The sequence below is a fragment of the Nocardia bhagyanarayanae genome (assembly GCF_006716565.1).
GTDB classification, from domain to species: domain Bacteria; phylum Actinomycetota; class Actinomycetes; order Mycobacteriales; family Mycobacteriaceae; genus Nocardia; species Nocardia bhagyanarayanae.
In genome coordinates this window covers 4,019,638-4,077,308 of record NZ_VFPG01000001.1, presented here as the reverse complement: position 1 = coordinate 4,077,308, position 57,671 = coordinate 4,019,638, and the positions used below count along the sequence as shown (strand labels likewise).

47 protein-coding genes and 1 pseudogene (2 of these 48 only partly in view) are annotated in these 57,671 nt (G+C 69.5%); 21 read left to right on the top strand and 27 right to left on the bottom strand.

Going from position 1 to position 57,671, the window contains the following annotated elements; all coding sequences use genetic code 11:
- Both FB390_RS17415 and FB390_RS17410 read left to right on the top strand, forming a co-directional pair.
- Positions 1-712, top strand: partial view of a quinone oxidoreductase family protein gene (locus tag FB390_RS17415; protein WP_246124071.1) — the 3' portion only. The gene continues 263 nt to the left of window position 1, outside the view; only the last 712 of its 975 coding nucleotides appear in the window; the start codon falls outside the window, past its left edge; it ends in the stop codon at positions 710-712.
- 30 nt (positions 713-742) lie between these two features.
- Positions 743-2,065 carry a serpin family protein gene (locus FB390_RS17410; protein WP_141809875.1) on the top strand — a complete coding sequence of 441 codons (1,323 nt, stop codon included), beginning with the start codon at positions 743-745 and terminating at the stop codon, positions 2,063-2,065.
- 14 nt (positions 2,066-2,079) lie between these two features.
- Here the strand turns inward: FB390_RS17410 and FB390_RS17405 are convergent, their stop codons facing one another.
- Complete coding sequence (locus FB390_RS17405) at positions 2,080-3,312, bottom strand: FAD-dependent oxidoreductase (protein ID WP_141809874.1); 1,233 nt, start codon at positions 3,310-3,312, stop codon at positions 2,080-2,082.
- A gap of 66 nt (positions 3,313-3,378) precedes the next feature.
- Positions 3,379-3,933 carry a DUF4334 domain-containing protein gene (locus FB390_RS17400; RefSeq protein ID WP_141809873.1) on the bottom strand — a complete coding sequence of 185 codons (555 nt, stop codon included), beginning with the start codon at positions 3,931-3,933 and terminating at the stop codon, positions 3,379-3,381.
- Positions 3,934-4,246: 313 nt separating this feature from the next.
- Between FB390_RS17400 and FB390_RS17395 the strand changes: the two genes are divergently transcribed.
- A complete protein-coding gene (locus tag FB390_RS17395) occupies positions 4,247-4,804 on the top strand; it encodes a hypothetical protein (protein ID WP_141809872.1) in 558 nt (185 codons plus the stop codon).
- Between the two features lie 284 nt (positions 4,805-5,088).
- On the opposite strand, the gene FB390_RS17390 is transcribed toward FB390_RS17395, so the two are convergent.
- The 4 genes from FB390_RS17390 to FB390_RS17375 form a co-directional block, all read right to left on the bottom strand.
- A complete protein-coding gene (locus FB390_RS17390; protein WP_141809871.1) occupies positions 5,089-5,352 on the bottom strand; it encodes a YciI family protein in 264 nt (87 codons plus the stop codon).
- Positions 5,349-5,858: a transcription antitermination factor NusB gene (nusB, locus tag FB390_RS17385; protein ID WP_067780255.1), complete on the bottom strand. Its 510-nt coding sequence runs from the start codon at positions 5,856-5,858 to the stop codon at positions 5,349-5,351. Before nusB ends, FB390_RS17390 begins: the two co-directional genes overlap by 4 nt.
- A 99-nt stretch (positions 5,859-5,957) precedes the next feature.
- Entirely contained in the window at positions 5,958-6,521 is a 564-nt protein-coding gene (gene efp, locus FB390_RS17380) for an elongation factor P (RefSeq protein ID WP_141809870.1), read from the bottom strand.
- A 34-nt stretch (positions 6,522-6,555) separates the two neighbouring features.
- A complete protein-coding gene (locus tag FB390_RS17375) occupies positions 6,556-7,683 on the bottom strand; it encodes a M24 family metallopeptidase (RefSeq protein WP_141809869.1) in 1,128 nt (375 codons plus the stop codon).
- A gap of 289 nt (positions 7,684-7,972) precedes the next feature.
- On the opposite strand from FB390_RS17375, the gene FB390_RS17370 reads away from it, so the two are divergent.
- The 4 genes and pseudogenes from FB390_RS17370 (at position 7,973) to aroB (ending at position 12,922) form a co-directional block, all read left to right on the top strand.
- On the top strand, positions 7,973-8,425 hold the full coding sequence (locus FB390_RS17370; protein WP_141809868.1) for a prepilin peptidase: 453 nt from the start codon (positions 7,973-7,975) through the stop codon (positions 8,423-8,425).
- A gap of 497 nt (positions 8,426-8,922) precedes the next feature.
- Complete coding sequence (aroC, locus tag FB390_RS17365) at positions 8,923-10,140, top strand: chorismate synthase (protein ID WP_185757067.1); 1,218 nt, start codon at positions 8,923-8,925, stop codon at positions 10,138-10,140.
- Positions 10,137-10,655: pseudogene (locus FB390_RS17360) on the top strand (shikimate kinase); the annotation flags it as partial. The gene aroC and the pseudogene FB390_RS17360, both read left to right, overlap by 4 nt.
- Before the next feature lie 1,145 nt (positions 10,656-11,800).
- The gene (gene aroB, locus FB390_RS17350; protein ID WP_141809866.1) at positions 11,801-12,922 is read left to right on the top strand and encodes a 3-dehydroquinate synthase; all 1,122 of its coding nucleotides are present in this window, start codon (positions 11,801-11,803) and stop codon (positions 12,920-12,922) included.
- 129 nt (positions 12,923-13,051) lie between these two features.
- Here aroB and FB390_RS17345 read toward each other — a convergent pair whose 3' ends face one another.
- The 6 genes from FB390_RS17345 to FB390_RS17320 all read right to left on the bottom strand — a co-directional run bounded on the left by FB390_RS17345 (position 13,052) and on the right by FB390_RS17320 (position 20,651).
- On the bottom strand, positions 13,052-13,522 hold the full coding sequence (locus tag FB390_RS17345; protein ID WP_185757066.1) for a B-4DMT family transporter: 471 nt from the start codon (positions 13,520-13,522) through the stop codon (positions 13,052-13,054).
- Positions 13,523-13,588: 66 nt separating this feature from the next.
- Positions 13,589-14,404, bottom strand: coding sequence for a shikimate dehydrogenase (locus FB390_RS17340; protein ID WP_141809864.1), 816 nt, complete (start codon positions 14,402-14,404; stop codon positions 13,589-13,591).
- Positions 14,394-15,932, bottom strand: a complete 1,539-nt coding sequence (gene mltG, locus FB390_RS17335; RefSeq protein WP_141809863.1) for an endolytic transglycosylase MltG — start codon at positions 15,930-15,932, stop codon at positions 14,394-14,396. Before mltG ends, FB390_RS17340 begins: the two co-directional genes overlap by 11 nt.
- Positions 15,929-16,468, bottom strand: a complete 540-nt coding sequence (gene ruvX / locus FB390_RS17330) for a Holliday junction resolvase RuvX (RefSeq protein ID WP_425465910.1) — start codon at positions 16,466-16,468, stop codon at positions 15,929-15,931. Before ruvX ends, mltG begins: the two co-directional genes overlap by 4 nt.
- 32 nt (positions 16,469-16,500) lie before the next feature.
- Positions 16,501-19,167, bottom strand: a complete 2,667-nt coding sequence (alaS, locus tag FB390_RS17325; protein ID WP_141809861.1) for an alanine--tRNA ligase — start codon at positions 19,165-19,167, stop codon at positions 16,501-16,503.
- A gap of 125 nt (positions 19,168-19,292) precedes the next feature.
- Complete coding sequence (locus FB390_RS17320) at positions 19,293-20,651, bottom strand: replication-associated recombination protein A (RefSeq protein WP_141809860.1); 1,359 nt, start codon at positions 20,649-20,651, stop codon at positions 19,293-19,295.
- Between the two features lie 189 nt (positions 20,652-20,840).
- Between FB390_RS17320 and FB390_RS17315 the strand changes: the two genes are divergently transcribed.
- Positions 20,841-22,499 carry an alkaline phosphatase D family protein gene (locus FB390_RS17315; protein ID WP_141809859.1) on the top strand — a complete coding sequence of 553 codons (1,659 nt, stop codon included), beginning with the start codon at positions 20,841-20,843 and terminating at the stop codon, positions 22,497-22,499.
- Positions 22,500-22,503: 4 nt separating this feature from the next.
- Here the strand turns inward: FB390_RS17315 and FB390_RS17310 are convergent, their stop codons facing one another.
- Positions 22,504-23,673, bottom strand: coding sequence for a phosphotransferase family protein (locus tag FB390_RS17310; protein WP_141809858.1), 1,170 nt, complete (start codon positions 23,671-23,673; stop codon positions 22,504-22,506).
- A gap of 347 nt (positions 23,674-24,020) precedes the next feature.
- Here FB390_RS17310 and FB390_RS17305 point away from each other — a divergent pair, with 347 nt between their 5' ends.
- Complete coding sequence (locus FB390_RS17305) at positions 24,021-24,941, top strand: hypothetical protein (RefSeq protein WP_246124070.1); 921 nt, start codon at positions 24,021-24,023, stop codon at positions 24,939-24,941.
- A 193-nt stretch (positions 24,942-25,134) separates the two neighbouring features.
- On the opposite strand, the gene aspS is transcribed toward FB390_RS17305, so the two are convergent.
- Entirely contained in the window at positions 25,135-26,934 is a 1,800-nt protein-coding gene (gene aspS / locus FB390_RS17300) for an aspartate--tRNA ligase (RefSeq protein WP_141811847.1), read from the bottom strand.
- A gap of 162 nt (positions 26,935-27,096) precedes the next feature.
- Between aspS and ypfJ the strand changes: the two genes are divergently transcribed.
- From ypfJ to FB390_RS17285, 3 genes are all read left to right on the top strand, one after another.
- Positions 27,097-28,020 (top strand): KPN_02809 family neutral zinc metallopeptidase, encoded by a 924-nt coding sequence (gene ypfJ, locus FB390_RS17295; protein WP_141809856.1) that lies wholly within the window; start codon positions 27,097-27,099, stop codon positions 28,018-28,020.
- A 513-nt stretch (positions 28,021-28,533) separates the two neighbouring features.
- Entirely contained in the window at positions 28,534-29,298 is a 765-nt protein-coding gene (mddA, locus tag FB390_RS17290; protein WP_185757253.1) for a methanethiol S-methyltransferase, read from the top strand.
- Between the two features lie 170 nt (positions 29,299-29,468).
- Positions 29,469-30,068, top strand: coding sequence for a hypothetical protein (locus FB390_RS17285; protein ID WP_141809854.1), 600 nt, complete (start codon positions 29,469-29,471; stop codon positions 30,066-30,068).
- Between the two features lie 66 nt (positions 30,069-30,134).
- Here FB390_RS17285 and FB390_RS17280 read toward each other — a convergent pair whose 3' ends face one another.
- Genes FB390_RS17280 through FB390_RS17255 form a run of 6 tightly spaced genes read right to left on the bottom strand, consistent with a single transcriptional unit; the run spans position 30,135 to position 37,759 of the window.
- Positions 30,135-31,625, bottom strand: coding sequence for a flavin-containing monooxygenase (locus tag FB390_RS17280; RefSeq protein ID WP_141809853.1), 1,491 nt, complete (start codon positions 31,623-31,625; stop codon positions 30,135-30,137).
- A 25-nt stretch (positions 31,626-31,650) separates the two neighbouring features.
- On the bottom strand, positions 31,651-33,045 hold the full coding sequence (locus FB390_RS17275) for a cytochrome P450 (protein WP_141809852.1): 1,395 nt from the start codon (positions 33,043-33,045) through the stop codon (positions 31,651-31,653).
- 24 nt (positions 33,046-33,069) lie between these two features.
- Positions 33,070-34,098: an NAD-dependent epimerase/dehydratase family protein gene (locus FB390_RS17270; RefSeq protein ID WP_141809851.1), complete on the bottom strand. Its 1,029-nt coding sequence runs from the start codon at positions 34,096-34,098 to the stop codon at positions 33,070-33,072.
- Entirely contained in the window at positions 34,095-35,810 is a 1,716-nt protein-coding gene (locus FB390_RS17265) for a fatty acid CoA ligase family protein (RefSeq protein ID WP_185757065.1), read from the bottom strand. Before FB390_RS17265 ends, FB390_RS17270 begins: the two co-directional genes overlap by 4 nt.
- The gene (locus FB390_RS17260) at positions 35,807-36,715 is read right to left on the bottom strand and encodes a beta-ketoacyl-[acyl-carrier-protein] synthase family protein (RefSeq protein ID WP_141809849.1); all 909 of its coding nucleotides are present in this window, start codon (positions 36,713-36,715) and stop codon (positions 35,807-35,809) included. The genes FB390_RS17265 and FB390_RS17260 overlap by 4 nt, the downstream gene beginning before the upstream one ends.
- Before the next feature lie 6 nt (positions 36,716-36,721).
- Complete coding sequence (locus tag FB390_RS17255; protein ID WP_221639286.1) at positions 36,722-37,759, bottom strand: 3-oxoacyl-ACP synthase III family protein; 1,038 nt, start codon at positions 37,757-37,759, stop codon at positions 36,722-36,724.
- A 281-nt stretch (positions 37,760-38,040) separates the two neighbouring features.
- Between FB390_RS17255 and FB390_RS17250 the strand changes: the two genes are divergently transcribed.
- The 4 genes from FB390_RS17250 to FB390_RS17235 are packed head-to-tail and all read left to right on the top strand — an operon-like array spanning position 38,041 to position 43,918.
- Entirely contained in the window at positions 38,041-39,417 is a 1,377-nt protein-coding gene (locus FB390_RS17250; protein ID WP_185757064.1) for a cytochrome P450, read from the top strand.
- A 4-nt stretch (positions 39,418-39,421) separates the two neighbouring features.
- Positions 39,422-40,807: a wax ester/triacylglycerol synthase family O-acyltransferase gene (locus tag FB390_RS17245; RefSeq protein WP_141809847.1), complete on the top strand. Its 1,386-nt coding sequence runs from the start codon at positions 39,422-39,424 to the stop codon at positions 40,805-40,807.
- Position 40,808: 1 nt separating this feature from the next.
- The gene (asnB, locus tag FB390_RS17240) at positions 40,809-42,734 is read left to right on the top strand and encodes an asparagine synthase (glutamine-hydrolyzing) (RefSeq protein WP_141809846.1); all 1,926 of its coding nucleotides are present in this window, start codon (positions 40,809-40,811) and stop codon (positions 42,732-42,734) included.
- Positions 42,731-43,918 (top strand): cytochrome P450, encoded by a 1,188-nt coding sequence (locus tag FB390_RS17235; protein WP_185757063.1) that lies wholly within the window; start codon positions 42,731-42,733, stop codon positions 43,916-43,918. The genes asnB and FB390_RS17235 overlap by 4 nt, the downstream gene beginning before the upstream one ends.
- Here FB390_RS17235 and FB390_RS17230 read toward each other — a convergent pair.
- Positions 43,888-46,149, bottom strand: a complete 2,262-nt coding sequence (locus FB390_RS17230) for an MMPL family transporter (RefSeq protein ID WP_141809844.1) — start codon at positions 46,147-46,149, stop codon at positions 43,888-43,890. The two genes, FB390_RS17235 and FB390_RS17230, sit on opposite strands and share 31 nt — an antisense overlap.
- Before the next feature lie 303 nt (positions 46,150-46,452).
- Between FB390_RS17230 and FB390_RS17225 the strand changes: the two genes are divergently transcribed.
- Both FB390_RS17225 and FB390_RS17220 read left to right on the top strand, forming a co-directional pair.
- The gene (locus tag FB390_RS17225) at positions 46,453-48,492 is read left to right on the top strand and encodes a CocE/NonD family hydrolase (protein WP_141809843.1); all 2,040 of its coding nucleotides are present in this window, start codon (positions 46,453-46,455) and stop codon (positions 48,490-48,492) included.
- A gap of 68 nt (positions 48,493-48,560) precedes the next feature.
- Positions 48,561-49,205 carry a TetR/AcrR family transcriptional regulator gene (locus FB390_RS17220; protein ID WP_141809842.1) on the top strand — a complete coding sequence of 215 codons (645 nt, stop codon included), beginning with the start codon at positions 48,561-48,563 and terminating at the stop codon, positions 49,203-49,205.
- A 97-nt stretch (positions 49,206-49,302) separates the two neighbouring features.
- Here the strand turns inward: FB390_RS17220 and FB390_RS17215 are convergent, their stop codons facing one another.
- The 6 genes from FB390_RS17215 to FB390_RS17190 form a co-directional block, all read right to left on the bottom strand.
- Positions 49,303-50,070 (bottom strand): ESX secretion-associated protein EspG, encoded by a 768-nt coding sequence (locus tag FB390_RS17215; RefSeq protein WP_141809841.1) that lies wholly within the window; start codon positions 50,068-50,070, stop codon positions 49,303-49,305.
- Between the two features lie 259 nt (positions 50,071-50,329).
- Positions 50,330-51,484 (bottom strand): hypothetical protein, encoded by a 1,155-nt coding sequence (locus FB390_RS17210; RefSeq protein WP_141809840.1) that lies wholly within the window; start codon positions 51,482-51,484, stop codon positions 50,330-50,332.
- Positions 51,481-51,954, bottom strand: a complete 474-nt coding sequence (locus FB390_RS17205) for a hypothetical protein (protein ID WP_246124069.1) — start codon at positions 51,952-51,954, stop codon at positions 51,481-51,483. The genes FB390_RS17210 and FB390_RS17205 overlap by 4 nt, the downstream gene beginning before the upstream one ends.
- A 39-nt stretch (positions 51,955-51,993) precedes the next feature.
- The gene (locus FB390_RS17200) at positions 51,994-52,584 is read right to left on the bottom strand and encodes a DUF3558 domain-containing protein (protein WP_246124068.1); all 591 of its coding nucleotides are present in this window, start codon (positions 52,582-52,584) and stop codon (positions 51,994-51,996) included.
- A gap of 191 nt (positions 52,585-52,775) precedes the next feature.
- Positions 52,776-54,422 carry a hypothetical protein gene (locus tag FB390_RS17195; protein WP_141809839.1) on the bottom strand — a complete coding sequence of 549 codons (1,647 nt, stop codon included), beginning with the start codon at positions 54,420-54,422 and terminating at the stop codon, positions 52,776-52,778.
- Positions 54,419-54,745 (bottom strand): type VII secretion target, encoded by a 327-nt coding sequence (locus tag FB390_RS17190; protein WP_141809838.1) that lies wholly within the window; start codon positions 54,743-54,745, stop codon positions 54,419-54,421. Before FB390_RS17190 ends, FB390_RS17195 begins: the two co-directional genes overlap by 4 nt.
- A gap of 254 nt (positions 54,746-54,999) precedes the next feature.
- On the opposite strand from FB390_RS17190, the gene FB390_RS17185 reads away from it, so the two are divergent.
- From FB390_RS17185 to FB390_RS17175, 3 genes are all read left to right on the top strand, one after another.
- Positions 55,000-56,004 (top strand): NAD-dependent epimerase/dehydratase family protein, encoded by a 1,005-nt coding sequence (locus FB390_RS17185; protein WP_141809837.1) that lies wholly within the window; start codon positions 55,000-55,002, stop codon positions 56,002-56,004.
- Positions 56,005-56,035: 31 nt separating this feature from the next.
- A complete protein-coding gene (locus FB390_RS17180; protein WP_141809836.1) occupies positions 56,036-57,058 on the top strand; it encodes an Rv2578c family radical SAM protein in 1,023 nt (340 codons plus the stop codon).
- Positions 57,059-57,183: 125 nt separating this feature from the next.
- Positions 57,184-57,671 carry the 5' portion of a 2-oxoacid:acceptor oxidoreductase subunit alpha gene (locus FB390_RS17175; RefSeq protein WP_141809835.1) on the top strand. The gene runs 1,474 nt beyond the window's last position, so the window shows 488 of its 1,962 coding nt (coding positions 1-488); it begins with the start codon at positions 57,184-57,186; the stop codon falls past the right edge of the window.

Sequence of the window (57,671 nt, the reverse complement as noted above, 5' to 3'; positions counted from 1 at the left end):
CACCAATGGTTCCGGCGCCTATGCCGAATACGTCGTCGCGCCCGCCGCGCCCGCGACGCCCATTCCCGACGGCGTGGACACCGCCATCGCCGCAGCGGTCCTGATGAGCGGTTCCGTCGCGACAGCCCTGTTCGACACGGCCGCGCCCACCGGGGACGAGACCGTGCTGGTCGAGGCGGCCGCGACCGGTGTCGGCGCATATCTCACCCAATACGCGGCCCGCCGGGGTGCGCGCGTCATCGCCACGGCGGGTGGCCCGGCCAAAGCCGCGCAGGCGCGCAAGCTGGGCGCCGCCGAGGTGATCGACCACAACGACCCGGCGTGGACGGACCGCCTCCGCGACGTGCTCGGTGCGGTGACGCTGGATGTCGTCTTCGACTCGATCGGCGGGCCCGCGACACCGGCGCTGCTCGACCTCATGACGCCGGTGCGCGGCCGCATGCTGGCCTACGGATTCCTCTCCGGCGGTCCCGCGCCGATCACCGCGACCGACCTGATCAACCGCGGGCTGACATTGATCGGCTGCGCCGGCCCCGCCTGGCTCGGCAAAGTGGCGAGTCATCGCGCGCAGGTCCTCTACGAGGTCGCGGCCGGAACGCTCGAGCCACTGCTCGACACGACGATGCCCCTCGATCAGGCCGCACACGCGCACGAACTGATCGAGCGGCGCGCCGCGTTCGGCACGATCGTCCTGCTCCCGAACCACACCTGATCCGGCATCGACGACGGCTATGTTGGCTTGATGGGGAGCGCGATAGACACGCAGGCGGCGGCGGTCAACCAGTTGACCGCGCGGTGGGCGGCCGGCGCGGGCGAGAAGGACTTCGTCGTCTCGGGGGCCGGCGTCTGGCCGCTGCTCGCCCTGCTCGCGGCCGCGGCGGACGGCCCGGCTCGCGCGGAACTGGAAGCCGCGATCGGGCTGCCCGCCGAGCGAGCCCAGGGCGCCGCGCTGGAGGTGCTGCGGATCATGGCCGAGGCCGAGGATCTCTCCGCCGTGCTCGGCGCGTGGTTCGCCGAAGGGCTTGCGCTGCACCCCGCATGGATCGACAGCCTGCCGCCGGACACCATCGGACGACTGACGAGTCAAGATGCCTTGGACTCCTGGGCCGCACGCGGAACGGACGGCTTGATCGACCGGTTCCCGCTGCGGGTCGAACCCGACACCATGCTGGTGCTGGCCACCGCCTTGGTCGCCAGAACCGAATGGCGCGAGCAGTTCGTCGACGCCGTGCTTCGTCCCGAAACCGGGCCGTGGCGCGGCATGACCGGGCGCGGGCTGACGCGCACCACCGGAGACTTGTCCCAGGTCGCCCTCCTCGACGGCCCGGACCTCGTGACCCGCGTGGTCGTAACCGGAACTCGCGATCTCGACGTCCACCTGCTGCTCGGCGCGGAGCCCGTCGGCACCGAGTCGCCCGGCGTGAGCCCATCGGGCATGGCGCGCGGTGCGGAACCAACCGCTGCAAAGTCGCCGGGCACAAACTCACCGGACACGGCGCTCGGCGTGCAGCCAACGGCCACGACGGCACGAGGCATGAGTTCGCCGGGCGCCGTGCTCACCTCCGGTCTCGCCGCCCTCACCGGGCAGGTGCCCATCCGCGATCACCTGCCGCCCGGAACGACCGGACCTGGTCTACGCGTGTCCCAGCACCGCGCTCCCCGCCCCGGTGACCGTCTCGATATCCGCATGCCGCCCTTCGAGATTCGCTCGTCGCACGATCTGTGCGCGACGCCCGAACTCTTCGGCCTCACCGCCGCCATGCGGACGGACCGAAACCACTTTCCCTCGATCTCGCCGGAGCCGCTGGCGCTCGCGCAGGGCGGGCAGGACGTGCTGGCGCGTTTCACCCGCGAGGGGTTCGAAGCCGCCGCGGTCACCAGCATCGGGGCGGTGGCGGTGAGCATGCCGCTCTCGGCCGAGCACCTGATCACGCAGGTCGAGGTCGTCTTCGACCGGCCGTTCGGCTTCCTCGCCGTCCACCGCGCGACCGGACTGGCGGTGGTGGCGGGCTGGGTCGCCGAACTGCCGACTCGGACCGGCGGCTCGGACGATCTCTTCGGCTGACCGACCGTCGACCGTCAGTGCCCGCGCCGCGCGAAATCCGGTGCGTGCTCGGGCAATACGCCCCGGGCGATCAGAAACGGCGGAACGCTTCGGACCACCGGGACGCGCCGCAGCACCCGGACGGGCCACGGCGCGTTGTCCGATCGGGTGAGATCCACCTGTCCGCTCAGCGCGGGCCGGATGACAGCGGCGTGCAGCAGCCGCTGGATACCCTGCGTGACAGCGGTCGGGAACCAGCGCCGCCGCTGCACCTTGGCCAGCTCCGCGACGCCGACCCGTCCCGAAAGCAGCGAGGGGGCAAGAATTCTCGCCGCCGCCACCGCGTCCTGCACGGCGAGGTTGATGCCGACGCCACCGGCCGGGGACATGGCGTGCGCGGCGTCGCCGAGGCAGAGCAGCCCGTCGGTGTACCAGCGTTCGAGGCGGTCGAGCTGCACGTCGAGCAGCTTGACCTCGTCCCAGTCGCGCAGCGTGTCGACCCGGTCGGCCAACCACGGTGCGGCCGCGGCCATTTCGCGCATGATCCCACCGACCGGTCCGCGCCTGGCCGCGGCGTCGCTGCCCTTGGCGATGAGCGTGGCGCACTGCCAGTAGTCACCGCGATCGAGCATGACGGCGGCGCGTCGCGCGGTGACGATCGGGATCGCGCCCGCGGGATCGATCCCCGTGCGCGGCAGGCGAAACCACCACACGTCCATCGGCGTCGCCCACCGGCGCGACCGCAGCCCGGCGGAAGCCCGCAGCACCGAACCGCGCCCATCACAGGCGACGGTGAGCGCGGCCTCGATCGCACCGGTGCCACCGTCGGCCGTCCGGTACTTCACCCCCGCGACCCGCCCTTCGGCGAGGATCAGACCGGTGGCCTCGGTGTTCATGCGCAGCCGGAACGTCGGCTCGCGATCGGCGGTGCGGGCCAGCAGATCGAGCAGATCCCACTGCGGCACCATGGCGATGTATTTGTGTTTGCCTGGAATGTTTTTCAGCGACGCCAAGGTTTGCAGCGAGCCACCGACAGGGAGCAGGATCGACTCCACTCGCCGCGCGGGCAGTTTCGCGAACTCCTCGCCGAGGCCGAGTTCGTCGAGCAGGTCGAGGGTCGTGGGATGCACGGTGTCACCGCGGAAGTCACGCAGGAAGTCGCCGTGCTTCTCCAACACGGTGACCTCGACGCCCGCGCGGGCCAGCAGCAGGCCGAGCACCATGCCCGCGGGCCCACCGCCCGCCACCAGACAGGTCGTACGTTCCATCGACGGTCTCCCCTCGCACGGCGATCAACCCTCGGCGACTAGTCCGATGGTAGGCCGGGCGGCGGCTCACCGACGCAGGACGAAGAAGTACGGCTCGGTCATGCCGCGCAAATCCATCACGCCGAACAGCGTGTGCGCGTCGACGCGCCGGAAGTGGTCGATGATCGGCAGGTGGTCGTAGACCATCGCCGCGCCCACCTCGCCCCGGTATTCGATGTCGCGTAGCCGCGCGGTGTACTTGCGGGTGCGCAGCGCGGGACCGAGCACCGGCAGTATCGAGCGCAGCATCCGCACGCCGGACAGCGGCACCTTGCCCGCCAAGCTCAGCGGCACCCGGCGGGGATCGACGGGGAACACCGCCCCCGCGGCGTCGGCGAACAGCAGCGGATGCACGGAGTCGGGGCCGTCGAATTGCTTGCCGTACCAGCCCGAAGCGACGAGCATCCCGTCGAACGGATGCCCGGTGTCGAGCTCCTCGCCGCGCCAACGTCCGGTCGTCACCTCGGCGACCCGCACGCCGGGCAGCCGGTCGAACAACGCCCATGCCCGCTCGGCGGTGCACCCCCCGGTCTGCAATGCGGCCAGTTCGGCGGTTCCTGTCACGGGCGTCTCGGCGACCATTCCACACTCCTCGTTGCGACGTTGCGAGAAGAAGTCTAATGATCTCTCATCCCTGCGACCGGGCGGCCTCGGAGCCGCGCCAACTGTTCCGAATCCCGGCGCATTCCGATCGGCCGGACACTGAGGCGGAGTGATTCCGCGTCGGGGGCCGCGCGCTGTCCGCCGCACTCGAGACGAGTGTGCCCGCCGACTACGAATATGCAAGGCTCAGAACATGTCTCAGCCAGGTTCCGATCCCTTGGAATCGTCCGGCCCGCCGTCGGCTCGGCGCAGTTCGATGTCGCCCGAGCGACGGCAGGAGCTACGGCGGCGAATGGCTCTTCGGAAGAATCGCATGCGAGTGGTCGGGCCGCTGGGGGTCGCGCTGCTCGTCGGCGTGTTCGCCTTGATGGCGGGAGGGCTGATTCTCGGGGTGATCGTTGCTGTCCGCGACTCCGAACCCGATCCATTCCAAGCCGGTGCATGCGGCTTCGTGACCGACCAGCCCGGTTCCGGAAACGATCCCTGGACAGTGCGCCCGTGCACCGATCCCGCTGCCGCACTCGTTGTCGTGCGGGCGCCCTCCGTCGACAAATGTCCAGAGGCCACCATCACGAGAACTCTGCCCAGTCGGCAAGCGTCGTCCAAACGCGTCTGCCTGCAGATGAACGCCGTCGTCGGCGACTGTTTCACTGGGATCGATCAGTGGCTCTCCGGGGAAGAGATCAGCAAGGTCCCCTGCACCACTCCCGGTGCTTTCCAAGTGAATACGGTCAGTGACGCGGTCGATGCCCGCGTCTGCGCACCGCAGGAACGACTGCACCGGGAGACCGACGAGATCGTCTACCAGAACCCGGGTAAGAGCATCTGCCTGCACCGAGTCGGCACCTGAGCACGGAACGCCGCAGCAGCATACTGATTCGAGGCGTGTGCGGCTGCGCCGCGCGGTTCACGCCGAGACCGATGCCCGACGAGCGCGTTCGACCATGAAGCGCGCCACACGGCGTTGACCTCGAGCGCACTCGAGGTATGAGGATCACTGACGTGCCCGACGCCGGAGCTCCGGTGGACATCGGCGGCGGGCGCCACCCCCGACCCGGGACACCGCAGACGTCCCGGTGGGCTCCCGCCGGGCCCAGTACACCCACCGGCGGGAGCCGGATCGGGCGGTGTGGGTCAGGCGGAGACGGTGATCTCCCACTCGTACACGGTCAGTTCCGAGGCGCCGGTGGTGTGCACCGGGTCGGCGAAGGCGATCTCGCGCGCGGCCGCGAGGTTCTCGGCGCGAATCACGTAGGCGCCGCCGGTGCCGTCGGTGAAGCGGCCGCTCTCCACGAGCCGGCCCCGCTCCACCAACCCGTTCAGGAACTCCTTGTGCGGCTCGATGACCGCCGGGTCGAAGCGCGGCGTGCGCATCACCATGACCAGGTACTTGTTCACGCCTCGGGCTCCTGGCGCGGGGCACGGGTCGCGGCCGCCGCGGCGCGCACCTGCGGTGCGACCAGCACGACCTGACCGAGCACGCCGTTGATGAACGACGGCGAGTCGTCGGTCGAGAGTTCCTTCGCCAGCTCCACGGCCTCGTCGACGGCCACCACCGGCGGAACGTCGTTGGCGTGGAAGAGCTCCCACACGGCGATGCGCAGAATGGCGCGGTCCACCGCGGGCAGCCGGGACAGTGTCCAGTCCTGGAGGTAGGACTCGATGGTGCCGTCCACTCGGTCCAGGTCGTCGGCGACGCCTTCGACCAGGGTCCGGGTGTAGGCGTGCACGGGGGCGACGGTCTGGTCCTTCGCGGCCAGGTCGACGCGCTCGTCGAGCAGGTCGGCGGCATCGACGTCGCGAGCCTCCGCCTCGAACAGCAGGTCCACGGCACGGCGCCGGGCCTTGTGCCGGGCGCCCAGCTTCTTGAACGTGGATTTCTTGTCTGCGGGCTGTTCCGCCACGGTCACATCATCCCTGTCGTTCTGTGTCAGGGCGGCAGGAGCGCCCGCCACGGTGGGCCTGCCACCGGGTCGCGCGCTCCCGTCGCGAGCGACCGGTGATCAGGCGTTGACGCGGCCGAGGTAGCTGCCGTCGCGCGAGTCGATGCGCAGCTTGTCGCCGGTGTTGATGAACAGCGGCACCTGCACCTCGGCGCCGGTCTCCAGGGTGGCGGGCTTGGTGCCGCCGGTGGAGCGGTCGCCTTGCAGGCCGATGTCGGTGTGCTGGACAACGAGCTCGATGGAGACGGGAAGCTCGACGAACAGCGGCGCGCCCTCGTGCACGGCCACCTGGACGGCCATGTTCTCCAGCAGGAACCGGGCGCCGTCGCCGATGGTGGCCTCGGCGATCGAGATCTGGTCGAAGGTCTCGCCGTCCATGAAGATGTAGTCGGAGCCGTCGTGGTACAGGTAGGTCATGTCGCGACGGTCGACGGTCGCGGTCTCCACCTTGACACCCGCGTTGAAGGTCTTGTCGACGACCTTGCCGGACACGACGTTCTTCAGCTTGGTCCGCACGAAGGCGGGGCCCTTACCCGGCTTGACGTGCTGGAATTCGACGATCTGCTGGAGCTGACCGTCGATCTTCAGCACGAGGCCGTTCTTGAAGTCGCTGGTGTCCGCCACTGTCTTCGGATCTCCTGTTCTCAGGTAACCGGCGTCATTCGACGACGGTCAGGTCTTTGCTGGTGTGGGTGAGCAGCTCCGGGCCCCCTTCGCGCACCACGAGCGTGTCCTCGATTCGGACGCCGCCGCGGCCGGGAAAGTACACACCTGGTTCGACGGTCACCGCCACGCCGGATAGAAGTGTACCGGTTCCGTTTTTCATGATTCCCGGCGCTTCGTGGATGCGCAGGCCGACGCCGTGCCCGAGACCGTGCACGAACAACTTGCCGTGGCCCGCCGCCTCGATCACCGAGCGCGCCGCCGCGTCCACCTCGCCCGCCTGGGCGCCCGGTCGCAGCGCCTTGCGCCCGGCCCGCTGCGACTCCACGACCAATGAGTAGACCTCGCGCTGCCAGTCGGTCGGGCGGCCGAGCACGAACGTGCGGGTCATGTCGGAGTGGTAACCGCCGACGACCGCGCCGAAATCGATCTTCACGAAGTCGCCGGGGGCCAGCACGGCGTCGGTCGGGCGGTGGTGCGGTATCGCGGAATTGGCGCCCGCGGCCACGATGGTCTCGAAGGCGATGGCCTCGGCCCCGTGCTCGTACATGGCCCATTCGAGGTCTCGGGCGACCTGCCGCTCCGTGCGCCCCGGCCGCAGACCGCCGCGTTCGAGCAGCGTCGCCAGCCCGGCGTCGCCCGCGGCGCACGCCTTGCGCAGTTGTTCGACCTCGTAGGCGTCCTTGACCATGCGCAACTGCTCGACCAGGCCGGGCGTGGCCACCAGTTCCAGCCCGGTCTTCTGCTCGACGAAGCCATGGTGCTGGTCGACGGTCACCACGTGACTCTCGAAACCGAGCCGGCCGAGCTGCCACTCCCCCGCCAGCTCCACGATCCGCCGCGCGGTGGCGCGGGCGATCTCGGCGCGCAGGTCGGGCGCCTGCTCGACGACCTGGCTGCGGTAGCGGCCGTCGGTCCCGATCACGGTGCGTTCCTCGTCGTTGCGCATGTCCCAGGAATGCACGAGCAGCGTGGCGTTGGAGCCGGTGAAGCCGGTCAGGTACCTGATGTTCACCAGGTCGGTGACCAGCAGCGCGTCGACCTCGTTCTCCACCAGCAGACTGCGCAGTGCGCCCCGGCGCGCCGCGTAGTCGGGCCCACGGCCCGCGTGATCAGCAGACATGGGTCAAAGCTACCGCCGACACGCGGTGGTGCGGCAGTCCAACACCCGAACCGTCACCTGCGGCGGACGGACGTAGCGCGGATGAGCGGGACGAATCGGGCGCTGATCTCTAGTGGGACCGGCCGCGGGTTCGTCGGTCACCCGGGAGACCAGCGGAATCTTTGCCACATTTCCGCCCGTTTCGGAATCCCAGGGATTCCGATCCATCGGCTGTTCACATGTGCTGCGGTTATGCACATTTCGCATCGAGCGCTTCGAAACGAGCCGGGAATCAACAAGGGTGGATCGCATGGCCTATTTCGCATTCGCCGCGCTCACGGGATGGTGTGCGGCCCTGAGTCTTTTCGATCTTCGGCAGCGCAGGCTGCCCAACGCGCTCACCGCATGGGGCGCGCTTGCCGTCTTCGGATACGCCCTGTTCACAACACAATTCACAGCCGCGGCGGTCGGGGCGGCGCTGCTCGCGGCGCCCTACGCGGTGGTGCACCTCGCCGCGCCCGCGTGCCTCGGCGCGGGCGACGCGAAGCTCGCGGTCGGGCTCGGCGCCGCCGCGGCGCTCGGCGGTGCACAGGCGTGGGTGTGGGCCGCGCTCGCCGCGCCGGTGTTCACGGCGTGCGTCGGGTTGGCGATGCTGGTTCACCAACGGATCGCGGCGGACGCTCGGGCGCGGCCGAACACGGTGGCACACGGCCCCTCGATGTGCCTGGCGACAGTTTTCGCCCTGGCGGTGCCGAGCGGGTGAGGCCTCGACGACGCGGTTGTCCCAGCGCAACCCGGAACCGCCCGGACGCACACATCTCGGCGAACAGACCCGTCCCAGCGGATGCCCTGGCGGACGCCCGACCGCCAAAGGCGCACGACCAGCCACGGAAGACGCTCGACTGGCCACCGAACGCGCTCGACCGGCCACCGAACGCGCTCGACCGGCCACCGATGACACACGACCAGCCACCGAACGGCTCGACCGGCCACCAAAGACACACGACCAGCCACCGAACGCGCTCGACCGCCCCTCGAAGGCGCACGACCGCTTACGAATAGCGGGGATTGTTGCGAACAACGCAGATTGTTCCGGTGCGAGTGGCGGGCGCGAAAGGTCGGGTGCGTCTGGCGGGCGAATAGCGATAGCCAGTAAGAGGCTGCGATAGCAGGGAAGAGAACTGGGCCGCGGGTCGCGGCCGCGACGTGCCAGTGATCACGGCGGACCGGATGCGGGTCGGACCGCCCCGACATGGAAGGATGGACAGCGTGCTGCGCTGGATAACTGCCGGAGAATCCCATGGTCCCGCCCTCGTCGCCATCCTGGACGGGATGGTCGCGGGTGTCGAAGTGACGTCCGAGGAGATCTCCGCTCAGCTCGCGCGCCGCAGGCTCGGCTACGGGCGCGGCGCCCGGATGAAGTTCGAGGCCGACAAGGTGACCATGGTCGGCGGCGTGCGCCACGGCCGCACCATGGGCGGTCCGGTCGCCATCGAGGTCGCCAATTCCGAGTGGCCGAAGTGGACGACCGTCATGTCCGCCGATCCCGTCGATCCGGCCGAGCTGGCCGATCTGGCCCGCAACGCCCCGCTGACCCGGCCCCGCCCCGGGCACGCCGACTACTCGGGCATGCTCAAGTACGGCTTCGACGACGCGCGCAACGTGCTGGAACGCGCCAGCGCCCGAGAGACGGCCGCACGCGTCGCGGCGGGGACCGTGGCGCGCAACTTCCTGCGTCAGGCCCTCGGCGTCGAGGTCGTCTCGCACGTGATCTCGATCGGCACCGCCGCCAACACCACCGGCGTGATTCCCACCGCCGCGGATCTGGACGCCGTCGACGCCAGCCCGGTGCGCGCGTTCGACGCCGACGCCGAGGCGGCGATGATCGCCGAGATCGAGGCGGCGAAGAAGGACGGCGACACCCTCGGCGGCGTCGTCGAGGTGGTCGTGGAGGGACTTCCGGTCGGCCTCGGCTCGTTCGTCAGCGGCGAGAACCGCCTCGACTCCCGGCTGGCGGCCGCGCTCATGGGCATCCAGGCCATCAAGGGCGTCGAGGTCGGCGATGGTTTCGAGACCGCGCGCAGGCGCGGCAGCCAGGCCCACGACGAGATGCGGCCCGGCCCGGACGGCGTGCTGCGCTCCACCAACCGCGCGGGCGGACTCGAAGGCGGCATGACCAATGGCGAGCCGCTGCGGGTGCGCGCGGCGATGAAGCCGATCTCCACCGTGCCCCGCGCCCTGTCCACCGTCGACATGAGTACCGGCGAGGAGGCCGTCGCCATCCACCAGCGCTCCGACGTGTGCGCCGTGCCCGCCGCGGGCGTCGTCGCCGAGTCGATGGTGGCGCTGGTCGTCGCGCAGGCCGCGCTGGAGAAGTTCGGCGGCGATTCGCTGAACGAGACCGTCGAGAACATCACCAGCTACGTCAAGCGGATCGGCACCCGCCCGCACGTCCCGGCGGACAGTCGGCCGCAATGATCGTGCAGACCGACCCGCGCGCACCGCGCGTGGTGCTGGTCGGACCGCCGGGGGCGGGGAAATCGACGATCGGCCGCAAGCTCGCCAAGGAACTCGGCGTCGACCTGTACGACACCGACGCGGGCATCGAGCGTGAGACCGGCCGCACCATCCCCGAGATCTTCGCCGCCGACGGGGAACCGGAGTTCCGCCGGATCGAGGAGCGAGTGGTGCGGCGCGCCATCCTCGCCGAGCGCGGCGTGGTCTCGCTCGGCGGCGGCGCGGTGCTGTCCAAGGACACGAGGGCGCTGCTGCGCAACCGGACCGTGGTGTACCTGGAGATCAGCGTGGCCGAGGGTCTGCGGCGCACCGGGGCGAGCAATCAGCGCCCGCTGCTCAACGGTGACGATCCCGGCGCCAAGTACCGCGAGCTGATGCGCAAGCGCCGCCCGCTGTACCGGGAGGTCGCCACGGTGCGGGTGCGCACCGACGGGCGCAGCCCCGGCCGGGTGGTGCGAATGATCCTGGACAAACTGGGCTTGGAACCTGCCGCGCCCAGCGCCGACCCCGAACCCGAAGTCACCGCGACCGGCGGCGGTACCGGCCTGAAGCCGGAAGGTCAGGGCAGCAGCCGCTCCCGTGCCCGTCGCCGGGCCAGGGCTCGCGCCGCGGCCCGTCGCGCGGCGGCCAAGAACGGCGTCGCCGCGGCCGACCAGACCGCCGCGGCGATCAGGGACAACTGCGGCTCCGCGGCCAAGCAGACCGACGCTGCGACCAAGGACACCGGCACCGCGGCCATGAACAATAGCTCCGCGGGCAAGACCAGCACCGCCGAGAACACCGCCGCGGCCGAAGTGAAGAACAGCACGGGCGTGGACAACCGCGGCAGGGCGAACGACACGTCAGCGGCCGACAAGGAAAACGGCTCCGCCGCAAGGAAACTCAGCGGCACCACCGGACGGGTCGACGCTGCGACCAAGCGCTCCCATATCGGAGACTCCGGCGTGGCAGCCGAAGACTCATCCGCGGCCGCACGCGCCGACCACTCGACCACCGACGCCGTAACCGAAGGGCGCGGCGCGACCGGCGACCGCGGTACTCAGAGCGGCAGTGCCGGACGGGCATCCGACGCCTCGAACGCGGGAAGTACACCCGAGGGCACGGCTTCGGGCAGACGCCGTCGCCCACGCCGCAGGCGCCCGTCGGCCCGCACGTCCTCCGGCGAGCCGAGCCGCACCGAGTTCACCGCACCGGCGGCGGAACCCCAGGCCAGGTCCTGGCTCCCCCGGCTCATCGCCTCCGGCGCACGACCCGAGGACACCGGCGCGACGCCCACCTCGGGACGCGCCCGTCGCCCCAGGGCATGCCGCCCTGCGGGCGCACCGAACCCTGCCGGATCGCATGTCTCCGGGGTTCCCGTTGTGGGGCAAGCCGATTCGACGACTCCGGCACCGAAGAACGCGGAACCCGCGACGCCTCCGGCCGCCGGCGGCAACCAGAGTGCCCGCTCCCGGGCGCTTCGCCGCGCCGGGTCCGGCGCACCCGCCGACCCCACCGCCCGCACCGCGGCGGCAGAATCGGCAACGAAGACCAGTTCCAGCGGCCGCGCCCGGCGCGCCCGCGCTCGCCGCGCCCGCGCGCGAGCACTCGAGCAATCGGCACGAACAGAATCGGAGCAGCAGTGACAGAGCCGAGTCGTATCCAGGTACGCACCGCCGACCCGTATCCGGTGATCATCGGCCGCGGCTTGCTCGGCGAACTCGTCGAGTCGGTCACGGGTGCGACCAAGGGCGTACGCACGGTCGCGATCTTCCACCAGCCGCCGCTGGCCGAGACAGCCGAGGTGGTGCGCAAGGCGCTGGCCGAGACCGGTCTGGACGCGCACCGCATCGAGATTCCGGACGCGGAGGCGGGCAAGGACCTCGCCGTCGCCGGTTTCTGCTGGGAGGTGCTCGGCCGCATCGGCCTGACCCGCAACGACGTCGTGGTCAGCCTGGGCGGCGGCGCGGCCACCGACCTGGCCGGTTTCGTCGCGGCCACCTGGATGCGCGGCGTCCAGGTCGTGCACGTGCCGACCACCCTGCTCGCCATGGTGGACGCGGCGGTCGGCGGCAAGACCGGCATCAACACCGAGGCGGGCAAGAACCTGGTCGGCTCCTTCCACGAGCCGTCGGCCGTGCTGGTCGACCTGGTGACGCTGGAGACCGTGCCGCGCAACGAGATCGTCGCGGGCATGGCCGAGATCATCAAGGCCGGTTTCATCGCCGACCCGGTCATCCTGGACCTGGTGGAGCGCGATCCGGAAGCGGCGCTCGATCCCACCGGTGACGTGCTGCCCGAACTCGTGGCCCGCGCCATCCAGGTCAAGGCCGACGTGGTCGCCGCCGACCTCAAGGAATCCAGCCTGCGCGAGATCCTCAACTACGGCCACACACTGGGCCACGCGATCGAGCGCAGGGAGCGCTACCGCTGGCGGCACGGCGCCGCGGTCTCCGTCGGCCTGGTGTTCGCCGCCGAGCTAGGCCGCCTCGCCGGTCGACTCGACGACGCCACCGCCGACCGCCACCGCGCCATCCTGTCCAGCGTCGGCCTGCCGACCAGCTACGACGCGGACGCGCTTCCGCAGCTGCTCGACGCCATGCAGACCGACAAGAAGACCCGCTCGGGCGTGCTGCGCTTCGTCGTCCTCGACGGCCTGGCCAAGCCCGGCCGCCTGGAGGGCCCGGATCCCAGCCTGCTCGCCGCGGCGTACTCCGCCATCGCCCGGGAGCAGAGCCCCAGCGGCGGCGCGATCTTGCTGTAGCGGAAACGCCGGCGCCTCGACCGGATTTCGGCCGGGGCGCTGTTCGCTGTCGTCACCGACCACAGAAGTATCGACGAACCAAACAGCGCCGCACCCCTCCCGGGTGCGGCGCTGTTTCGCGTTCGGTGGTCAGGCGCCCGCGGCGGCGGGCTTGGTGAGCGACGGCGTGCCCTTGTCGGACCGCCGTCCCGCGAGCATCCGGCCGATGCCGACGCCGACCAGGCCGGGGATGAAGATCAGCAGGATGATGAACGACGCGCCTGCCGTGAGTTCGAACAGCAGACCGTTGTCGCCGAGGTCGAAGCGCGGCAGGAAGTCCAGCAGCCAGGAAACCGCGCCGCTGCCGAGCCCGCCTGCCACGGCCGCCTTCAGCCACCGGATGGTCAGATCCGAGCCGCGTTCCGGGTCCGGATGCGCCACGCGGTCCTTGTGCCCGTCCAGCACGCCCCAACCCACGATGGCGACCAGCAGCACGAGCAGGCACAGCATCCGCATCCACGCGCCCTGCGTCGGCCACTGCACCATCGCGAACCCGAGCACGGTGCGCAGCGCCACGACCAGCGCACCGAGCAGAACGGCTCGCACTACCCAAGCAATCATGCAGAACACCTTAACGCGCTGGCCCGGGGAACAGAACTAGAACCGGTGTCAGAAATTTCGCGGTTTTCAGGCGTCCACCGCGGCCGCCATCGCGGCACGCGGGGCGGGCCGACCGGTGAACTGCTCGACCTGCCCGTAGGCCTGGTTCAGCAACATCTGCAACCCGCTCACCACGGTGTGCCCGGCGCGTTCGACGGCCGCGGCCAGCGGGGTCGGCCAGGGGTTGTAGATGGCGTCGAGCACCACCGGCGCGACAGCCACCGCCTCGGCCACCAAGGCGCCCGCGGCGGCGGGGATCGTGCTGACCACCGCGCCCGCGCTCGCGCTCGCGCCGCGCACGGCGTCGCTGTCGAACGGGATGATGGTCGCCGCCATCCCGAGCTTGTCGGCCAGCTCCAGCGCACCGCGGGCGCGTACGGCGTCCCTGGCGACCACGGTGACCGACTTCGCGCCGAGTTCGGACAGGGCGAGCAGCGCCGGGCGCGCCGTGCCGCCCGCACCGAGGACGAGCCCCTCCGCGATCTCGGTGACGCCGCCGCCGCGCAGCGCACCGAGCACGCCGTCCACGTCGGTGCAGTCGGCGCGCCAGCCCTCGGCCGTGCGCACCAGGGTGTTGGCGGAGCCGACGAGCACGGCCCGATCGGTGCGCTCGCCGGCGTAGGCCAAGGCGGCCTCCTTGCCGGGCATGGTCACCGACAGGCCGACCCACTCCGGTCCGAGCCCGTCGACGAGTCCGGGCAGCTGTTCGGCCGTGCACTCGATGCGCTCGTAGCTCCAGTCCAGGCCGAGCGCACGGTAGGCCGCCAAATGCAGCTGGGGCGAACGGGAATGCGCGATCGGCTTGCCGAGCACCGCCGCCTTGCGAGCGGATTCACCGTCCACTGTCGAGGATCCCGCTCTGCTGCGCCTTTTCGATATTTCGCAGGTGTTCGGAGTAGCTCTCGGTGAACAGCGTGGTGCCCTTCTTGTCGATCGTCACGAAGTACAGCCAGTCGCCGGGTTCCGGATTCTCCATGGCGCGCAACGCGTTCAGCGAGGGCGCGGAGATCGGGTTGGCGGGCAGGCCGGACATCGCGTAGGTGTTCCACGGGGTGACGGTGGCCCGGTCGTCGTCGGTGGTGGCGACCTCGGTGCGGTCCAGCGAGTAGTTCACGGTCGAGTCGAATTGCAGCGGCTGCTCGACTTCGAGCCGGTTCACGATCACCCGCGCGACCTTCGGCATGTCCTGCGGCAGCGCTTCCCGCTCCACCAGGGACGCCGCGATCAGCGTCTCGTAGGGGCTGAGCTTGTTCTTCCCGCTGGAGGTGAGCAGCCCGGTGGACTCGTAGCTCGCGGCGCTCGAGGTGATCAGCTGGCGCAGGATCTGCTGCGGGGTGCCGCTCGGGTCGAAATCCCAAGTGCCAGCGGCGATCAGGCCCTCGATCTGCCGCTTGCGATCCGGCGCTTCGCGCACCGACTGCTCGGCCCAGGACGGCACGCCGAGCCCGGCGAGGTCGCCGCTGGAGCCCGCGGCGTCGAGCTGTTCATAGGTCACGCACTTCTGCTGCGCGCCCGTGCCGACGCAGCTGGCGGCGGCGATCTTGGTGTAGATCCCCTCCTTACGCGCCCCGGTGTTGACGTCGTGCTGGTCGTGTAGCTGACGTCCTTCGGAGATGACCAGGTTGCCGACCCGCGAGTTCTTGCCGAGCAGCGCGGCGACCGCTTCGGCGGCGGGGCTGCGGCTGGGGATCTGGTAGTACCCGGGCTGCACCGAGCTCATGTTCGAATTGCGCACGGCCGCTTCGAAAAACGCGCCGGTGCTCGCGACGACGCCCTTCTCGACCATGGTCTGGGCGATCTGCGACGAGGTGTCACCGGGATGTACCTGAACGACGACCAGCGGCCCTGCGGGGCCCGCGAAATCCTCCGGCGGCCCGAATTCACCGACCAGTTTCTTGACCGCGAAACCTCCCGCGCCGACCAGTAGCACCGCGAGCACACCGCCGATGAGCCACATGTTGCGGCGCTTGCGCTTGCGCTCGGCCGCCTTGCGGGAGGCCACCCTGGAACGTTTGCCACGCGAACCGCGCGCGAGCCGTGACTCCTTGCCCTTGGCGGCGGGCTTACGCGCCGACGATCGCGCCGCGCGCTCGAGCGGCTCCGGCGGTTCCGGCTCGTCGTAGTCCAGCTCGTCGTCGTAGCCGCCGTCCTCGTACAGCGGCTCGTCGTCGTAGAGCGGCTCGTCGTCGTCGGTATAGCGGGGGATGACGGTGGTGTCGTCCTCGTAGTCGTCCCAGCCGTCGTGCGGCCCGTCCGACCGGCCGCCCGTATCTCGCGCGTCTCTGTCCCAGGCTCGGTCGTCCCGTCGGTAGCGCCGATCAGCCTCCCGCTGTCGGTACCGTTCCTCGGCCCGCGCCCATCGATCAGTCATGCATCGTCTCCGGACGACACGTCCCGCGTCGCTTCCTCGACCGACCTCAACACCGCACTCCGTTCGTCCAACCATCCTTGCAGGATCGACACGGCCGCCGCCTGATCGATCACCTGCCGCTGGCCACGCGCGCGAACTCCACTGTCCCGCAATGCACGTGCAGCTGACACCGTAGTCAAACGTTCGTCGGAAAGCCTGATCGGCACGGGAGCGATCTCTGATCGCAAACGTTCGGCGAACGCGATCGCCAGCCCCGCCGCGGTTCCCTTTTCCCCGCGCAACGTGCGCGGCAGACCGACAATAACCTCAACGGCCTCGTATTCCCGCACAATTTCGGCAATTCTGGCTATATCGGTTGCCGTACCCGTGCCGCGCGCGTTCTTCTTCGCGCGCGGCACGGTCTCCACGGGGGTCGCGAGAATGCCGTCCGGGTCGCTCGAGGCGACGCCGATGCGGACACTGCCGACGTCGATGCCGAGGCGTCTGCCACGGCCGGGATCGGCCGCCGGGTCGGGCCGGTCCGCCGCGTGCGGCAGGCCCGTCGAACGCGAACTCTCGGCGTCGCGCATCACCCGGCGATTTCGGCCACCCGGGCACGGACCGCGGTCAGACCCGCCGCGATCCCGGAGGGGTCGGAACCGGCGCCCTGCGCCATCTCGGGCTTGCCGCCGCCGCGGCCGGCGATGCTCGGCCCGAAGCTGCCGACGAGATCGCCCGCCTTCACGCCGAGTTCCTGCGCGGCCTTGTTCACGGCGACGACGAACGGCACCTTGCCGTCGGCGTTGCCGAGCAGCACCACCACCGCGGGTTCGCTGCCGAAGCGGCCGCGAATGTCGGTGGCAAGGGTGCGCAGGTCGCCGGCGGCGACGCCCTCCGGCGCGGCCGCGGCGACCAGCAGCAGACCGCCGAGGCGCTCGGCCTCGTCCACGAACTTGCCCGCCGAGGAGAGCACCGCGGCGATCTTGGTGCGCTCGAGCTCCTTCTCGGCGACCTTGAGTCGTTCCACCAGCTGCTCGACGCGCGCGGGCACCTCGTCCGAGGGCACCTTCAGCGAGGCGGCGACACCGGCGAGCAGCGCGCGCTCCTTGGCCAGGTACTTGTAGGAGTCCAGGCCGACGAACGCCTCGACGCGCCGCACGCCCGAACCGACCGACGACTCGCCGAGCAGCGTGATCGGGCCGATTTGCGAGGAGTGCTGCACGTGCGTGCCGCCGCACAGCTCCATCGAGAACGGGCCGCCGATCTCGACGACGCGGACCTCGTCGCCGTAGTTCTCGCCGAACAGCGCGAGCGCGCCCATCTGCTTGGCCTTGGGCAGGTCGGTGACGAAGGTGTTGACCGGGAAGTCGGCGCCGACGGCGTCGTTGGAGACCGCCTCGATGTCGGCCTTCTGCTGCTCGGTCAGCTGGCCCTGCCAGTTGAAGTCGAAGCGCAGGTAGCCGGGCTTGTTCAGGGAGCCGGCCTGCACCGCGTTCGGGCCGAGCACCTGCCGCAGCGCGGCATGCACCATGTGCGTGCCGGAGTGGCCCTGGGTCGCGCCGCTGCGCCAGGCCGGATCGGCCTGGGCGAGCACCACGTCGCCCTCGGTGATCTGTCCCTGCTCGACGGTGGTCTTGTGCACCCACAGCTTCTTGGCGATCTTCTGCACGTCGTTGACGCGCAGCTTGAGACCCGCGGCCGTGATGCTGCCGCGGTCGGCGATCTGGCCGCCGGACTCGGCGTACAGCGGGCTGCGATCCAGGATGACCTCGACATCCTGGCCCGCGCTCGCGGCGGGCACCCGGACGCCGTCGGCGATCAGGGCGAGCACGTGCGCCTCGGAGGTGAGTTCGTCGAAGCCGGTGAACTCGGTGGCGCCGCGGTCGACCAGCTCCTTGTAGATGCTCAGGTCGGCGTGCGCGTGCTTGCGGGCGGCGGCGTCCTCCTTGGCGCGCTGCCGCTGCTCGGCCATGAGCGTGCGGAAGCCCTCCTCGTCCACGGAGAGCCCGGCCTCGGCGGCCATCTCCAGGGTGAGGTCGATCGGGAAGCCGTAGGTGTCGTGCAGGGTGAAGGCGTCCGATCCGGCGATCTTGGTGCCGCCCTTGGCCTTCACCGCGGCCGCGGTGTTGTCGAACAGCGTCGAGCCGGTGTTGAGCGTCTTGAGGAACGCCGTCTCCTCGCCGACCGCGACGGTCTCGATGCGGCCGAAGTCGGTGGCGAGTTCGGGGTAGGACGGCGCCATCAGGTCGCTGACCACCTTCATGAACTCGGCCATCACCGGCTTCTCGGCGCCCAGCAGGCGGGCCGAGCGCACGATGCGGCGCAGCAGGCGGCGCAGCACGTAGCCGCGGCCGTCGTTGCCCGGGTTGACGCCGTCGGAGATCAGCATGGCGGCGGAGCGGGCGTGATCGGCGATCACACGGAAGCGCACGTCGTCGGCGTGCTCGACGCCGTAGGACCGGCCGGTCAGCTCCTCGGCCTTGTCGATGATCGGGCGCAGCAGGTCGGTCTCGTAGACGTTCTCCACGCCCTGCAACAGCATGGCGACACGCTCGACGCCCATGCCGGTGTCGATGTTCTTCTTCGGCAGCGAACCGACCGGCGGGTGGCCGAGCTTCGGGCTCAGCTCACCGCGCACGTCCTGCATGAAGACGAGGTTCCAGATCTCGAGGTAGCGGTCCTCGTCCGCGACCGGGCCGCCCTCCTTGCCGTAGGCCGGGCCGCGGTCGTAGTAGATCTCCGAGCAGGGACCGCCCGGGCCGGGCACGCCCATGTCCCAGTAGTTGTCCTTGCCGTCGCGGAACTGGATCCGCTCCTTCGGGATGCCGGCGACCCGGTGCCAGATCTCGGCGGCCTCCGGATCGTCCTCGTAGGCGGTGACCCAGATGCGGTCGGTGTCGAAACCGAAGCCGCCCTCCTCCTGGGACTTGCTGATCAGCTCCCAGGCGAGGGTGATGGCACCCTCCTTGAAGTAGTCGCCGAAGGAGAAGTTGCCCGCCATCTGGAAGAAGGTGTTGTGCCGGGTGGTGACGCCGACCTCTTCGATGTCGCCGGTGCGCACGCACTTCTGGACGCTGGTCGCCCGCGAGTAGGGCGGCGCCTCCTGGCCCAGGAAGTACGGCTTGAACTGGACCATGCCTGCGTTGACGAACAGCAGGTTGGGGTCGGCCAGGATCAGCGAGGCACTCGGCACCTCGGTGTGTCCGGCACGGACGAAATGGTCCAGGAAACGCCGTCGAATCTCGTGGGTCTGCACAGGTATCCAGCCTACCGGTGCGGCGCACCTGGTTTTTCATCGACCGGCCGCTACGGACGCCCCCGGCGACCTTCCGGCGAACCCGGCAGTCGGCGGGCACGTTCCGGCCGATGGCACCACGCCCCTCACTTCCCCCGCACGATGCGGCGCAGGCGGTCGACACGCGGGCCGACCTCGCGTTCGTAGCCGTGGTCGGTCGGGCGGTAGTAGTCCGCGCCGACGAGTTCGTCGGGCGGGTACTGCTGGGCGAGCACGCCGTCGGGGTCGTCGTGCGGGTACTTGTAGCCCTGGGCGTGGCCCAGCAGCGCGGCGCCCGCGTAGTGGCCGTCGCGCAGGTGCGGTGGCACGGCGCCCGCTTTGCCCGCGGAGATGTCGGCCATGGCGGCGCCGAGCGCGGCGGGGACCGCACCGGATTTCGGCGCGGTGGCCAGATGGATGGTCGCGTGAGTCAGCGTGAGCTGGGCCTCGGGCATGCCGATCAGCTGGACGACGTGCGCCGCCGCGACCGCGGTCTGCAACGCCATCGGGTCGGCCATGCCGATGTCCTCGCTGGCGGAGATGACCAGGCGCCGCGCGATGAAGCGCGGGTCCTCCCCCGCGCTCATCATGCGCGCCAGGTAGTGCAGCGCCGCGTCGACGTCGGAGCCGCGGATCGATTTGATGAAGGCGCTGATCACGTCGTAGTGCTGGTCGCCGGCGCGGTCGTAGCGCACGGCGGCCTTGTCCACGCTGGCCTCGACGAGCGCCAGGTCGACGGTGCCGTCGAGCGAGGACTCGGCCGACGCCTCCAGTGCGGTCAGCGCCCGGCGCGCGTCGCCGCCGGCGATCCGCACGATGTGGTCGAGCGCCTCGTCGGTGACGGTGTAAGCGCCGCCGAAGCCGCGCGCGTCGGTGAGCGCGCGCTCGAGCACGACGCGGATGTCGGCGTCGGTCAGCGAACGCAATTGCAGCACCAGCGAGCGCGAGAGCAGCGGCGAGACGACCGAGAACGAGGGATTCTCCGTTGTCGCGCCGACCAGCAACACGATCCGGTTCTCGACTGCGGCGAGCAACGCGTCCTGCTGGGTCTTGGAGAAGCGGTGCACCTCGTCGATGAACAGCACCGTGCGCTCGCCGACGGTCAGCCTCCTGCGCGCCAGGTCGATGACCGCGCGCACCTCCTTCACTCCGGCCGAGAGCGCCGAGAGCGCCTCGAAACGGCGGCCGGTGGCCTGCGAGATGAGCGAGGCCAGCGTGGTCTTGCCGGTGCCCGGCGGACCGAACAGCAGTACCGAGGCCGCGCCGGATCCCTCGATCAACCGGCGCAGTGGCGAGCCGGGGCCGAGCAGATGCTGCTGCCCGACCACCTCGTCCAACGTGGCGGGCCGCATGCGCACGGCAAGCGGCGCGGCGCCGCCGGGCCCGCGGAAGTCCACGCCCGCGCCGCCCAACGCATCCGGCTCCGGTGCCGCATGACCCGGCACGTCGAACAGTCCCTCGCTCATGTCCGCGCCTCGCCGACGCCCGTCCTCGGCATGCGCGACGCGCGCGGGCACACGAATCGCTCGCTCATGCTTTCGACCGTACAACTCGACCCCGACACGCACGGCCACCCCGCGACCCGCCGAGACCGCGCTGTGTCGATTTGCCAGTCCGCCGCGTATCGGCTGTGATCATGAACCGTGGCTGAAAACGTGGTCGTTTCAGATGTCGTCCCGACCGGTCCGTTCGGCAGGCGCGCGCTGCTGAAGGGTGGTGCGGCGGCTGCGGCCACCGCGGGCGCGCTGCTCGTGCCGACGCCCGCGCGCGCGGCGGGCCCGGTGTTCCGGCACGGCGTCGCCTCCGGTGATCCGCTGCCCACCGGCGTCGTCCTGTGGACCAGGGTGACGGTCTCCGACGACGCCACGCCGGGCTCGGGTGTCGGTGCGGACACCTCGGTCCGCTGGGAGATCGCCGACGACGCGGGCTTCGCCTCGGTCGCCGCCTCCGGAACCGCGACGGCCACCGCCGAAGCCGACCACACCGTCAAGATCGACGCGTCCGGCCTGACCCCGGGCCGCGACTACTGGTACCGATTCACCGCGCTCGGCGAGACCTCGCCGGTCGGGCGCACCCGCACCGCGCCCGCTCCCTCGGACACACCGGACCGGCTGCGCTTCGGTGTGGTCTCCTGCTCGAACTGGGAGGCGGGCTACTTCGCCGCCTACCGGCACCTGGCCGACCGCTCGGATCTCGACGCGATCATCCACCTCGGCGATTACCTGTACGAATACGGCCGCGGCAAGTACGGCGGCCGTCACGGCGCGGTGCGGCCGCACGATCCGGCCAACGAGATCGTCACGCTGGCCGACTACCGCATCCGCCACGCCCAGTACAAGACCGATCCGGACCTGGCCGCGCTGCACGCCGTACTGCCGTTCATCTGCACGTGGGACGACCACGAGTCCGCGGACAACTCCTGGTCCGGCGGCGCCAACCACCACGATCCCGCGACCCACGGCAGCTGGGAGGACCGCCGCGCCGCGTCGGCCCGCGCCTACCTGGAGTGGATGCCCGTGCGGGCCACCGGCTCGGGGACGAGCGTGCAGATCTACCGCAGGCTGCGCTTCGGCACCCTCGCCGAGCTGTCCATGCTCGATCTACGCAGCTACCGCGATCAGGAGGTGGCGCCCGGCGCGGGCTGGCGCGAGGTCGACAACCCGGCGCGCACCCTCACCGGCAAGGCCCAGATGGATTGGCTGACCGCGGGTTTGGTCTCGGCGCCGGTGCGCTGGAAGCTGGTCGGCAACTCGGTGATGATCGCGCCGCTGGTCTTCCCGCCGCTGGAGCCTGCGACCACCGTGGCCTTCACCGCCGCACTCGGCGTGCCGCAGTCCGGCGCGCCCGCCAACTCCGATCAGTGGGACGGCTACACCGCCGACCGGCAGCGCCTGTTCCGCGCGATCACCGAACAGCAGGTCGGCGACGTCGTCTTCCTCACCGGCGACATCCACTCGTCGTGGGCCTCGGACCTGCCGATCGACGCCGCGAACTATCCCGGCGGGCCGACGGCGGGCGCGGAGTTCGTCGTCCCCTCGGTCACCTCGTCGAGCATCGGTGAGCTGCTGAAGGCGGCCCCGCGCACCGTGGCGGTCCCGATCGAGGACTCGATCAAGAGCTTCAACCACCACATGCGCTACGTCGAGCTGGAGTCGCACGGGTACGGCGTCCTGGATGTCACCCAGGAGCAGGCGCAGATGGACTGGTTCTACCTGGCCGACGTCACCGATCCGGCGACGGGCGTGCGGCACGGAGCGAGCTTCGCCGTGCCGAGCGGCGGCCGGGTCGAGCCGCGTCCGACGCCCGCGCTCTGACCGGCTACTCCGACCAGCGCTCTTCCAGCATCGCCGACACCTCGTCGGCGAAATCGCCGATCACGTCGTCGCCGGTGCAGCGCGCGTCCTCGGCGAGCGCCGCCCAGCGGTTGATCAGCGCCGCCGAGCGCGGCACCGACAGTCCGTGTTCGCGCGCGGCCGCGATGCGGGTGTGGTCGGCGGGCAGGAACCAGTAGGTGGTGAGCCACACCCAGATGAGGCGCGCTTCCAGGATGCGTTCGGCGAGCACGTCGTCGTCGGCGAGCGCCGGGAACACCCCGACGACCTCCGAACGCCAAGCCTCCACCATCTGCCTGGCCCGATCCCTCGACAGCTCGAAGTCGCACAGGCAGCCGGGGAAGGAGACCAGCGCGTAGGCGATGTCGAGGGTGGCGTCGCGGAAGCCGCCCCACTCGTAGTCCAGGAACCTGGCGCCCTCCTGGTTGAGGATGACGTTGTCCGGGCACAGGTCCGACGGGCTGAACGCGCGGAACCGCCCGGCCGAGAACAGCCGGTTGCCGCGCACGATGCGCTCGGCGATCTCGCCGGGCACTTCGATGCCCAGCTCGCGTTGCAGCATCCCGGGCACCTCGGAGATCGCGGACTCGGCCTGCTGGGCGATGCCGTCGACGCGGTGCACCACCTCGACGCGGCGCAGCAGCGCGACGAAATCGGCCTCGCGCCCGACGGTCGCGGCGTGCATCCGGCCCAGCGCCTGGGCGAAGGCCATCAGCGCGTTGCGGGTGGCCGGCTCGGCGCCGGACTGCAGCACCGCGGTCATCCTGGCGTTCTCGCCGAGATCGGACAGGATGAGCAGGCGGTCGGGCAAGCTGTGTGCGATCAGGTACGCGCCGGGCCGCTGCTCGCGGCTGAGCGCGGTGGTGAACTGGTACGAGACGGCTTCCCGGAGGAACGCCGAATCGATGCTCGCGACGCCGGGGGCCAAGCCTCCGGTGCGGCGGTCCTGAGCGGCTCCGCGCACCTGCTTGACGATCAGCGTCCGGGGTAGCGAGAACGAGTTCTCGGCAACACGCACACGTAGGACTGTCGTCCTACCACTACCGCTGAGTTCCATCGGATCGCTCAGCTTCACCGGAGCACCCATTCGCTTTGTGAGCAACTGTTGTGCTGCGGACACGACTTCGGCGGCGCGTTCGGCCAATAGTGCGGTCATCGCCTCTCAAGCTACTCGCATGGGGTCACTTCTAGCGAGCGGTTACGCAACCTTTCCGCTTCGCTCGGCGTGTCTCGTGTCGTGGTCGCGGACGAAAGCCGTGCTCGCTTGACACCATTGCACGCGTCCGGTTTTCTCATCGTGAACTGCTGTGCGCCACATCGCAAACCAGTTGCGTCGAAAGGTCTACGACATTGACCGACACACCGTCCTCCGCACCGAATGATCCCACAGGCGGCACACCCCGGCAGGGCGGTGGAAGCGAGCGGTTCGCGGCTCAACCGGGGCAGCACGAGAGTAGCGACCCCCACGCTCCGCCGTCCGGCGCGGGTCATTCGCGCCACGAAATGCCTGGTGGAGCGGGGTATCCGCAGTTCGAGGGCCCGGGTGCGGCACAATACGGCGCCGAGCCGGTGGAGCCGCCGCCCGCGGTCGCCGCGCAGCCCGCGTACGGGCCCGCGGGCACGGGGCCGGGCGTGTCGCCGGACGCGCCACAGTATGGAGCGCAGCAGCAATACGGCGCGGCGCAGGAGTACGGGACACACCAGGAATACGCGGCGCAGCAACCGGGTACGATGCCACCCGGCGCGGCGCCCACGGGAGCGGTACCGGGACAACCGATCTACGGCTATCAGGTCGGGACGCCGACCGGTCTCGACGTCGGCCACGCGATCAGCTACGGGCTGGCAAAGTTCCGGTCGAATCCCGCTCCATGGCTAGGAATTACGGCGCTGGGCGTCGTGATCTACCTGATCTTCGTGCTGGTAGTGCAGGCCTTCGAACCGAACACGCTGCTGCCGCTGATGTTGCTCTTCCTCGCGGTGATGGCGGCGCTGTGGTTGTTGCAGGCCGCTATGGTGCGCGGAGCGCTGTACGAAACCGACGGCGCCAAACCGGTTTTCGGTTCGTACTTCAAGTTCGTCAACGCGGGCAACGTCTTGCTGACCGCCCTGCTCGCGTTCCTCGGCACCTGGATCGGTCTGGCGCTGTGCGTATTACCCGGACTCGTCGCCGGCGTGCTGTGCATGTTCGCGCTGCACTTCGTGGTCGATCAGGATCTCGGCCCGTTCGACGCGATCAAGGCCAGCGCGACCCTGGTGGTCAACAACGCATGGAAGGTGTTTCTGCTCGCCTTGTCCGTCGCGGTGATCACCTTCCTCGGCCTGCTGCTGTGCGGCATCGGACTCCTCGTCGCGGGCCCGATATCGATCCTCGCGGTCACCTACGCCTACCGCACCCTCACCGGCGGGCGCATCGCCCCGGTCTAGCCGGATCTTCGCTCGGAGCCCCATCGCGAGAGAGGTGGCGCTGCCACTCCTGCGACTGCGCGGTGCGTTGTGACGGTGCGCGACAGCTGCCGCGCGGGCGATCCCAGGACGGGCGCACCCTGCGACGCGAACGCGCCGCCCGTCACGGAGGCGACTCCGGTGGCGGACGGCGCGTTACCGGCCGTAATGCGGCCTACGACTCGGTGACCTCGAGTTTCACCTCGACCTTTTCCTGCTCCGGCTTGACGTCCAAGCCCGCCTCCTTGCGCTGCTGCGCGGTGATCGGCGCGGGCGCGTCGGTCAGCGGGTCGACGCCGCCGCCGGTCTTCGGGAAGGCGATGACCTCGCGGATGGAGTCCAGACCGGCCAGCAGGGCGGTGATGCGGTCCCAGCCGAAGGCGATGCCGCCGTGCGGCGGAGCACCGTAGGCGAAGGCGTCGAGCAGGAAGCCGAACTTCTCCTGCGCCTCGTCGTGGCTGATGCCCATCACCTTGAACACCCGCTCCTGCACGTCACGGCGGTGGATACGGATCGAGCCGCCGCCGATCTCGTTGCCGTTGCAGACGATGTCGTAGGCGTAGGCGAGCGCCGAATCGGGGTCGGTGTCGAAGGTGTCCATCGACTCCGGCTTGGGCGAGGTGAACGCGTGGTGCACCGCGGTCCACGCCGAATGCCCAAGCGCCACATCGCCACTCGCGGTCGCGTCGGCGGTGGACTCGAACAGCGGCGCGTCCACGATCCACACGAACGACCAGGCGTTCTCGTCGATCAGCCCGACCTTGCGCGCGATCTCGCCGCGCGCCGCGCCGAGCAGCGCGCGCTGGGCCTTGGCCGAGCCCGCGGCGAAGAAGACGCAGTCGCCGGGGACCGCGCCGACGTGCTTGGCCAGCCCTTCGCGTTCGGCGTCGCTGAGGTTCTTGGCGACCGGGCCGCCGAGCGTGCCGTCCTCGTTCACCAGCACGTAGGCCAGACCCTTGGCGCCGCGCTGCTTGGCCCACTCCTGCCAGGCGTCGAGCTGGCGCCGCGGCTGGTTCGCCCCGCCCGGCATCACGACCGCGCCGACGTAGGGCGCCTGGAACACCCGGAACGGGGTGTTTTCGAAGTACTCGGTGCACTCGGTGATCTCGACGCCGAAACGCAGATCCGGCTTGTCGGACCCGAAGCGGCGCATGGCCTCGGCGTAGGTCATGTGCGGGATCGGGGTCGGGATCTCGTAGCCGATGAGCTTCCACAGCGCGACCAGGATCTCCTCGGCCAGCAGGATCACGTCCTCCTGGCGCACGAAGCTCATCTCGATGTCGAGCTGGGTGAACTCGGGCTGGCGGTCGGCGCGGAAGTCCTCGTCGCGGTAGCAGCGCGCGATCTGGTAGTAGCGCTCGATGCCGCCGACCATGAGCAGCTGCTTGAACAGCTGCGGGCTCTGCGGCAGCGCGTAGAAGTTGCCCGGCTGCAGCCGCGCGGGCACCAGGAAGTCACGGGCGCCCTCGGGGGTGGAGCGCGTCATCGTCGGCGTCTCGACCTCGATGAACTCGTGGTGGGCCAGCACCGCGCGGGCCGCGGCGTTGACCTTCGAGCGCAGCCGGATGGCGTGGCCGGGCCCTTCGCGGCGCAGGTCGAGGTAGCGGTACTTGAGGCGCGCCTCGTCACCGGGCTGCTCGTCGAGCTGGAACGGCAGCGGGGCGCTCTCGTTGAGCACCTCCAGCTTGCTCACGTTCACCTCGATCTGGCCGGTCGGCAGCTCGGGGTTCTCGTTACCGTCCGGGCGCTGCTCGACCACGCCGGTGATCAGCACGCAGTACTCGGCGCGCAGCCGGTGCGCCTGCTCGGCGGCCTCGCCTTCGCGGAACACCACCTGCGCCACACCCGACGCATCGCGCAGATCGATGAAGATCACGCCACCGTGGTCGCGCCGCCGGGCCACCCATCCGGTGAGGGTGACGGTCTGACCGGCGTGCTCGCTTCGCAGCGAACCAGCCAAGTGGGTGCGCAGCACGGGATTCCTTTCGACGACTCCGGCACCGGCGGGGCGTCGCCGGATGCGGTTGCCATCGTAGTTAGACACGTTCGTCGAGGGGAAACCGATATCCACGCGGCCGTGTCAAGCTGTAGCCAGCAGGTCGCCCGCCAACCGCACGAAACGCCACGAAGGACCATGATGACGTTCAACGAAGGGCTGCAGATCGACCCGGACCGAGCCTCTTCCGGCGGACCGGGCATGGGCGGCAAACTCGCACTCGGCGGCGGAGCGGGTGGTCTGATCCTGCTGGTGATCACGCTGCTGCTCGGCGGCGACCCCGGCTCCGTGCTCGGCCAGTTCACCGGCGCCCAGGACACCCAGCAAACCCAGCCCGGCACGGCGGGCACCCCGGAACACTGCAAGACCAGCGCGGACGCCAACAAGTACGTCGACTGCCGGGTCGTGCTCACCGCGCAGAGCCTGGACGCCGTCTGGGCGAGCGAACTGCCCGAACAAACCGGCAAGCGCTACGTGGAGCCGGAGCTGGTGCTGTTCTCCGGCGCGGTCGCCACCGGCTGCGGCAACGCCACCAGCGACGTCGGTCCCTTCTACTGCCCCGCCGACCAGACCGCCTACTTCGACGTCCGCTTCTTCCAGGAGCTGACCGACCGCTTCGGTTCCAGCGGCGGCCCGCTCGCCCAGGAGTACGTGGTCGCGCACGAGGTCGGCCACCACATCCAGAACCAGCTCGGTGACATCGGCCGCGCCCAGCGCGACCCCCGCGGACCGGAATCGGGCGCGGTGCGCACCGAGCTCCAGGCCGACTGCTACGCGGGCATCTGGGCCTACTACGCGGACAAGACGCCCGCGCCCGGCAGTGACCGGCCGTTCCTGCGGCAGCTGTCCGACACCGACATCGACGACGCCCTCTCGGCGGCCTCCGCGGTCGGCGACGACCGCATCCAGCGTGCGGCGCAGGGCCGGGTCAATCCGGAGGCGTGGACGCACGGGTCGTCCGAACAGCGGCAGAAGTGGTTCCTCACGGGCTACCGCACCGGGCAGGTGCGGGCCTGCGACACCTACTCCGCACCCGACCTGAACAACCCGCCCGCGCTGCGCTGAGCCGAGCATCGCGACCCGTCCTGCGCCTACCACACCGGCTGATCAGGGCGAATGCCGTGCGAGAGGGTTGTTCGCGCGCCCGCCCGCGATCTACCGTGAACTAGTGATCAGCTGCGGCGACCGGCAGCGCGACTTCACGCACCCCAGGTACGGCGAGCCCGCCCGAAGGCGATCGCCGTACCCGATCGGACAGCGATTCCACGAGCGCCTGCCCGCGGTGCACTCGTGGTCGCATCGGGCGCGTTCCAGAACGGTCACCCGATCGCGCCTCGGCGACGACTTCCGTTCGGCGGGTCCACAGGCGACCACGAATACGCCGGGCGTCCCGGGCGCCAGGATCTCGCACGCGCAGACAAAGGCGTCGCCGCACACAGCTTCCGGAGCACGCCGACGCGCAGCCGTCGCGGCGCGCCCCCTCCACGACTTCTCGCCGTTCCACCGATTGTCCCGAGCGCTGACCGTTCCCTCGGCGCTCGCGGTCGCGGTGCGAAACGGACCACTTCGAAGGGCATGATCATGCGTTATCTCGTTCTCGGTTACGGCGTCGTCAGCTATCTGGCATTCCTCGCCGCGTTTCTCTACGCGATCGGTTTCGTCGGCAACTTCTGGGTTCCCCGCAGCATCGACGCGGGAGTGGAGGCTTCGATCGGTGAGGCCATCGTGGTCAACGCGCTCCTGCTCGGCGTGTTCGCCATCCAGCACAGCGTGATGGCGCGTCCGGCGTTCAAACGCCGGTGGACGCGGGTGGTTCCGCCGTCCGTGGAGCGCAGCACCTATGTGCTGCTGGCCAGCCTGGCGCTGTTCCTGCTCTATTGGCAGTGGCGGACGATGCCCGCCGTCGTCTGGGACGTCGACGCCACGGCCGGGCGGATCGTTCTGTGGGCGTTGTTCTGGATCGGCTGGGTCACCGTGCTGCTGTCGACGTTCATGATCAACCACTGGGACCTTTTCGGTCTGCGCCAGGTCTATCTCGCCTGGCGTGGGGAGCCCTACCGCGACCTCCCGTTCCGGACCACGTTGTTCTACCGCGTGATTCGGCACCCGATCATGCTCGGCTTCATCGTCGCGTTCTGGGCCACGCCCACGATGACGGCCGGTCACCTGTTCTTCGCGGCGATGACCACGGGTTACATCCTCATCGCGCTGCAACTCGAAGAGCGCGATCTCATGGCCTCTTTCGGCGATCGGTACAGCGACTACCGGCACCGCGTACCGATGCTGGTGCCCTTGCCGCGACACCACGACACGACGCCGACCGCGCAGCATCGCCCGGCGTAGGGATCCACTACCCCGGGTTCGTCTCGCCGGCCGGACAACGCACACGATAGGCCCGCATCGATGCCGCATCGGCGCTACGCTCGTCGGCGTCCGAAGCCCCTGCGCCGGAGCGAGTCCGCGCTCGCTTCCCGGTCGAGGCGCTCGTCCGACGCTGCCGAGATGGGATGTTCATGCGCAGAACGTTGTCGACCCTGGTTGTCCTCGCGATGCTGTTCGCGACCGGCTCGGGCGTCGCCGCGGCCGATCCGGCCGTGCCGGAGGTCCCAGCTACGACAGCACCGGAAGCTAATCCGCCTGTGCCCGCGGCTCATCCGCCCGTACTCGTTCCCGCGCCGGTGCCCGCCAGGTCGACCGTCGCGCTGCTCACCCTGACGACGATGCCGCACGGCTGGCAGGAACGGATCGATCTGCGTCCGCTGCTCCAGGTCTACGCCGACGGCCGCGCGGTCAGCCAACCGGATGCCATTGCGCCCGAACGGAATCCGAACACTCCACCGCGTCAGGTCGACGGCGCGGTCCGGCGCGAGGTGATCGATGCCGCCCTGGCCGAGATCACGGCGCTGTCCACCGTCGACCTCGGCATGCCCGTCTCGGGCGACGGCGGCAGTCGGATCATCGACGTGATGCCCGAACCGCCGGGCCAGAACCTCCACCTGATCGTGTACGGGCCCGACTCGACCGACGGCCTGACCGCCGAACAGCAGAACGCGCGCAAGCGTTTCGCGGACGTCTATCGCAGTCTGCTCGACGCTTTCGTCGCCGATCGCTGATCGCCGGACGGCTGACGACTGATCGACGCCACCCTCCCGATTGCGCTTCGCCCGGCCGAATCCTGTTCAGGCCGTGCTCGATTCGGCGGTGGCCGGGCGGCGGTCCCAATCCTCGGGGCGGATGTGACGACGGTCGCGACGGACGCTACGGGTGCTTCCGGGCCAGGTAAGAGTGTTGGTCCCGGTGGGCGTGACGAAGTAACTGGTGCAGCCGCCGATGGTCCAGACGCGGTCGGCGAGGACGCGGCGACAGTGGGCCACGAAGCGATGCTGGGCGGCGTCGGTCGGTGTGTAGCGGGTGACAGCGCGCTCCCGCATGTGGGCGATGGTGCGGGCGATGAGTCGCGTGGTGGGTTCGATGGCCTGGAACTGAGAGGTGTGCGGCAACGCGGTATTGGGACCGGTGACGCAGAACAGGTTCGGCAGACCCGCGAAAGCGATGCCGCGATAGGCCGCGAAACCATTGCGCTCGTAGCTTTCTCGCAGCGAGAAGGCGGCCGTGCGGAAGTCCGGGAAGCGTGGGATCGAGTCCTGGACGTGGTAGCCGGTGGCCCACACGATCGCGTCGACCTCGTGGACGACTCCGTCGGCGGTGCGCACACCGGACGGGGTCAGGTCGACGATCTTCTCCGTCACCAGGTCGACGTCGTCGCGGGCGAAGGCCGCGTAGTACTCGTCGGAGACCATCGGCCGCTTGCACCCGAATCGGTAGTCCGGCCGCAGCTTCTCCCGGATGCGCGGATCGGGCACCTGCCTGCGCAGTGCGCGCAGGCAGACCTGCTCGAAGACCGGCAGCAAGCGGGGATGGAACTCCGCCAGGTGCACCAGTTCGAGCAGCGAGAACACCATGCCGCGCAACGCCAATCGCGCGGGCGGGAATTCGCGCAACACGGTCCGCACCGGTCCCGGTATCGCGCGATCCCCGCGCGGCAGCACCCACGCCGGACTGCGCTGGAACGACACCACCTGCGCACCCGCTCGCGCCAGCGCGGGCACGATCTGCACGGCGCTCGCGCCCGAACCGACGACGGCGATCCGCTTTCCTTCCGGCTGGAAGCCGGAATGCCAAGAGCCGGAGTGCATCTGGACGCCCCGGAACAGTTCCCGGCCAGGGACATCCGGAACGAACGGCACGTGCAGCGAGAAGTACCCCATGACGACGGCGCGCGCGCTGATCACGCGCCCGTCGGCCGACCGCACCCGCCACCGGTGCTCGCTCTCGTCGAACTCGGCGCCGACGACCTCGCTTTCGCGCCGCACGTGGCGTCGTAGGTCGAAGGCGTCGACCACCGATTCGGTGTAGGCGCGCAGCTCGGGTTGGGTCGCGAACAGCCGCGACCAGTCACCGGGAAAGAAGGAGTACGAGTACAGCACCGACGGCACATCGACGGCGCATCCCGGATACACGTTGTCGCGCCAGGTGCCACCGACCGACTCCGCGCGTTCGAGGATCACGAAATCCTCGATGCCGCAACGCTTCAGGTTGATCGCCACGCCGAGCCCGCTGAATCCGGAACCGATCACCGCGACTTCACAACGTTCGGGGACTTCGCTCATCGCACACCCTTCCGATCGGCGCCTGTCATCCTTCGGCACCTGGCACGCGACGAGCTTCGACTCGCATCGGCAGGCTCTTCGGATGGACCAGCGCGCCGATGACGGTCTCGCGGGCCGTGAATCCCGGCTCCAGCCGCAGCCGCCAGCGCCCGCACAAGGTGGCGATCTGCAACGCCACCTGGGTCAGCGCGAACACGTTGCCGGGACACTGCCGCGCGCCCATGCCGAACGGGATGTGCGCGCCGCGCGACATCCCGGCCGTCGCCTCGGGCAGCCAGCGATCGGGGTCGAACCGGTCCGGGTCGGCGTGCACTTCCGGATCGCGATGCACCGCGATCGGGCAGACGAACAGCATCGCTCCCTCGGGCAGCGGGTACCCGCCGAGCTCATAGCCGGCGGGCACGTGCCGCACGGTGAGCCACGGCGAGTAGCGGCGCAGCGTCTCCAGCACGAGCCGCTTGGTCAGGTCCAACCGGGGCAGGTCGGCGAACTCGGCGGGTCGCCCGCCGAGCACCTCGTCGAGTTCGGCGTGCAGGGCGCGCTCGATCTCCGGATTGCGCGCCAGTTCGTAGAGCAGCCAGGTGGCGGTCATGCCGATGGCCTCGGTGCCGCCGACGAGGAAGTTCACCAGTTCGTCGTGCACGTGCTTGTCGCTGAGCGGAGCGCCGTCCTCGTCGCGGGCCCGGATCAACGTGTCGAGCAGGTCGCCGTGGTCGATGGCCGGGTCGGCGGCGAGGTCGGCGCGGTACGCCGCGATGATGTCGGCGGTGGCGTCCTTGAGCTGGTCGACGAGCGCGACGAAGCGGCGGTTGCCTCGGGTGGGCAGCCGGTCCAGCCACGCGGGCCGGGTGACGCGGCGCGCGAGCAGCGTCATGACCTCGGGCAACAGCCGGTGCACGCGCCGCGCGGTGATCTCGCCGAGTTCACCGGAGAACAGCGCGCCCGCCACGGTGCGCAGCGCGAGGTCGTGCATCTCCTCGTTCACCGCGAGCATCGCGCCGTCACGCCACTGGTCGGCCCGCGCCCGGCCCATCGCCGTCATCACGGTGGCGTACTGGGCGATTCGCGCCTTGGCGAACGCGGGTGCGATGAGCCTGCGGGAACGCCGGTGTGTCGCACCGGAGACGACGGTGACGCCGCCACCGAGCAGCAATTCGGCGCGCTCGATCATCGAGCCCTGATCCGACAGCCCGGTGAACGCCTCCCTGATCAGCTCCGGTTCGGTGACGACATACGTTTCGTAACCCGGGATTCCGACGCGCACCACCGGTCCATGGGCCGACAGTGTGGACAGGAACCGGTGCGGTGTGCTGCCGAAACGGTGCCAGTGCCCCAGAAACGGCAGCGCGCCGGGCGCGGTGGGCACCGTGGACTCGACGCCCGCGCGGCGTCCCCGCACGGTGGACAGCAGTGATGTCACGAGACCGACCTCCTCGTAATCCGTTCAGCCGCGCGCCAGCACGGCGTCGACGCCGCCGACCGAGCGCACCCACTCGACGTAGCGCGCCAGGCCCTCGTCGCGGGAGACGGTTGGGTTGTAGTCGAAATCTTTACGGGCGGCCGAGGTGTCGTAGGTGCTGGAGACGGTGAGCGCCGCCGTGGTCCAGCTCGACAGCGGCGGCGCCCACCGCTCCTTGACGGCGGGTAGCCGCCAGATGGTGTCGAAGACGGCGATCGCCGCGTCCAGCACGGGTCCGGGCACGGTGCGGGTCGGCGGAGTCAGATCGAGCGCGACGGCCAGGTCGCGGACGAACTCCCACAGGTCGATGTCCTCGGGATCCGCCAGGAAATAGGCGTTTCCGGCGACCGCGGGAGAACGGGCGGCTTGCAGACAGGCGGCCGCCGCGTGCTCGCAGTAGGTGATGGACGCCATGACCCGGCGTCCTCCCGAAAGATCGGGCAGCCGACCGCTTTTCAGCTTGCGCAGCAGCAGGCTCATCCATCCGGCCGAGCGCGGGCCCCAGATCATCCTGGGACGCAACGCGCACGTGGTGAAGCCGGACGAGTCGGCCGCGAGCACGTACTGCTCGGCCACCACCTTCGTCGCGACATAAAGGCTCTTGGGCGCGTCGACGTAGGGTTCGGACTCGTCGATGCCGAAGCGGTCGGTCTCATACGAGGTGGCCACCGACGGGCTGCTGACGTACACGAACCGGGAAACGCCCGCGTCGCGAGCGGCGGCGATCAGGTTGCGGGTGCCCTCGACGTTCGCTCGCCAGAACTGCTCCCGCGCACCGACTTCCGAAACGAGCCCCGCGCTGTGATAGACGACGTCCACGTCCCGGCAGGCCGCCCGCAGCGAATCCAAATCGCCGAGATCGCCGACGGCGGTGTCGAGGCCCGGCACGCCCGACAGGTAGCCGAGGTCGCTGCCCGCGCGGACCAGCGCCCGCACCTCGTCGCCCGCGCCGGTGGCGGCATCGACGATGTGGCTGCCGAGGAATCCGGTCGCGCCGGTGACGAGAACCTTCATCGGTCCGTTCCTTTCGTTCGCGGGAAGCCGAGCCGATCCGCGGCCCACCGGGCGAGCCGCTCCCGCCCGATCTTCGCGTTGTGCCGGATGTCGACGGGAAACTCGCTGTGCGGCAGAAAGGTTCGGATGCGCCTTGTCTCCGCGTTGCGCTGAGCGAGGGTCCACAGTTCGCGCCGCACCCGCGTGAGCTCGGCGGGGGTGAGATCCGCGGCGGGCTCGAAGCACAGCACCGGGATCTGTTCACCCGGCGCGCCGACGCCGACCAGTGCGGTCCTGGCGACGTCCGGGTGCGTGTTGAAGATCTGCTCGCACCGGACGGTGTACAGGTCACCGTCTGCGGTCCGCACGCGCTGGGAGAGCCGCCCGCAGAACCACAGGCGGCCCGATTCGTCTACGCGCGCCAGGTCGCCCGTGCGGTGCCAGCGCCGGACACTGCCGTCGGGCAGCCGCTCGTCGATCTTGTGCCGCGCATCGGCGGCGGGATTGCGATGGTAGGCGCGGCTGACCTGCGGTCCGCTCGCGACGATCTCACCGATCCGGCCGGCGGGCAGCACGAGGTCCGCGCGCCAGTCGGCGATGGGCTCGTCGGTGACGCCGATGATCCGGACCAGGGTCGCGCCGCTGTCTTCCGGCAGTGGGCGGCCGACGCATACACCCGCGCCCTCGGCGGTGGCGGCGCGCGTCCGGTCCAGCTCGGACCATTCCAAGGTCGTCAGCGGCAGCGCCTCGGTCGCGCCATAGGTGGTGAAGATTCTCGCCTCGTCACCGAGCGCGGAGCGGATGCGCTCCAGCGCAACCAGATTGGCCGGTGCGCCCATGGAGATGACCCGCGCGATGCCGGGCAGTCGCTCGCCGGTTTCGGCGAAATGCGCACCGAGCCGGGCCAGCAGGGCGGGCGAGGCCGTGAGGTCGGTGGCGCCGAAGGACCGCGCCACGTCCGTGAGCAGCGCGGGATTCGCCTTCGATACGCGCACCGGGTCGACCGGGCCGAGCACGACGTGCGCACCTTGCAGCAGATCGAAGAGGCCGAACAGGGGAACCGAGGTGAGCGAGACGAAACCGTTCGGGCGGCCGTGCAGTTCGGCGACGACATCGAGGGCGGCGGCGAAACCCGATCTCGTGAACTCGACGCCCTTGGCCGGTCCGGTGCTTCCGGTGGTGAACGCGATCATGAACAGGTCGTCCGGAGCATGTTCGGCGGCAAGTGTTTCCGGCTCGTCGCGCAGCTCGGTCAGACTGTGGCCGCCCCAGAACGACCGCCCCGCCGTGACGTGCACCCGAATCGAGCCGAATGTGCGCCGAGCGGCCAGCCGCACCAGGTGCGCTTCGGGGATCCCGATGAAGGCTTCCGCGCCGACGCTGTGGAAGCAGTGCAGCATGCGGCGCACACCCATGCCGGGATCCACCACCACCGGCACCGCGCCGACCCGGAACAGCGCGAACAGCACCGCGAACAGGTCCGGATCGGGGCGCACGAGCACAATGACTTTGACGCCCTTGGTGATTCCGATCCGCACGAAGCCCGCCGCGTAGGAGCGGACGCGCCGCCCCAGCTCGGCGTAGGTCATGGTCGCGAATCCCAGGTCGGCGCCCCGGTCGGCCTTCGCCGCGTCCGCGCGGGTCGGGTAGCTGATGGCGGGCTGGTCGGCCCGTTGCGCGATCCGGCGCTCGAGCAGGACGCTCGGGTCCGCGTATCCGGTCGCCCGCCTCACCCGGCACCGCCGACGGGCACCCGGTAGCCGACACAGCCCGCCGTCGGCCCCGATCCGCCCGCGACGAGCAGCAGCTGGTCGCCCTCGCGCACGGCGCCGGAGCGAATCAGCTGGTGGTAGGCGATGATGAGACCGGAGCTTCCGGCGTTCCGCGACCCGGTGTCGGCCTGGTGGTGGCGCGCGAAACCGAAGTCGGCGGCCAGCGTGGCCGCGAAGTCCGGCGCGGGATCGTTGGTGACCAGCACCGTCGAATCCGCCGCGGCCTCAGGGTGATTCGCGAGGTAGTTTCGCACCGCCGTGCGCGCGACGCCGATGACGCGCTCGGTGAAATCGTCGGCGACCTCGACGGTGATCGTGCGCGCGCCGTCGCGGCCCATCGCCTTCAGGTCGAGATAGCCCGCGACGCCGGGATGCGCGCCGTCCGGCCGCGGGGCGGCCTGCAAGTGCACCGCGCCGAGCCCGGTCGTGGCGTCGATGCCCTTCGTCACCAGAAAGGCACCGCCCACCGTGGCATAGGGGAAGTCGGTCGCGTCCGCCCGGCCGCCGGGGTGGGCGTCGCTGCCGACGATGAGGACGTGCTCGGCGGTTCCGTTGGCCAGCAACGCGTTCGCGGCCTGGAGCGCGTTCAGCACGCCGCACGCGCCGTTGCGCAGGTCGAGCGAGAAACCGGGCCGTGCGGAGCCGGGTTCGTAGTCGAGGTGCATGCCGAGCTCGCGTTGGATCAGCGCTGCGTTGGACGGCTCCACGATGTTTGCGTCCCGGTACACGCCGACGTTCATCAGCACGTCCACGTCCGCCGCCGACAGGCCCGCCCCGGCAAGGCACTCGCGCGCCGCCGCGACCGCGTGGTCGATCGAGCCCAACGCCGGGTCCTCGCTCACCGCCGAATTGCGCAGAATGGTCACCACGATCTACTTCACCAACTCACCGATGGTCGCCGACAACACTCCGAACACCATTCCCGACGCCGTCGGCACGAAACAGATCTTCGAACCCGCCGGAATCAGGCCGCGCGACAGGTAGTCGCGCAGCACCAGGAAATGCGTACTCGCTCCGGTATTCCCATACTTTTCGACGCACGCGAGCCGCGGCGGCATAGGTGCGCCGTGGATCTTGCTACCCGACTCCGCGAGTTTCTCCGTGAACCCGACACCGAGCTGATGGAAGACGATGTAGTCGAAATTCTCCTCGGCGAATGTCGTTCCTTTCTTGGCGAGCACGTCGCGATGGAATTTCGCCCAGGTCTCGCGCCGCGGTGCGGCCTGCATGGTGAGGTTGTCGGTCAGCATGATCATGTTCTCGGTGCTGTCGCTGGGTTTCGCGATGCACAGGCCGGAGTATTCCGCGCAGGTGATCATGTCGATGTAGTGGACGGCCTCGGCGTCGTCGACGGCGCGGTCGAGCACCACGGCGACGGCCGCGTCGGCCAGGGTCAGCGCCGCGAACTGCGGGTCGCGCGCGTCCACCGCCTCGGCGAGCGCGCCCTCGGTGACCGGCGAGATGACCTCGGGGGTCACCACCATGCCGGTCCGGACGACTCCGGCACGAATCAGGTTGTCCAGCAGATAGATACCGGTCATGGTGCCGCCGCAGGCATTGGCGACGTCGTAGCCGGTGGCGTTGACCGCGCCGATGCGCCGGGCGATCTCCCCCGCGGCGGACGGCTCGAACACCATGCGGAATCCGTCGTGCACGGTGGTGCCGCCGCAGATGATCACGTCCAGATCCGCGGGGTCGTATCCGGAGCCCGCCAGGCAGTCGAGCGCCGCGGCGACGCCCAGGGTCAGGGTGTCCTCCTCGGTGCGGTCGACCATATGCCGGTGTGCGATACCGGTAATGCGTTCGACGTCGAACTCGCCGCCGCTCGACATGCGATTCAGCACTTCGTCGGTGGTGAATTCTCCGGCGGGGAGAGCGGCCCCGAGCGCGCGTATTCGAGAGCGGTTCATACGAGATTTCCTCCGATGGCCGCGGCTCCCACGGGAAATGGAGCGACGCGACGCTGATAAAGCAAGGGGGCCAAAGAAACCCGGGCTCGACCGGATGGTTGCGACACTACGACCAGACCGCGACAGCAGTCCACTTGCGCCGCCGGTCAGTGAGGGGGATCACCAATCGATGTGTGCGCCTTGCTCCTTCGTGACAAATGTTCGGCGCGCGCATCGTCTCCGGCGATGAATTCTGGATTTCGATTGCGCAGAGCGCTCGATTCGTGATTAGGCTCGGACCGGTGTCCGTCCCGCTCCGCGCGCCGATGTCGCTTCTCGATCTGCCCGGCCCAGACGGCTGGCCGGTGCTGGGCAACCTCCCGCAACTGACCCCGACGCGGCTGCACCGGCAACTCGACAGCTGGTGCGCGGAATACGGTCCCGTCTACCGGTTGAGCATGCCGGGCAGGCGGTTGGTCGTGGTCGGCGATCCCGAGATCGGCAAGGAGGTCCTGCGGCAGCGCCCCGGAACCTACCGGCGCCAGTCCTCGATCGAGTCGATCATGAGCGAGATGGGGTCCAACGGACTGTTCTCCTCCGAGGGCGAGGCGTGGCGGCGGCGCAGGCGGCTGGCCATGCCCGCGTTCAACGCCGCCCATCTCACCCGGTTCCACACCACGCTGGAGCAGATCACCGAGCGGCTGCGACGGCGTTGGCTCGCGGCCCCACCCGAGGACGTGCGCGCCGACCTGACCCGCTACACCGTGGACGTGACCGCCAAGCTGACCTTCGACTACGACATCAACACCCTCGAGCAGTCCGGCGACGTCATCCAGCGGCACCTCGAACACGTCTTCCCGATGATCAACCGCCGCTTGAACATTCCGTTCCCGTACTGGCGCTACGTCAAGCTGCCCGCCGACCACGCGCTGGACCGGGCGCTGGACGCGCTGCGCGCCGAGGTGAACGCGGTCATCGCCCGCGCGCGCACCGCGGCGCCGGAGCAACCGACCAACTTCATCGAGGCGTTCCTGCTCGCCAGCGACGGCGGGGAATCGTTCACCGACGACGAGCTGTTCGCCGAGGCGCTGACGATCCTGATCGCCGGACAGGACACCACGAGCAACGCCGCGGCGTGGCTGCTCTACCACCTGGCCGCCGAACCCGAAGCGCAGGAACGCATCCGGGAGGAGATCGCCAGGATTCCGTCGACGCTGGAGCGTCAGCCATATCTGGAAGCCGTTGTCGCCGAGTCGATGCGGCTGCAACCCACCACTCCCCTGCTGCTCATGGAGGCCGTGCACGACACCGTGCTGCGCGACATCGCGCTGCCCGCGGGCACCTGGGTGCTGGTCGACGTGCGGTATCCGGGCCTGCAGGAGGAGAATTTCGCCGATCCGCAGCGGTTCGACCCCGAACGGTGGCTGCGCGGCGCCGACGGCCGGGCGCACCGCCCCGACGTCTCGATCCCGTTCGGGTCGGGGCCGCGGTTCTGCCCGGGGCGCGGACTGGCGATGCTCGAGGTCAAGAGCGTGGCCGCGATGGCTTGCCGCACATTCGATTTCCGGATTCCGGAGGGCGTGCCACCGCCCGACGACCGGTTCCATTTCGCCGTAATCCCCGTCGGCCTGCGGCTCGACCTCGCACCACGGCCGGCGGACCGAGAGTTCGAAGGATAGGGGTATGGCGATCAAGCGATTGTCGGCCACCGATGCGACCTGGTTGTCGCTGGAGTCGCCGGAAATGCCGATGCACGTGGCGTTCCTGATGGAATTCCACTGTCCCGACGGCGATGCCGAGGGATTCGTGCGCCGCTGGCGGGCACGGTACGCGGCCCCGTTCACCGTACCGCCGCCGTGGAACCTGGCGCCGGTGCGCGGTCGCCTCGCCGAATCCCTCGCGCTGGTACGGGAAATCGAGGAAATCGACCCGGTCGACCACATCAGGCAGTGGTCGCTGCCCGCGGGCGCGGGCCGCGACGAGCTGGTCGAGCTAGTGACGCGCATACACCGCGAGCAGCTGGACCTGGGCAAGCCGCCCTGGGAACTGCATTTCGTGACGGGACAGTCCGCGGATCGCTTCGCGGCGGTGTTGAAGACGCATCACAGTCTGCTGGACGGCGTTTCGCTGGTGCGCGTCATCACCGGGGGCTTGTCCGCGGACGCCGGGGCGCGCGACCTGCCACCCTTCTTCACCATCGGACCCGAGACCGGCGATCCGGCGCGCGTGAGCCGGATCCGTTCGCTGTTCACGGCGGTGCGCGGATTCCTCGCGGTACTGGCCGGGGTCGCCGCTGCGGCGCGGGATGCACTGCGGCGCAAGGCGGGGCGGGCGACCGCGCAGCAGACCTACCGGCAACCGCCCTCCGTCCTCGACGGTCCGATCACCGGCGCGCGCGACCTCTCGCTGCGCCGCTACCGGCTGAGCGAGATCAAACGGCTGGCGCGCGCCGCGGACTGCACCGTCAACGATCTGGTGCTGTATCTGGTCGCCACGGCGCTGCGTAACTACCTCACCGACCACGCCGAACTGCCCGAGCGCCCGCTCACCGCCGGTGTGCCGACCGATTTGCGCGACGGTGACCAGCGGGTCGGCACCCGCGCGGGACTGATGTTCACGGCGCTGGCGACCGACATCGAGGATCCGGTGCGCCGCCTCGCCGCCGTCAAGGACGCGATCGACGCCGCCAAGCGGCACATGGGCGCGATGTCGCCCGGCGCGGTCATCGGATACGGCCTGGCGACCACCTTCCCGTGGGTCTTCGCGCTGCTGCTCGGTATCCGCTCGGCCCCGTCCTCGCATCCGATGGGCATCTCCAATATCCCCGGCCCACGGGAGACGCTGTTCTGGGACGGTGCTCGGCTCGACGCGATGTATCCGATATCGCTTCTGATGCACGGCAATTCGCTGAACTTCACCTGCTTCGGTTACCGAGACGAGCTGTTCCTCGGTGTGCTCGGCGCGGCCGACAAGCTGCCGCCGATCGAGCACCTGACCGCCGCCGTGGACGCGGCCCTCGCCGAACTGGACGGGCTACTCGCGCCCGCGACCGCGGTCGGGCAGTCCTGAGATGTGCGCGGTCTGCGGCATCGTCGACTTCGAAGCGCCGGTCGACCCCGGCCCGCTCGCCGCGATGTGCGCGGTGCTGCGCCACCGCGGCCCCGACGACCACGCCAGCTGGCACGACCGGCACGCCGCGCTGGGGTTCCAGCGCCTGTCCATCGTGGACGTGCGGCACGGCGCGCAGCCGACCGCCGACGAGAGCGGTTCGATCCGTGCGCTGCTCAACGGCGAGATCTACAACCACAAGGCGTTGCGCCGCTCCCTCGCGGCGCGCGGGCACCGGTTCCGCAGCGACAGCGACGCCGAGGTCGTCCCGCACCTGTACGAGGAGTACGGTGACGGTTTCGTCGAACACCTGGACGGCGATTTCGGCATCGCGATCTGGGATGCCCTCCGGCGGCGCCTGACGCTGGCCCGCGACCGTGTCGGGGTCAAACCGCTGTTCTACCACCTGCGCGGCACCCGCCTGACCTTCGCGTCGGAGATCAAGGGCATCTTCGCCTCCGGCGCCTGTACGCCCGACATCGACCCGCAGGGTCTGAGCGACTGCCTGTTCTACGGCCACACGATCGCGCCGGGCACGTTCTGGCGTGACGTGCGCGATCTGGAACCGGGCACCGTCCTCACCGCGGACCGCGACGGCATCCGCGCCAGGCGCTATTTCCGCGTCTTCGAGCGCGAGGATCCCGACGCGCCGCTGCTCACCGGGCACGCGGCGATCGAGGCGTTCGACGAGCGATTCACCGCCGCGGTCGCCAAGCGGGTGCCCGACGAGGTGGCAGCGGGCATCGCGCTCAGCGGCGGACTCGACTCCTCCGCCATCGCCGCCGTCGCCGCCCGGCGTTGCGACGCACCGCTGACCACGCTCAGCGTGCGGCTGTCCGGCGCGATCCACGACGAGACGGAGATGTCGCGACTGGTCGCGCGGTCGCTGGGTGTCCCGAACGTGGAAGCGGAGACGACGGGCGCGCGCGTCTGCGAGCTGCTGCCGAAGAGCATGTGGCACTTCGAATCTCCGTTCTGGTATGGCGGCGTCGCCTCCCCCTTCCTCGACCTGACCGCGCTCGCCCGAGATCAAGGGTTGAAGGTGGCGATGAGTGGCGACGGCTCGGACGAATTGCTCGCCGGATACGACTTCTACCGGTTGATGCGGTTGAGTTCGCGGTTGACCGACCTGCGGCTGGACGCGCTGCGACCGCTGGTGTGGCGGCAGGCGACGAAATGGATCGGCGCGCCGAGCGGCATCGACCGCCACCTCGTCGAGATCTCGTCTCGCAGTAGGAGTGACGCCGAACGGTACGGACAGATGCCGCCGTGGGTCTACCTGTGGAGCGCGCTGTCCGGCACCGCGCGGCCCGCCGTGCTCGCCGACCTGCCCGAGCCGTCGGCGCTGCCGCGCCCGCCCGAGCACAGCACGCTGCACCGCCAAATGCATTTCGAGTTCCACACCCGCCTGCCGCACTGGGTGCTGCCCATCTCCGACCGGCTCGGCATGGCGCACGGTCTCGAGGTGCGGGTGCCGTTCCTCGACCGCGACGTCCTCGACGTCTGTGCCGAGCTTCACCCCCGCATGCTGCTGCGTCTGGGCACCGAGAAATACGTGCTCAAACGGGCGATGGCCGATCTGCTGCCCAAGCGGATCGTGCGGCGGCGCAAGAAGCCGTTCATGACGCCGATCGCCCCCTGGTACCTCAGCGGGCCGGGCGCGCAGCTGGCCGCCGACCACCTCTCCCGTGCCGCGGCGCGTCGCTACGGACTCTTCGATCCCGCAGCGACGGAACGGATCTGGCGCACGGCCGTGGACCGGCCCGGCACCTGGGACGGCGTCACGGCCGAATGGGCGGCGATGGCGATCCTGTGCACCCATCTCGTGGTCGACCAGTTCAGCGGCGACCGCTTCACCGCCGACGCGATCACCGGAGCACACGCATGACCGTGACACTGCCGAGTGCCGCCGAATGGCACGAACTCGCCCTGCACGCCGCCGCCCAGCCGGGCCTGGCGCTGCTCGCGCCGCTCGGGGCCGCCACCCGACCGCTCCGCAAGGTACCGAAATTCGGCTGGGTGGTGTCGGATCCGGAACTCGCGCGCCAAGTCCACCGGGACAGTGAGCATTTCAGCATCGCGACGGACGGCGCGTCCGGACACTGGTGGTCGCAGATGCTCGGCGAATTCGGCGCCGAACGTTTCGAAGGCCCCGAGCACCAGCGGTTGCGCGCCGGCCTCGGCGATCTCTTCGGCAAGCCGGCTTCCGAGCAGCTCGTCGAGGACGCGACCGGCGCGCAGCTCGAGCGCCTGCGCACCGATCTGGTCGCGGGCCGGACGGTCGACATCGCCGAGTTCGGCCGGGTGTTCACGGCGCGCACGATGGTCGACGTGGCCGGTCTGCCGCGCGAAACTCACCACGACACACCTTATTTGGAGTTGTTCGCGGCCATGGAGCGCCTGGCCGACCTCGGCAAGGGCAATTGGGCGACCACCGTCGTTCCGCCGCGCAACCGGCTCAAGGGCCGCGAGCTGGCGGCGCTGATCGGCGCGAACGTCGAGCACGTTTACGACTCGGCCAGCTCGGGCACCGTCATCGGACGCTGCCGCGACCTCGGTCTGACACTCGAGCAGACCCGCGGATTCACCGTGTTGCTCGTGGTGGCGGGGACCGTCACGCTGGCCAGCACCCTCGGGCGGCTGGTCGCGCTCCTGCACGACACCGGCGACCAACACCGGCTGCTTGCCGACGCGGGTTTGATCCCCGAGGCGATCCGGGAGGGACTGCGGGTGACGAGCTCGATGCCGGTCGTCGGGCGCGGCGTGATCGGCGATGTCGAACTCGGCGGCAGGCGGTTGCGCCACGGTGACCGGGTCAAGGTGATGACTTGGTACATCGACAATTCCGTCGGCCGGTTCGACCTCGACCTGGGTTATGTCGCGCGGACGCGGCAGCTGTGGTTCGGCGGCGGCAAGCACTTCTGCCTGGGCGCCGCGCTCACCCACGCGCAGCTCACCCGTTTCCTGGAGACGCTGCTCGCTGCGGGCCGTCCCTGGGAGATCACCCGCCGCCGCTACCGCGTCAACGCGTTCGTCCCGCTCTACCGCAGGCTCGACATCCGCTTGCGTTGAGACATCCGCTTGCGCTGAGACGTCCGCTTGCGCCGGCGCAGGGCGGGCAACCACCAGTTCCAGCGGCCGAGCAACCGCAGGGTGGCCGGTACCAGTACCATTCGCACGACGACCACGTCGAGCAGAACCGCGACCGCCAAGGCGAAGCCGAGCTGTTTCAGTTCCAGGGTGCTCGCGGTGAGGAAGCTGGCGAACACCACGACCATGATCGCCGCGGCGACGGCGACCGGTTTGGCGGTGGCGCCGATCCCGTCGGCGACCGCGTCGCGGTTGGCCGCGGCCGGGTCGGTCGCGCCGCGCGCCACGGCCGAATCCCAGTTCTCCCTGATCCGGCGGATGACGAACACCTCGTAGTCCATCGAGAGGCCGAACAGGATCACGAACACGATCAGCGGCATCACGACTTGGACGAAACCGGGACTCGTGAAGTCGAAAAGGATTTCTCCCCAGCCCCATTGGAACACCGCGACGGTGATGCCGAGCGCGGCCGCCGTGGCGAGCAGGTTGACCGCGACCGCCTTGACCGGCACGGCGACGCTGCGGAAGACGACCAGCAGCAACGCGAGGGCGCACAGCACCGTGATCACGACGACCAACAGGTAGGCGTCGCGGATCGCGTCGCTGATCTCGAGCAGACCGGCGGGCGCGCCGCCCGAGCTGACCCGCACACCCGGCGTCGAGGCGGCGAAAGAGCGCGCCCGCGCATCGAGTTCGGCGACCAGATCCGAGCCCGCGGCCGAGTCGATCAGTGTGCGCGTCACGACGGTCGAATGGAGGCGGCCATCGGAACTCTGCGTCAGCACAGCGGCGACGCGCGGATCGGCGCGCAGCTCGGCGGCGAAGCCCTGCACCGCCCTCGCCGCGTCGGGACTCAGCGTCCCGCCGTCGGAGCCGGTGACGACGAACTCCATCGGCGAAAGCATGCCGGACGGGAATTTCTCCGCGACCGTGCGGGCCGCGATCCCGGAGGGGTAGTCGGTCAGCGACGCGATGCCCAGGTCGAAGCCGGTGCGCAGGCCGGTCAGCGGCAGCACTGCCACGACGAGCAGGCTCGCGGCGGCCAGGCCGAAGAGGACCGGCCTGCGCATCACGCGACGCGTCCACCGGCGGGCGGCGGCGCTGTCGTCGGAGTCGACGCCACGGCCGCGCACGCGCCAGCGGTTCACGGCGGGGCCCAGCACGGTGAGCACCGCGGGCAGCAGGGTCACGGCGGCGAGCATGGCCGTCGCCACCGCCACGCCGACACCGAGCACTATGCCGCGAAAGACCCCGGCGGGCACCACCAGCAGCGCAGCCAGCGACACGATCACGACCGAGCCGGACGCCAGGACCATGCCGCCCGTGGTGGCCATGGTCGTGGTCACGGCGACGCGGATCGCGTCGGTGTCGGACCGGGAGGTGACCCCGCGCGCCGACAGCTCCTCGCGAAACCTGCTCACCACGAACAGGGCGTAGTCGATGCCGACGCCGAGACCGATCATGGTGGCGATGGACAGCATCAGCGGGTCGACGGACGTCACGGTATCGGCGAGCAACAGCACGCCGGTACACGTCAGCAGCCCGGCGACGGCCATGAGGATCGGCAGCAACGCCGCGGCCACCGCACCGAGCGAGACGACCAGGAGCACGAAAGCCACCGGCATGCCGAGTGATTCGGCGCGGCGCGCATCGGCTTGTTCGGCGATGATCACGTCGTTCTGGATCGCGGTGTAGCCGGTGAGGTCGACACGGATCACGTCACGACCGGGCAGCGCGGACAGCGCGTTCTGCACGTCGGCGGAGACGGCGACGCGGTGGGACTGGTCGCCGTCGATGGCGACGACGGCCAGGGCGGTGCGGTTGTCGGCCGAGATCAGTTGCCGGGCACTGTCGGGAGCGGCGAGCAGCGTCACGCCGCCGATCGATGCGACGGCGTGCCGTGTCCGCTCGATCTGGGCGCGATATTCGGCGGTGTCGACGCTCGCGGTGTCGGAATCGAAGACCAGCAGCGCCTGTTCGGCCCGCAGACCCGGAAAGTGCTCGGCGATCAGGCGCTGCACCTCGACCGATTCGGCGCCGTCCACGGTGAGATCCGGTGCCTGCACTCGCGATTCGAGCACCGGGTAGCCCGCACCGCACAACGCGAGAACGACCAACCACACCGCGATCACCGCGCGCGGATGGCTCGTCAGCCGCCGCGTCCAGCGCGACAACGGACCGTTGTGCGCCGAAGATGCTGCGGCCGAAGTCATTTCGGGTGCATCGAGGCTCATCGGGCGTCAAGTCCCGGGTCCGAAACGCCAACCATCGCACCGCGCCCTTCCCGGCCCAAGAGATCGCTCGTCCGAGCGTGGGCCGGTGAATCACCGTACGTAGCAGGGCGATCGAGTGTCACTGCATCGTCGGGAGAACATTCGCCGCCGATCTTGTTCGAGGAGACGAACGGCGCGCGACCCGATGTGAGTCCGGTCATGCTGGCGCGATTTCGTGGCGTAGGTTACCGTTGCGTCACTTACGGGAACGGAGTAGTTCCTCATTGGGAGGGTTTGCAAGGCATGATCAGACGTCGGGGTCCGATCGCTGCGGCGGCCGCAGCACTGTCCGTATTCCTCGTGATGGCAGGTGGGCTGGTGTCCGCGCCGTCGGCCGAGTCCACGCCCACGCGCGCCGGGCTCGACGCCCAGTTCATCGCCACCCACAATGCGCCACCCCAGTATCCGAACGTCTTCATCGAATGGGATGTGCCGATCACCATGAGTGACGGCACGGTGCTGAAGGCGAACGTCTACCACCCCGCCGACGCGACGGGTCAGCCGATCCAGGAACCGACGCCGACCGTCGTCAATCTGACGCCTTACACGAAACTCGTTGCGAATCTTGCTGATTCCGCGCTGGCGATACCCGGGTTCGGTGACCCGTTGATGCATGTGCTGCGCGGTCTCGATTTCTCCGCCTTCGGGATGAGCGGGCTCAGCGACCTGATGCGCGCACTGCCCGGCGGCGCCGCCCGGACCTTCGGCGTGGACCGCAGGCTCATCCAGAGCGGCTACACGCAGGTCGTCGTCGATGTGCGCGGAACCGGTTTCTCGCAAGGTGTTTGGCAGGTCTTCGGCCATCGCGAGCAGCAGGACGGCGCCGAGGTCGTGGACTGGGCGGCAAGCCAGCCGTGGTCCAACGGACGGATCGGCATGAGCGGAATCTCCTACTCCGCCGTCAACCAGCTGCACACCGCCGAGCGCAGACCGGCCGCGCTGCAAGCGATCTTCCCGGTCGTCCCGGGCAGCGACCTCATCCGCGACGTCGCGGCGCCCGGCGGCGCGATGGGCATCGGTTTCATTCCCGAATGGCTCCTCGCGGTCAATGCCTCGAAGTTGCTGCCCGACGTGCTCTCGATGCTGACCGGCCGGTTCGACTGGACCTGGCTCGCGGACCGCCTCCGTGACCCGTTCACCTTCTTCAACGTCGTCATCGCCGCACTGGCCACGCCGAGCATCGACCAGATCCCGCCGGAAATGCTCGCGGTGCTCGACGACGAGAGCGATCTGCGGACCGCGTGGGTCGGGCATCCGGAGCGGATTCGGACGCCGACCTTCATCTACGGCGGCTGGCACGACATCTTCGCCTACTCCTCGCCCCGGGTGTACAACGCCATCGACGTACCCGACAGCGAGAAGAAGCTGGTGATGGGCGATACCTACCACATCACCACCGGCGCCGGCCTGGGCCTGCCCGGCGCACCGCCGTCGCTGGACGTGCTGCAGCGCGCGTGGTTCGACAAGTGGCTCAAGGGAATCGACAACGGCATCGACGGCTACGACCAGGTGACGTCGTGGCAGCAGGGCGGCGGATGGAGCGACAGCCCGTCCTTCCCGCGTCCCGGCATGGAGTACCGGCGGCTGTATCTGAACGCGGCCCCCTCCGGCACCGCGCCGACCGCCGCGGGCGACGGCTCCCTGACCGCGGCGCCGGGCGGACCCGCCCGGCTGACGATCGCGCCGGGACTCGCCACCCTGTGCTCGCGCGACGCCGCGCACGGGACCGCGGGCATCATCTCGGCGCTCGACATCTGCGCCGAAGACGCGCGGATCAGCGAGGTGAACGCGCTGACCTTCACGACGGCGCCGGTGAACCGGCCGACTCAGATCTCCGGCCCGCTCGCCGTCCACCTGAACACCGTGCTCGACGCCACGGACGGCTACTGGACGGTGACCCTGAACGACGTCGCGCCGGACGGCCGTTCGACGGTGTGGACGACAGGACAGCGCACCGCCTCGTTGCGCGCGGTGGACGAGGCCGCCTCCACCCGCTCACCCAACGGCGACTACACCGATCCGTACCCGATCCTGACCCTGGCCAGTCGCGAACCCGTCGTCCCCGGTCAGCCGACCGTGCTCGACATCGGGCTGTTCGCCACGGACGGTGTGCTGCAGCCCGGCCATCGGCTGCGCATCGACATCTTCGCGAGCAACTTCCCCAGCAGCATCCCGCTGCGCCCGCTGCTGAACGAGAGTGGCCTGCGGCCACAGCATCTCGTGCTGGATCCCAACGAACCGAGCTGGGTCAACATCCCGGTCGAGGGCGATCCCGGCTGGTGAGCCGCGCGTGGCGAGCGCCGCGCCCGGCATGGTTTGTCTCACCCCGACCGCGATGCCACCATGGTGACGTGACCGTTTCCGAGCTCGGCGCCCCCGGCCGCAAATACCGGGGCGCCGGGCCCGAACAACGTCAACAGCAGCGTCGCGCCAGGCTCGTCGACGCCGCGATCGAGGAATTCGGCACCCGGGGCTATCGCAACACCACCATCGACGCCGTCTGCGCGCGGGCGGGCGTCGGGAAACGCTACTTCTACGAATCGTTCGACGGCAGTGAGGGTTTGCTGCTCGCCGCGTACACCGTGGCCACCGATCGGTTGCGCGGGTACATCGTCGACGGAGCCGTGATGTCTCCGGGCACCGTCAGCGCCGCCGTGCACGGCTCGTTGACCGGCTTCTTCCGCGGCATCGCCGAAGACCCGAGAATCGCTCGGATCGCGTTCTTCGAAATACTCGGCATCAGCCCCGCCGTGGACGCGGACTATCGCAGGGTCACAGGGTCTTTCGTGGACACCTTCCTGGAGCTGGCCACCCCGATGGTCGACATCGATTCCGTGCCGCGACCGCTGTTGCGCACCATCGCCACCGGACTGGTCGGCGCCGTGCTCACCATCGCTCAGCAGTGGGTGCTGGAGGACTACCGCCAACCGCTCGACAGCGTCGTCGACAGCGCCCACACGGTACTGACCTCGGTGCTGGAGGGGCTGGGCCGGTAAGCGAGATCGACGGGAGAGAAATGGTTGCCGCGGCGGCGTGTCGAACCGCCATTTCTCTACCGTCAGAACCATTTCCCTATCGACGGGAGAGAAATGGTCAGATGTCGTCGGCGCGGAGGTGGTCGAGGGCGCGGGTGATCCAGGCGGCGAACTGGGTGGTCAGGTCGGCGGGGGTGGTGGGGCGGACGGTGATGTGGGGGCCGCGGAGTTCGGTGTAGCGACCGTCGCCGGAGATGTCGTACCACTGCACGGCATTGCGAGGCTTGGTTTTTGCGTGCAAAGGTCCCGTCAGCAGGACGGCCGAGCCGCCGCCGTCGGCGGGACGGCCGAGAAGGCGTTGGTAGCGTTCGCGCGGAGTGTTGCGGGCGTTGTCCTGGAGGTAGCCGTCGCGGCGGGGGCTCAATTCGTCGGGGTGGAAAGTGGCGGGCTTCTCGGAACCGGGCGCGCAACCGGGGATCGACTGAGTCAGACGGGCGGGCAGCTGGTCCGCATCGAAGGCGCGCAGCCGGATCGGGCCGTGCTCGCTCTCGGTGCCGTACTGGCTCAACGTGACGGCACGATGCCCGGCGCGAGCGCCGATGATCCGGTACTCGCGCAGGTCCTCGCGCCCGGTGCTCGCGCGGTGTTTGCAACTCCCACCGAGGATTTCGATCCGGAGCTCGGACGCGCCCAGCGTATGCAGCGCGGCGCGGATCTCGTCGAGTTCGTCGGCGGAATACCGCCGCCGGACCGCCTCACGGTGCGCGGCGAACTCGTCACGAAAGGCGAAGCGGCTGAGATGGCGCAACGGACTCGGAATCCGATCATGCGCGTCCCCCAACCACAGCGCCGCGAAATCATCTGTCTCCCACGACCATTCACCCATTCACAACCCTCATCTCACGATCGGCCCGCGGCGTCCCGCACGCCTCGTCACCATGCAAGCCAGCTCGGCGAGCTCGACAGGTGGAGCTCAATACGCGCCCAACAGCCGGCCTCAGTACGCGGAGCTCGGTGCGGGGGCCGAGCGGACAGCCCATCATGCCCCTGCACCGAACATCGTTCCGCTGTCGCGTACCGCCCTATGCCTCGCCCTTTCGACGCATATTCCGCGACGTCCGAACCAGACCGGCCGACCGCCGGTGTCAGTCGCCGTCGCCACCGATGACGCCGCCCGGGATCGTCTTCGGGATCTCGCCGAGCAACTCGTCGGTGTTCTCCTGCGTTACAAGGTATTCCGGCAGTTTGTGCTCTTCGTCGTCCTTGCCGCCGCCGCGTGCACCGGGCGCGCCCATACCCGGCATACCGGCCATGCCGCGCGTGTTGCCGTTGCTGGCCGCCGCCAAACCGCCCACCGGGCTTTGGGTGCCCGGTGTCGTCGGCACACCCTGGATGCTGCGGCCCATGCCGGGTGGTGTGGGGACGCCCGGGGTGCCGGGTCCCGGGCCGCCGGGCGATCCGGGGCCGGAGGGGAGGCCGCTTGGCACCGTGCGGTTCGGGTCGGTCGGGTTGAGACCGGCCGGGGTTGTCGACGTCGGAGTTTGGGTGGTGGGCGTCGTTGTCGTGCTCGTCGAGTTCGTCGAGGTGTCGTCGGTGGTGGTGTCCTCGGGGGTTTCCTCTTCCGTCGGCTCCTCGACCGGGGTGTCGGGCACGCCGTCGCCGTCGGTGTCGCCCGGTACGCCGGAACCTGGCCCCGGTCCGGGGCCGCCCGGGCCGGGGCCGGGCCCGTTGAGGTAGCCGCCGGGTGGTGGGGGCGAAATGTCCAGCGAGGAAGTCGGGGTGATCGGTGTAGGCAGCACCGGGATCTTGCCGTCCGCCTCACTGAATGGAGTCACATAGTGCGTGCCCATCACCGCACGTGCCTCTTGCGCCTGCTGAGACTGCTCCCGTTGCAGATCCCACCGATGCGGAGGCCAAGCCCACGACGTCCACGTCACGATGACCGGGTCGGGTAATGCGTTCTTGGTCTTGACGATCGAGGCAGCGGCGTCACGCACTCGGCTGTACATTTCCGCGATAGCCGGTGTCAGCTTCTCCGCGTCCTTTGCATAACCGTCGATGCGCAGCTTGGCTTGCTCTGCTGCTGGCCCCGACCATGCCTGAGAGATCGAATTCTGGATCGAGCGAGCAAAGGTCTGCAACCCCTGATCCCAGAGTTGGTGTACCTGCCAGTACTTCTGCGCTTGGTTCACTGCCTCGGTGGTGTCCAGAGGTTCGAAAGCATTGTTGATATCCGGATGCTCCCATCGGTCCGGATGCTCTCCACCGATTGGGATACGCGTCCCCTCGTAGCCGCTCATTTGCCGGTCCCATCCGGCAGCAAGTAGGGGCCAGCGGGCAACTGAACCGGGGGACGTTCCGGCAAGGTCTCGTTCAAGCGAGTGAACTCAGCGGCAAAATCGCTGTCGGCCTGCATCATTCGTTCACGTGCGATGCGATGCGTCTCCTGAATGTCTTCGACGATGCGGAAGTGATGGTTCATTATCTCGTAGACGGCGTTACCGTCCTCGGCGCCGCGAGCCTTCTTCTTGAATCGATCGACAAGTGTTTGCGCGGAGACCATCTCGTCGTTCTTCTCCCCCAGGCCCCAGCCATCCTGCCGTGAGACTTGGTCCATGATCGTCTGGATCTGCCGGATGCAGTCCTTGAAATATTCGCAGTCACGATCGATATAGATGAACTCTTCGGGCTTCATCTCGACGGACACAGAGCCGTCGCGTACCGCGCTCAGCAAGTTCGCCATAGGACGTGGCGTCTGATCGTCACTCATACAACTCCCTCCCCAGTGAGCGAATAGATGCTGCCATTGTCATGCGCCCGCGGGAATGGCCGGCACAATCTTCTGAGCCAACGCACGAGTCAGCTCACAGGTGTCAAGGTGCGCTGTTGTGGCGGTAGACGGGTTCGTCAGGCTGATCTCGAGACTGCCTCCCTGCATCTCCGTGTTCAGGGTGCACGTCGTTTCCGGGCGGTCCTCGATCTGACGAGTCGATATCGCTCTACGCCCGTCGAGGGTGAACTCCTGGGTATCTCGAAACTTCCTGTCACGCACCATCTCGAGCGTGATGTTCGTAGTTTGGATGGTAGCGCCATAGCCACCCCCCGACTGCACCCACTGACAGCCGCGCCACTTTATTCCACCGGACGCATTCGAGTCGGCGGGAATCTTCATACGCAGCTTCTCCGAGTCCAGCACGCTCTGCGGAATATCCTCACACGGCTTGAACCCGGACGGCACATCCGCCGCTACTCCCGTCCCAACATTGGTCGCAGTAGCACTCCCAGACGGATTCGCATCCCCGCCCACCGACGACCCACACCCCACCAGCACGAACGCGGCCCCGAGGGCGAGAACCCCCACCCGCCACGCATTCGACTTGCTCGTCATCGGCACCTTCACCGCCGGACCCTCGGCGTCACGGGGTGGACCGGCTTCTCCGCCCCCAGCCAACTGCGGCTGAGACTACCATCGGCGCGCGAACACTCGCGAGATGCGGATTTCACCGGGCCGCGCCCGCCGAAGGAGAACTGACAACGGCGCCCTCACCCGAATCCGGAGAAGGGCGCCGTCGCGAAACCCCTTGCGAATCCTCAGAACTGATCCTGCTCGTAGTCCGAGCTGAGCAGTTCGTCGGTGTGTGTCGCGCCGATGACGTCCGGCGTCGACTCACCGAGTGGTCCGGTGAGATCGTCGTTGCCGGTGCGGCTCTGGTACGGCTGCACATTGCGCGAGTGCTCGTCGTCGTCGGACTGGCGGGCGCCCGCAGCACCCGGCGCGCCGCCCATGAACGAGCTGCCGGTGCCCGCGGGCGTCGTCGCCGCGCCGAGACCGGTCGGCAGCGTCGCGCCGGGCATGCCGATCGGGCGAACGGCGGGGACCGCCCCGCCGGGCAGACCCGGGGTGCTCGGCAGTCCGGAGTAGCCCGGTCCGGGGCCGCCGGGACCGGGACCGGGACCGCCCGGTCGACCCAGCGGGCCGAGTAGACCGCTCGGCGAGCCGGGCGTACCCGCGGTGCCGGTGCTGTTCAGCGAGGACGGGATCGTCGAGGTCGACGTGTTGAGACCACTGCTCGGGCTGGCGCTCGCCGCTTGCGTCGCGGCATCCTGCGCCTGCGCCAGCAGCGGCTCGCCGATGTTCTGGGCTGCCGCCTGCGCCACCTCCTGCGCCGAGGGCAACCCGCTCTGCCCGAGCAGCTGCGAGACGACGCCGTTCAGCTCGGCGGTCTTGCCCGCCAGATCGCCGCGGGTCATGTTCACCACCGAGACGGCCTGCCCGAGATGTTCTGTCGCGCTGGCGATCAGCGCGGCCTGGCCGGGCGGGGTCAGGATGACCGGCGCCATCGCGGTCGCCTGCGTGGCGAAAGACCCTGCGATGCCCAGTAATTGGGCATTGCCCTGCTGCACCACGGCCGCGGCGCGCTGGGTGAGTTCGGAGATGTCGAAGCCGCGCTGGCTGGTCTCCTGCCCCTGCTGGTTGGCTTCCTGCCCGGCGATCTGCGCCTGGCGCGAGGCCTGCCCCTCCCAAACCTGCTCGACGGTGGCCAGACTGCCCTTGCCGATCTGCATCGCCGTCTCGATGATCTTCGAGGACTGGCTCAGAATCGCGGTCGGGTCGAGCGCGCCGAGCACGCCGGTGCCGAAGCTGCCGAGCAGATCAAGGATCGGCTTGAACAGCAGGTCGACGCCCGGCAGCGCCGGAATCTGCAGGCCGTTCATCAGCGCGCCGATCGGATCGGCGGGCAACTCGGGCAGGGTGGGCAACTGCGGGGTCGCGGCCGCAGCGGGCGTCGCCGCGCCCGACGGGTCGCCGCCCAACGCGCCGCCGAGCAATCCGCCCGTCTGACCGATGAGGTTGTTCGCCGCGTCCTGCACCTGTGTGGCGGCGTGGCTGATCGCGGTGTTCGCACCGGCGAGCAGATTCTCCACGTCCGTGGGCATGCCACCGAGGATGTCCTGGGCCTCCGGCGCGGGCGCGCCACCGAGGCCGGGCAGTCCGGCGGGCAGCGCGCCGTGCGTGGGCGCGTCCTCGCTCACCTTCTGCGACAGCACGAATTCCGGCGCCTCGATGGGCGGAATGTCCTCCGGCAGCTGCGGCAGCGGCAGATCGAGAAGGGCTTGATCGGTGGGAATCGCCACGGCGGCCGCCTGATTCGCGCCCGCGGCGGCGTGGTCGAGCGAGTCGAGAGCGGGCTCGGACGGGGCGATCAGGCCCGTGGGCGAGGGATCGAGCGGCTTCATGCTCCGCCCCCGATCTCGCCGGCCTGAACATTGAGCGCACCGGCGTTGCCAGTATCGGTGCCCTCGTAGAGCGAGGCGGCGTTGAACGCCTTGAACGACAGGTCGGCGTACTTGGCCGACAAGTCGTTGATGTCTTTGGCCTGCAGCACCTGCGCGGCCGCGAAGCTCAGCAGGTAGTCGGCGCCGATCAGCCCGAACACCGGCGTGAGCGCGGCCACCTGAGCCGCTCCGTCGAAACTTGCCGAGGAAACCTGCGCGGCGATCCCGGCGTTCTCCGTGGCGAATGCCCGGACCGCTTCGGTCTCCACCGAGAGATCACTCATCGAGTTGCCCCCCAATTCGTCGTGAACATCTGTGTCGTGCACATAGCGTTGTCGAACGTCTCCCTGTCCGAAACGACTGTGCCCCCGGACAGCTCGGCCGTCCGAACGGCGAAGCCGCTGCGGTTGGGCTCAATATAGCCGACGTCACCGGCAACTTTCGAGACCGTGGCGGGGGCGAAGAGGGACGAGGCGCGGCGCGCCGGACAGAACTGCAACGTGTTGCAAATTAGAACAAGTTCTATATTGTATCGGCCATGAAGGTCGCAGTGACCGGCGCCGCCGGCTACCTTGGCACGAATCTGCTCCGCCTGCTCGTCGATATGGGACACGAGGTCACCGCCATCGACCGGGTGACCCCGGAGCAGTCGGTGCATCCGAACCTCACCTGGGTCTCGGGGAACGTGCTCGACCCCGCGTCGATGCGGGAGGCGCTGGCGGGCGCGGAGCTGGTGTACCACCTGGTCGCCGTGATCACCCTGGCCGAGAAGAACGATCTGGCCTGGAAGGTCAACACCGAGGGTGTGCGGGTGGTGGCCGAGGCCGCCCTCGAGGTCGGCGCGCGCCGGATGGTGCACGCCAGCTCCATCCACGCCTTCGACCAGTACAGCTGCGGCGGCCGCATCGATGAGAGCTCCGTGCGCTCCACCGACCAGGCGCTCCCGGTCTACGACCGCTCCAAGTGGGCGGGCGAGGTCGAGCTGCGCAAGGTCGTCGACAAGGGCCTCGATGCCGTCCTGTGCAACCCGACGGGCGTGTTCGGGCCCGTCGACCACAGCACTCCTCTCTCCCGCATCAACCGCACGCTGCGCGACGCGGCCCAGGGCCGGGTGCCCGCGATGATCGGCGGCGGCTTCGACCTGGTCGACGTGCGCGATGTGGCGCACGGCCTGATCCTGGCCGGCGAGAAGGGCCGGACCGGCGAGAACTACCTGCTCGGCGGCTCGATGATCTCGATGCTCGACCTGTGCCGGATGGCCGCGACCCACGGCGGCAAGAAGGGACCGAAGTTCACCATCCCGCCCAAGCTGGTCGGCGGACTGATCCCGGTGCTCGAGCCGATCGGCAAGATGCTGGGAACCGACATTCTGTCGAGGGCCGCGCTCGGCGCGCTGGTCTCGGCGCCGATGGTGGACCACGGCAAGGCCGAACGCGAACTGAGCTACCGGCCGCGCCCGATCGACGACACCGTGCGCGACCTGGTCACCTTCTTCGCGGACACGACCGCGTTCGACGCGACCGAGACGCGCCACATCGCTTGACACGCCCTAGAACACATGTTCGACTGAATGTGTGCGGTGGCAGAACCAGACCCTGGACGCCGACGACGGCGCACTGCCCGGCCTGAGCCGGGCGGGGTTCGTTCGCACCGTACAAACACCGGAATTCGAGGGCATCACGTTCCACGAAGTGCTCTGCAAGAGCGCGCTGAACAAGATGCCCGAGAATTCGAATCTGCCCTTCCAGTGGACGATCAACCCGATGCGCGGGTGCTCGCACGCCTGCCGCTACTGCTTCGCCCGCCCCACCCACGAATATCTGGACCTCGACGCGGGCCGGGACTTCGACGCGCAGATCGTGGTGAAGACCAACATCGCCGCGGTGCTGCGCAAGGAGCTCGGCCGCAAATCCTGGCACCGGGACCCGGTGGCGCTCGGCACCAACACCGATCCGTACCAGCGCGCCGAGGGCCGATATCGGTTGATGCCCGGCATCATTCGCGCGCTGACCGATTCCGGCACGCCGTTCTCCATCCTCACCAAGGGCACCTTGCTGCGCAGGGACCTCCCGCTGCTGACGCTGGCCGCCCGCGAGGTGCCGGTGAGCCTGGCCGTCTCCATCGCCATCCTCGACCAGGAACTGCACCGCGGCCTGGAATCCGGGACGCCGTCGCCGCGCGCCAGGCTCGACATGGTCCGCGCGCTGACCGACGCGGGCTTCGCGGTGCACGTGATGGTGGCGCCGGTCATCCCCTACCTCACCGACGGTCGCGCGCATCTCGACGAGCTGTTCGGCGCGATCGCGGCGGCGGGCGCGTCCTCGGCCGTCGCCTTCCCGATGCATCTGCGCGGCAGCACCCGCGGCTGGTTCCTCGGCTGGCTGGCCGAGGCGCATCCAGCCTTGCTGCGCAAATACCGACAGCTGTACGGCCGCGGCGCCTACGTCACGCCGGAGTACGCGGCCTGGCTCCGCGAGCGCGTGACGCCGCTGCTCGAGCGACACGGTCTGACCAGGGACGGCGACACCATGGCCACGAGAGTGCCCGCCGCGGACCCGCCGCGCGCCTCCGACACCCAGCTGGCGCTGTTCGCCTGACCGCGACCCGCCCGACCTCGGGAAATCAATCCGCGGCGGACTCCGCGCTTCAGCGGCGATACCCGCCTCCGGCGGAGTAGGTTGGCCATGGCACCTCTCACTCGACGAGGAAGTGAAGCAGGCATATGGTTTCGCACCAAAACGATGTCGGCACAGCCAAACTGGAAAAGGTCGTCATTCGGTTCGCCGGGGACTCCGGCGACGGAATGCAGCTGACCGGCGACCGCTTCACCCACGAAGCGGCCGCGTTCGGCAACGACCTGGCCACCCAGCCGAACTTTCCCGCCGAGATCCGCGCGCCGCAGGGCACGCTACCCGGCGTCTCGTCCTTCCAGATCCAGATCGCCGACTACGACATCCTCACCGCGGGCGACCAGCCCGACGTGCTGGTGGCGATGAATCCGGCGGCGCTCAAGGCGAATCTCGAGGACCTGCCGCGCGGGGCCACCGTTATCGTCAACACCGACGAGTTCACCAAGCGCGCCCTCGCCAAGGTCGGCTACGCCGCCGACCCGCTCGAGGACGGCTCGCTCACCGACTTCGTGGTGCACCGAGTGCCGATGACCTCGCTGACGCTCGCCGCCACCGAACCCGCCGAGGTCGGCAAGAAGGA

Excerpts from the sequence above, each read along its gene's own strand:
- FB390_RS17280 (WP_141809853.1), bottom strand. The coding sequence starts at position 31,625 with ATGAGCGAAGTCCCCGAACGTTGTGAAGTCGCGGTGATCGGTTCCGGA.
- aroC (WP_185757067.1), top strand. The coding sequence starts at position 8,923 with ATGGACAGCGTGCTGCGCTGGATAACTGCCGGAGAATCCCATGGTCCC.
- FB390_RS17225 (WP_141809843.1), top strand. The coding sequence starts at position 46,453 with ATGATCAGACGTCGGGGTCCGATCGCTGCGGCGGCCGCAGCACTGTCC.
- FB390_RS17345 (WP_185757066.1), bottom strand. The coding sequence starts at position 13,522 with ATGATTGCTTGGGTAGTGCGAGCCGTTCTGCTCGGTGCGCTGGTCGTG.
- FB390_RS17215 (WP_141809841.1), bottom strand. The coding sequence starts at position 50,070 with ATGGGTGAATGGTCGTGGGAGACAGATGATTTCGCGGCGCTGTGGTTG.
- FB390_RS17245 (WP_141809847.1), top strand. The coding sequence starts at position 39,422 with ATGGCGATCAAGCGATTGTCGGCCACCGATGCGACCTGGTTGTCGCTG.
- FB390_RS17395 (WP_141809872.1), top strand. The coding sequence starts at position 4,247 with ATGGCTCTTCGGAAGAATCGCATGCGAGTGGTCGGGCCGCTGGGGGTC.
- FB390_RS17375 (WP_141809869.1), bottom strand. The coding sequence starts at position 7,683 with ATGTCTGCTGATCACGCGGGCCGTGGGCCCGACTACGCGGCGCGCCGG.
- FB390_RS17235 (WP_185757063.1), top strand. The coding sequence starts at position 42,731 with ATGACCGTGACACTGCCGAGTGCCGCCGAATGGCACGAACTCGCCCTG.
- FB390_RS17190 (WP_141809838.1), bottom strand. The coding sequence starts at position 54,745 with ATGAGTGATCTCTCGGTGGAGACCGAAGCGGTCCGGGCATTCGCCACG.
- FB390_RS17310 (WP_141809858.1), bottom strand. The coding sequence starts at position 23,673 with ATGACCGCACTATTGGCCGAACGCGCCGCCGAAGTCGTGTCCGCAGCA.
- FB390_RS17195 (WP_141809839.1), bottom strand. The coding sequence starts at position 54,422 with ATGAAGCCGCTCGATCCCTCGCCCACGGGCCTGATCGCCCCGTCCGAG.
- FB390_RS17320 (WP_141809860.1), bottom strand. The coding sequence starts at position 20,651 with ATGAGCGAGGGACTGTTCGACGTGCCGGGTCATGCGGCACCGGAGCCG.
- FB390_RS17370 (WP_141809868.1), top strand. The coding sequence starts at position 7,973 with ATGGCCTATTTCGCATTCGCCGCGCTCACGGGATGGTGTGCGGCCCTG.
- FB390_RS17305 (WP_246124070.1), top strand. The coding sequence starts at position 24,021 with ATGCCTGGTGGAGCGGGGTATCCGCAGTTCGAGGGCCCGGGTGCGGCA.
- FB390_RS17205 (WP_246124069.1), bottom strand. The coding sequence starts at position 51,954 with ATGAGTGACGATCAGACGCCACGTCCTATGGCGAACTTGCTGAGCGCG.
- FB390_RS17255 (WP_221639286.1), bottom strand. The coding sequence starts at position 37,759 with ATGAACCGCTCTCGAATACGCGCGCTCGGGGCCGCTCTCCCCGCCGGA.
- FB390_RS17270 (WP_141809851.1), bottom strand. The coding sequence starts at position 34,098 with ATGAAGGTTCTCGTCACCGGCGCGACCGGATTCCTCGGCAGCCACATC.
- FB390_RS17210 (WP_141809840.1), bottom strand. The coding sequence starts at position 51,484 with ATGAGCGGCTACGAGGGGACGCGTATCCCAATCGGTGGAGAGCATCCG.
- ypfJ (WP_141809856.1), top strand. The coding sequence starts at position 27,097 with ATGACGTTCAACGAAGGGCTGCAGATCGACCCGGACCGAGCCTCTTCC.
- FB390_RS17285 (WP_141809854.1), top strand. The coding sequence starts at position 29,469 with ATGCGCAGAACGTTGTCGACCCTGGTTGTCCTCGCGATGCTGTTCGCG.
- FB390_RS17230 (WP_141809844.1), bottom strand. The coding sequence starts at position 46,149 with ATGACTTCGGCCGCAGCATCTTCGGCGCACAACGGTCCGTTGTCGCGC.
- FB390_RS17185 (WP_141809837.1), top strand. The coding sequence starts at position 55,000 with ATGAAGGTCGCAGTGACCGGCGCCGCCGGCTACCTTGGCACGAATCTG.
- mltG (WP_141809863.1), bottom strand. The coding sequence starts at position 15,932 with ATGACTGATCGATGGGCGCGGGCCGAGGAACGGTACCGACAGCGGGAG.
- FB390_RS17410 (WP_141809875.1), top strand. The coding sequence starts at position 743 with ATGGGGAGCGCGATAGACACGCAGGCGGCGGCGGTCAACCAGTTGACC.
- asnB (WP_141809846.1), top strand. The coding sequence starts at position 40,809 with ATGTGCGCGGTCTGCGGCATCGTCGACTTCGAAGCGCCGGTCGACCCC.
- FB390_RS17405 (WP_141809874.1), bottom strand. The coding sequence starts at position 3,312 with ATGGAACGTACGACCTGTCTGGTGGCGGGCGGTGGGCCCGCGGGCATG.
- FB390_RS17400 (WP_141809873.1), bottom strand. The coding sequence starts at position 3,933 with ATGGTCGCCGAGACGCCCGTGACAGGAACCGCCGAACTGGCCGCATTG.